Annotated in this window: 42 protein-coding genes and 1 riboswitch; of the genes, 13 read left to right on the top strand and 29 right to left on the bottom strand. The window is 31.0% G+C overall.

What is annotated here, in order from left to right; genetic code table 11:
• The 17 genes from T369_RS0106675 to T369_RS0106590 form a co-directional block, all read right to left on the bottom strand.
• On the bottom strand, positions 1 to 4,337 hold a 4,337-nt coding region (locus tag T369_RS0106675), incomplete at its 3' end, for a CshA/CshB family fibrillar adhesin-related protein (RefSeq protein ID WP_081821903.1).
• A 467-nt stretch (positions 4,338 to 4,804) separates the two neighbouring features.
• Entirely contained in the window at positions 4,805 to 6,217 is a 1,413-nt protein-coding gene (locus T369_RS0106665; RefSeq protein WP_031553358.1) for an oligosaccharide flippase family protein, read from the bottom strand.
• A 126-nt stretch (positions 6,218 to 6,343) separates the two neighbouring features.
• Positions 6,344 to 7,441: a UDP-galactopyranose mutase gene (glf, locus tag T369_RS0106660; RefSeq protein ID WP_031553355.1), complete on the bottom strand. Its 1,098-nt coding sequence runs from the start codon at positions 7,439 to 7,441 to the stop codon at positions 6,344 to 6,346.
• A 26-nt stretch (positions 7,442 to 7,467) separates the two neighbouring features.
• Entirely contained in the window at positions 7,468 to 8,631 is a 1,164-nt protein-coding gene (locus T369_RS0106655; RefSeq protein WP_031553352.1) for a hypothetical protein, read from the bottom strand.
• A gap of 15 nt (positions 8,632 to 8,646) precedes the next feature.
• Positions 8,647 to 9,720 carry a glycosyltransferase gene (locus tag T369_RS0106650; protein ID WP_031553349.1) on the bottom strand — a complete coding sequence of 358 codons (1,074 nt, stop codon included), beginning with the start codon at positions 9,718 to 9,720 and terminating at the stop codon, positions 8,647 to 8,649.
• A gap of 28 nt (positions 9,721 to 9,748) precedes the next feature.
• Positions 9,749 to 10,720 carry a glycosyltransferase family 2 protein gene (locus T369_RS0106645; protein ID WP_031553347.1) on the bottom strand — a complete coding sequence of 324 codons (972 nt, stop codon included), beginning with the start codon at positions 10,718 to 10,720 and terminating at the stop codon, positions 9,749 to 9,751.
• A gap of 3 nt (positions 10,721 to 10,723) precedes the next feature.
• Complete coding sequence (gene wecB, locus T369_RS0106640; protein ID WP_031553344.1) at positions 10,724 to 11,821, bottom strand: non-hydrolyzing UDP-N-acetylglucosamine 2-epimerase; 1,098 nt, start codon at positions 11,819 to 11,821, stop codon at positions 10,724 to 10,726.
• A 69-nt stretch (positions 11,822 to 11,890) separates the two neighbouring features.
• Positions 11,891 to 12,946, bottom strand: coding sequence for a glycosyltransferase family 4 protein (locus T369_RS0106635; protein WP_031553341.1), 1,056 nt, complete (start codon positions 12,944 to 12,946; stop codon positions 11,891 to 11,893).
• The gene (locus T369_RS0106630) at positions 12,939 to 13,679 is read right to left on the bottom strand and encodes a WecB/TagA/CpsF family glycosyltransferase (protein ID WP_031553338.1); all 741 of its coding nucleotides are present in this window, start codon (positions 13,677 to 13,679) and stop codon (positions 12,939 to 12,941) included. The genes T369_RS0106635 and T369_RS0106630 overlap by 8 nt, the downstream gene beginning before the upstream one ends.
• A 10-nt stretch (positions 13,680 to 13,689) precedes the next feature.
• Positions 13,690 to 14,484 carry a LicD family protein gene (locus T369_RS0106625; protein ID WP_031553335.1) on the bottom strand — a complete coding sequence of 265 codons (795 nt, stop codon included), beginning with the start codon at positions 14,482 to 14,484 and terminating at the stop codon, positions 13,690 to 13,692.
• Positions 14,485 to 14,601: 117 nt separating this feature from the next.
• Positions 14,602 to 15,966, bottom strand: a complete 1,365-nt coding sequence (locus tag T369_RS0106620) for a sugar transferase (RefSeq protein WP_031553332.1) — start codon at positions 15,964 to 15,966, stop codon at positions 14,602 to 14,604.
• A gap of 9 nt (positions 15,967 to 15,975) precedes the next feature.
• Entirely contained in the window at positions 15,976 to 16,704 is a 729-nt protein-coding gene (locus tag T369_RS0106615; RefSeq protein ID WP_031553330.1) for a polysaccharide biosynthesis tyrosine autokinase, read from the bottom strand.
• A gap of 9 nt (positions 16,705 to 16,713) precedes the next feature.
• Positions 16,714 to 17,406 (bottom strand): Wzz/FepE/Etk N-terminal domain-containing protein, encoded by a 693-nt coding sequence (locus T369_RS0106610; protein ID WP_031553326.1) that lies wholly within the window; start codon positions 17,404 to 17,406, stop codon positions 16,714 to 16,716.
• Between the two features lie 21 nt (positions 17,407 to 17,427).
• The gene (locus tag T369_RS0106605) at positions 17,428 to 18,171 is read right to left on the bottom strand and encodes a CpsB/CapC family capsule biosynthesis tyrosine phosphatase (protein ID WP_210727763.1); all 744 of its coding nucleotides are present in this window, start codon (positions 18,169 to 18,171) and stop codon (positions 17,428 to 17,430) included.
• Entirely contained in the window at positions 18,172 to 19,641 is a 1,470-nt protein-coding gene (cpsA, locus tag T369_RS0106600; protein ID WP_031553323.1) for an LCP family glycopolymer transferase CpsA, read from the bottom strand.
• A gap of 139 nt (positions 19,642 to 19,780) precedes the next feature.
• A complete protein-coding gene (locus tag T369_RS0106595; protein ID WP_031553322.1) occupies positions 19,781 to 20,629 on the bottom strand; it encodes a diacylglycerol/lipid kinase family protein in 849 nt (282 codons plus the stop codon).
• 397 nt (positions 20,630 to 21,026) lie between these two features.
• Positions 21,027 to 21,392: a DUF1310 family protein gene (locus T369_RS0106590; RefSeq protein ID WP_006364669.1), complete on the bottom strand. Its 366-nt coding sequence runs from the start codon at positions 21,390 to 21,392 to the stop codon at positions 21,027 to 21,029.
• Between the two features lie 246 nt (positions 21,393 to 21,638).
• Between T369_RS0106590 and hemH the strand changes: the two genes are divergently transcribed.
• On the top strand, positions 21,639 to 22,715 hold the full coding sequence (gene hemH, locus T369_RS0106585; RefSeq protein ID WP_031553319.1) for a ferrochelatase: 1,077 nt from the start codon (positions 21,639 to 21,641) through the stop codon (positions 22,713 to 22,715).
• A 372-nt stretch (positions 22,716 to 23,087) separates the two neighbouring features.
• Positions 23,088 to 23,600, top strand: coding sequence for a rhodanese-like domain-containing protein (locus T369_RS0106580; protein ID WP_031553317.1), 513 nt, complete (start codon positions 23,088 to 23,090; stop codon positions 23,598 to 23,600).
• A 261-nt stretch (positions 23,601 to 23,861) separates the two neighbouring features.
• Here T369_RS0106580 and yidD read toward each other — a convergent pair whose 3' ends face one another.
• Positions 23,862 to 24,119: a membrane protein insertion efficiency factor YidD gene (gene yidD / locus T369_RS0106575; protein WP_031553314.1), complete on the bottom strand. Its 258-nt coding sequence runs from the start codon at positions 24,117 to 24,119 to the stop codon at positions 23,862 to 23,864.
• Between the two features lie 224 nt (positions 24,120 to 24,343).
• On the opposite strand from yidD, the gene T369_RS0106570 reads away from it, so the two are divergent.
• Positions 24,344 to 24,775 (top strand): Dps family protein, encoded by a 432-nt coding sequence (locus T369_RS0106570; RefSeq protein ID WP_031553311.1) that lies wholly within the window; start codon positions 24,344 to 24,346, stop codon positions 24,773 to 24,775.
• A 145-nt stretch (positions 24,776 to 24,920) separates the two neighbouring features.
• Positions 24,921 to 25,033, top strand: a riboswitch (FMN riboswitch).
• Positions 25,034 to 25,271: 238 nt separating this feature from the next.
• Positions 25,272 to 25,832, top strand: coding sequence for an ECF transporter S component (locus T369_RS0106565; RefSeq protein ID WP_031553308.1), 561 nt, complete (start codon positions 25,272 to 25,274; stop codon positions 25,830 to 25,832).
• 48 nt (positions 25,833 to 25,880) lie between these two features.
• Here the strand turns inward: T369_RS0106565 and T369_RS0106560 are convergent, their stop codons facing one another.
• On the bottom strand, positions 25,881 to 26,465 hold the full coding sequence (locus T369_RS0106560) for a DUF4064 domain-containing protein (protein ID WP_051618985.1): 585 nt from the start codon (positions 26,463 to 26,465) through the stop codon (positions 25,881 to 25,883).
• A 214-nt stretch (positions 26,466 to 26,679) separates the two neighbouring features.
• On the opposite strand from T369_RS0106560, the gene T369_RS0106555 reads away from it, so the two are divergent.
• From T369_RS0106555 to T369_RS0106545, 3 genes are all read left to right on the top strand, one after another.
• Positions 26,680 to 27,099 (top strand): sigma-70 family RNA polymerase sigma factor, encoded by a 420-nt coding sequence (locus T369_RS0106555; RefSeq protein WP_031553304.1) that lies wholly within the window; start codon positions 26,680 to 26,682, stop codon positions 27,097 to 27,099.
• Positions 27,100 to 27,169: 70 nt separating this feature from the next.
• A complete protein-coding gene (locus T369_RS0106550; RefSeq protein WP_031553292.1) occupies positions 27,170 to 27,697 on the top strand; it encodes a sigma-70 RNA polymerase sigma factor region 4 domain-containing protein in 528 nt (175 codons plus the stop codon).
• Between the two features lie 210 nt (positions 27,698 to 27,907).
• On the top strand, positions 27,908 to 29,266 hold the full coding sequence (locus T369_RS0106545; protein ID WP_031553289.1) for an MATE family efflux transporter: 1,359 nt from the start codon (positions 27,908 to 27,910) through the stop codon (positions 29,264 to 29,266).
• Positions 29,267 to 29,301: 35 nt separating this feature from the next.
• On the opposite strand, the gene T369_RS0106540 is transcribed toward T369_RS0106545, so the two are convergent.
• The 3 genes from T369_RS0106540 to T369_RS0106530 all read right to left on the bottom strand — a co-directional run bounded on the left by T369_RS0106540 (position 29,302) and on the right by T369_RS0106530 (position 32,022).
• The gene (locus T369_RS0106540) at positions 29,302 to 30,435 is read right to left on the bottom strand and encodes a tRNA(Met) cytidine acetate ligase (protein ID WP_031553286.1); all 1,134 of its coding nucleotides are present in this window, start codon (positions 30,433 to 30,435) and stop codon (positions 29,302 to 29,304) included.
• A 120-nt stretch (positions 30,436 to 30,555) separates the two neighbouring features.
• The gene (locus T369_RS0106535) at positions 30,556 to 31,173 is read right to left on the bottom strand and encodes a hypothetical protein (RefSeq protein WP_051618984.1); all 618 of its coding nucleotides are present in this window, start codon (positions 31,171 to 31,173) and stop codon (positions 30,556 to 30,558) included.
• 234 nt (positions 31,174 to 31,407) lie between these two features.
• Positions 31,408 to 32,022, bottom strand: a complete 615-nt coding sequence (locus T369_RS0106530) for a hypothetical protein (protein ID WP_031553280.1) — start codon at positions 32,020 to 32,022, stop codon at positions 31,408 to 31,410.
• Between the two features lie 324 nt (positions 32,023 to 32,346).
• On the opposite strand from T369_RS0106530, the gene T369_RS0106525 reads away from it, so the two are divergent.
• Genes T369_RS0106525 through T369_RS0106510 form a run of 4 tightly spaced genes read left to right on the top strand, consistent with a single transcriptional unit; the run spans position 32,347 to position 33,667 of the window.
• On the top strand, positions 32,347 to 32,541 hold the full coding sequence (locus T369_RS0106525) for a DUF1659 domain-containing protein (protein ID WP_006364682.1): 195 nt from the start codon (positions 32,347 to 32,349) through the stop codon (positions 32,539 to 32,541).
• 17 nt (positions 32,542 to 32,558) lie between these two features.
• Positions 32,559 to 32,771 carry a DUF2922 domain-containing protein gene (locus tag T369_RS0106520; protein WP_031553277.1) on the top strand — a complete coding sequence of 71 codons (213 nt, stop codon included), beginning with the start codon at positions 32,559 to 32,561 and terminating at the stop codon, positions 32,769 to 32,771.
• Positions 32,772 to 32,815: 44 nt separating this feature from the next.
• Entirely contained in the window at positions 32,816 to 32,980 is a 165-nt protein-coding gene (locus tag T369_RS09605) for a YvrJ family protein (protein ID WP_081634035.1), read from the top strand.
• A 12-nt stretch (positions 32,981 to 32,992) separates the two neighbouring features.
• On the top strand, positions 32,993 to 33,667 hold the full coding sequence (locus tag T369_RS0106510; RefSeq protein ID WP_031553274.1) for a CHAP domain-containing protein: 675 nt from the start codon (positions 32,993 to 32,995) through the stop codon (positions 33,665 to 33,667).
• 54 nt (positions 33,668 to 33,721) lie between these two features.
• On the opposite strand, the gene T369_RS0106505 is transcribed toward T369_RS0106510, so the two are convergent.
• The 7 genes from T369_RS0106505 to T369_RS09005 all read right to left on the bottom strand — a co-directional run bounded on the left by T369_RS0106505 (position 33,722) and on the right by T369_RS09005 (position 42,736).
• Entirely contained in the window at positions 33,722 to 35,662 is a 1,941-nt protein-coding gene (locus tag T369_RS0106505; protein WP_031553270.1) for a PTS fructose transporter subunit IIABC, read from the bottom strand.
• Between the two features lie 33 nt (positions 35,663 to 35,695).
• Positions 35,696 to 36,613 carry a 1-phosphofructokinase gene (gene pfkB / locus T369_RS0106500; protein WP_031553267.1) on the bottom strand — a complete coding sequence of 306 codons (918 nt, stop codon included), beginning with the start codon at positions 36,611 to 36,613 and terminating at the stop codon, positions 35,696 to 35,698.
• Positions 36,614 to 36,628: 15 nt separating this feature from the next.
• The gene (locus T369_RS0106495; RefSeq protein ID WP_031553264.1) at positions 36,629 to 37,369 is read right to left on the bottom strand and encodes a DeoR/GlpR family DNA-binding transcription regulator; all 741 of its coding nucleotides are present in this window, start codon (positions 37,367 to 37,369) and stop codon (positions 36,629 to 36,631) included.
• A 246-nt stretch (positions 37,370 to 37,615) separates the two neighbouring features.
• Positions 37,616 to 38,572, bottom strand: coding sequence for an LPXTG cell wall anchor domain-containing protein (locus T369_RS08880; RefSeq protein ID WP_035496487.1), 957 nt, complete (start codon positions 38,570 to 38,572; stop codon positions 37,616 to 37,618).
• A gap of 290 nt (positions 38,573 to 38,862) precedes the next feature.
• Positions 38,863 to 39,696, bottom strand: a complete 834-nt coding sequence (locus T369_RS0106485; RefSeq protein WP_031553261.1) for an LPXTG cell wall anchor domain-containing protein — start codon at positions 39,694 to 39,696, stop codon at positions 38,863 to 38,865.
• Between the two features lie 202 nt (positions 39,697 to 39,898).
• On the bottom strand, positions 39,899 to 41,338 hold the full coding sequence (locus tag T369_RS0106480; RefSeq protein ID WP_031553258.1) for a glycosyltransferase family 4 protein: 1,440 nt from the start codon (positions 41,336 to 41,338) through the stop codon (positions 39,899 to 39,901).
• Positions 41,339 to 41,524: 186 nt separating this feature from the next.
• Positions 41,525 to 42,736, bottom strand: coding sequence for a DUF308 domain-containing protein (locus tag T369_RS09005; protein WP_051618983.1), 1,212 nt, complete (start codon positions 42,734 to 42,736; stop codon positions 41,525 to 41,527).
• A 255-nt stretch (positions 42,737 to 42,991) separates the two neighbouring features.
• Here T369_RS09005 and T369_RS09000 point away from each other — a divergent pair, with 255 nt between their 5' ends.
• Complete coding sequence (locus T369_RS09000; RefSeq protein WP_051618982.1) at positions 42,992 to 44,755, top strand: hypothetical protein; 1,764 nt, start codon at positions 42,992 to 42,994, stop codon at positions 44,753 to 44,755.
• Between the two features lie 172 nt (positions 44,756 to 44,927).
• Positions 44,928 to 45,181, top strand: a 254-nt coding sequence (locus tag T369_RS0106465; RefSeq protein WP_031553250.1) for a transposase, incomplete at its 3' end; no start/stop codon positions are given.

The raw sequence follows: 45,181 nt of genomic DNA, 5'->3' as shown, positions 1-45,181 counted from the left end.
GTTGTTTCTGCTGGATCTGCAGTTGGTGTTACTGGTGTTACTGTTGGTGTGTATTTAGCCGTTACTTCTGTTCCATTCTTATCTACACGTTTAACTGTTACTCCAGTTCCTTTTCCTGTGAATGATTTTTCTGGTACAAATGTAACTGTTCCATCTGGCGCTACTGTATATGTACCTTCTCCAGGAATTGTCTTAGTTTTTGATCCATCTTCGAATGTTGCTGGTGTGTCTTCATCAATTTCTACAGTTTTTTCTACACCATCAACTGTTGCTTTACCACCTTCGAATGTTGGTTTACCTTTTTGTGTTTTACCTTGAATATCTTTTGTTGCTGCATTTTCAGCTGTTGGTGTTACAGGTACGATTTCTGGTGTGTAAGTTGTTGATACTTTAATTCCATTTGAACTTTCTGCTTGAACACTTACTGGTGTTACTTTTCCTGAGTATGATTTATCAGTTGGAGTAAATGTTACCTCTCCAGTTGTTGGATCGATAGTATGTGTTCCAATTACAGTAGTTCCATCTTCAGCATAAGCTGGAGTTGATGTTACTTCATTTCCATCTTTATCAACTAATGTATAGCTGTTTTCTTTGATTGTTACTGGTTTTTGTTCGCCATTAACTGTTACAGTTGTACCTTCGAATGTTGGTTTACCTTTTTGAGTTGCACCTTGAACATCGATTGATTTAGCTGGTTGTGCTGTTGGTACAGCTGGTACTACTGTTGGTGTGTACGTTGCGTCTGCAGTAATTGTAGTTGTTTTACCATCTTCATTTTTAATTGTTGCAGTTGCTTGAACTGTTACACCTTTTGCAGTTCCAACGAAATCTTTTTCTGGTACGAATGTTACTGCCCCAGTTGTTGGATCGATAGTGTAGCTACCTTCTCCTGCCACTGTTACAGTAGTTGCATCAGTTGGTTGACCTGTTGCTGGATCTACTAATTTCTTACTAGTGATTTCTGCTGTTTTATCATTACTTAATTCAAATGTTGGAGTTTGTGTTTGAGGTACATTTTGTACATCTTCAGAAACTTTATTTGTTGGTGTTAAAGTAATTGGTGTTACTGTTGGTATGTATTTAGCTGTTGCTGTTTTAAGAGCATCTGCTGGTACATTACCATCTTTATCTCTACCAACTGGAGCTGTAATTGATACTGTAATACCTTTTGCTGTTCCAGTAAATCCTGGTTCAGGTTTAAATGTTACTTGCCCTGTTGCTTGGTCTAATATATATGTACCTTCTCCTTCTACTGTCACTATATAATCATCTGTTTCTTGACCTGTTGCTGGGTCAATAAATTTAGCTCCGTACTCTAAATCAGGTGTTACTTTAACTTTTTCACCGTTGCTGTTAGTTCCTTCTAATTCAAACTCAGGTGTTCCTGTTTGAGTTGCACCTTGAACGTCAGTAGAAGTTTTGTCAACACCTTCGATATTTTTAGGTGTTACTGTTGGAATGTAAAGACCATCCATATTGTCCATCACTTCATTAATTGATGGTAATAATGTTTTATCTTTAGAAACCCAATCAGTTGTATAACCATTATCATCTGTACGACGGATACTTATACCGCTCGCAGTTCCTACAAAGTTATCTTCTGGAGTAAATTCAATATCTACGTTATTACCGTTTGGAGTAACTTTATATTTACCTTCTCCTGGTATTACATAATATCCATCAGCTTTTGGATTTATTACTTGTTTCGTTCTATTATCAATAATAACTGGAGCTACAGTTTGATCGATTTCTGCATTTTTATCACGGTTGTACTTGTATAGTCCTTGAGCCGTGAAAGCAACTGTTGCTGTTTGTGTCGCTCCTTGAACATCGATTGTTTCTTTACGCTCACCTTTTGGAGGGAAAGTAATTTGAGTTTTAAAGTCTTCTACTTCTCCAGATAAAGCTAAACCTGTTGGGTTTTCAATATCTGATTGATTACTAGCAATACGAACACGTGTACCTAATTCAGTAACACTTGGGTCAATCATTGTTTTTGCATTTCTGAATTCAAGTCTAACTGGTCCATCTTTTGTAATAGTTGCCAAGTCAGAACGTTCATCCTCATCGAATGTTCCGTTTTGGTTAAAGTCAATCCAACCGTAAACATACGCTTTAGGAGCGCCATCAGTATGTGCTTCAACATCTAAAGTATACGTCCCTGGACGAGTACGGTCTAATTTAATCATATCATTAGTTTGACCTTTTAAGTTATCAGGTACGATTTGATCAACACCTTCATCGGCTGAAATAGTGTTGTCATCACCTGTCCAGTCTTTTGCGTTATTTTCATCCATATCAGGACTTACAGTTCCTAAGTATGGTTGAGCAAGTTTTGTACCTGTTACACCATCTACCGTTCCAATTGAGTGTTGTGCTTTCCCATAACTTTCTGGAGCGTCTCCTTCATCAAGAGGGAAGAATCCAAGCATAGCAGATTGTTTACCTGATGATGCGATATAAAGTCCCACTTCTGAAGCTCCTTGAGTCATAACTAGGGGTACTGAAAAACGGTTAGCAGACACGTTTGGTCCGAAAACTCCAGTTCCTAATCCTCCCGTAACTTGGTCTGGGCTACCAAAGTATTTCCACGCTACTGGTTTTTTATCTGGGCCAACCTCATTAGCATTACGAAGTAATTCCAAGTTTAGTCCTGATATTTTAGTACCATTTACATCAACAAATTTTGCTCTACTATAGTTATTTGCGGGATCAAAATAATTGTGTGTGTCTTGAACTACATACGTTTTAGTATTTCCCCCATAAGTAGCTTTTTTCCATTCTCCGATATGTTTCCAACCAGTACCATTCGTTGTGAACATTACTAATTCACCAGGGTTAGCTGACTCACCATCAGCAGCTACTACTGCAGGTTTCACTGATTTACCACGGAATGTTGCAGAAATCTCAAATTGAACACCGATATTCGCACCATTATACTCTGATGAAATTGTTGTTCGTTTTGAACCAGTATCAATTCCTTCTGTACGAATTTCAGTCCAACGATTTTGAGCGTCTGCTACTACTAATGCTTCTTCTCTGTTTGCGAAAGCTGCTCTAGTTGTAGGATCTCCAATAGTTCCAATATATCCATTTTTTGCATTTGGATCATATGTAGCTTTTTCAGCTTCTGTAGCACCTTCTGCTTCCATACGGTTTTTATAGATTTCAGTTGTTTGGAATGGTTTAAGACTCTTAACCTTAATATTAACTATATATCCAGGCATAATTTCTTTAGTGTAAGTTGATCCTACTTGAAGAGCTGTTCTACCATCTTTAGCTTTTGTGGTATTAGTCCAAGCACTTGTATCTCCAAAATCTAACCAGTTAATTTGTTTAACTAGTTCTTTTGCATTAATTTTAGAAAATTCTGTTGGTTTTTCTGCTTTTGGTGTTGCTGTTGCATCCTCAACATCTGCACCGATTCCTGATGCTGCTCCCGCTACATCTGCACGGAATGCTGCATTTTTATTGATTTCTTTTCCATTACGAGGGTCATTTTTCCCTGTGTTAGCAATAGCGTTTGTTCCTGGTTTTGGTTCAGTTTTGTCTTCTGGTTTAACTTCTACTTTGCTTTCTACTGCATCTTTAGATCTATTTCTTAATCTTGAGTTAGCAGTAGTAACTAATGTTTGGTAAGCTTTATCTAACTGTGATTGAGATGTAGCTGTACCTGCTGTGATTTTAGCATTAGCTAAAGCTTTTTTAAGTTCATCTAGACTTTCGTCAGTTTTATTAGCATATTTTCCGTTTTGAATATTAGATTCAATGTTTGAAATATAGTTAGTTAATTTTGAATTATCTACTTTTACTTCTTTTTTCTCTTCTTTTGCAGCTGGTTTAGCTTCTTCTTTTTTGTCTTCTTTAGCTGTTTCTTCTTTTTTATCAGCTGCTTCTTTAGTTTCAGCTTTTGCCTCAACTTCTTTATTTTCAGCATCTACTTTAGTTTCTGTTGCAGTATTTTTGTCAGCTTCAACTTTTGTTTCAGCTGTAGCATTTGCATTTACTTCTGCTTTTGCTGCTTCTTTAGTTTCTACTTTTGCTTCTGTAGTAGCATTTGTGTTAGCTTCTACTTTTTTAGCTTCTGTTGCTACATTTGTATTAGCTGCAACATTAGCATTATTAGTATTATTACTTACACCTGTATCTACATTAGTATTTTTTCCGGCTGTATTTTCTGCAGTTTGGTCACTCGCTTGAGCTGCTCCTGCTCCAAAGAAAATACCTACACCGACAAGAACACTCGCTGCACCTACTTTAAATTTCTTAATTGAGTAAGTTTCAACTCGGGTTCCTTGTTTCTGTTGTTTCTTTAATAAATTATTTTTTCCGATCACGTTTTTTCTCCTTTAATATTTTTTTAATAATATTTTCATTATGAACATGTAAAAAACTAGTATTTTAGCACTAGTCCGCTATTTGCACTAGTTATTATAACATTATAATTAGCTACAAGTAAAATATTTGAACCGAAAAAACATATTTTTTTTTAATTTTTTTGTATTTTGTATTATTGTCAGAAAATTTACCTTATTTCATTAATTTTACAGCGTTTTCTTCGTTTCCAAACTCTGATTTTAAGTATCAATTAGTGCGTTTTCAAAGCTTACATATCTTAATTTTATATTATTTTTTTATTATGTAAGCAACATTTTTTATCTACTTTATACCTAAATAAAGATAAAATTCAGCACTAATTTTTACCATACTGAGAAAAATATTTTTCAACACGATTTTCCGAAATAAAAAACCAACCAGATACTTTATCCAGTTGGTTTTATCATATTAATTTGTTATATTACTTTTAATGTTTTAGTGTAGCTTTTATCTCTCGAATATTTATAGCTTTTAGTATAAATAATATAACAAGATATATCGCTCCTCCAAGGGCAACATATACTATTAAGCCTATTAACCCACTTAGCCCTAATCCAATTTTAGCACCTTCAATAACAGCAAACATCACTGTTGACGCAACTATAATTTTCAACAATTCTGTATTAAATAATAAGTTCTTATTGATAATATTTCGGCTATAGAACCACTGTATGGCAAACACTAAAAATTCTACAATTACCGATGTTATACTTGCTCCAATATAACCAAGCCATGGTATCATGGCTAAGTTAACGAGAACACTGACCACCGCTGGTATTGTTGTAGATAACATAAACTCTTTGTTTTTATCTCTCACTACAAGCACTTGGAATCCAAGTATATTCGTCCAGCCTATAAACATAATATTTATCGTTATTATGTAAATAACATATTTTACATCTTGGAAACTTTCACCTAAAAACAGTTTAATGAATATTTCATTAACAGCTAACAAACCAAATACCATTGGGAAAATAATTAGGTTATACAATGTAAAAGAGAACTTAACCATATTTTCCGCTTCTTTATGCTTATTATCCGAAAGTAAATTTGACACTCTCGGTAGCATAACTGTTCCCAATGAACTTACTACCGTTAACAATATACTCGTTAACTTTTGCCCTTGTTCATAAATACCTACATCAGAGTATGAACCTAAAACCCCTAGTAACGTTCTATCTAGTACAACATATAGAGAAATCGCAACTTGAGGTAGGAATAGCATTACCGTCGGTTTAATATGTGTTTTAATAATTTCTTTATTAAATGTAGGTTTTCTTAAAAATTTTTTCGCAGGTACCCACATTACTAATTGTCCTAGAAAATCAAAGATTACTAAGAAAAATACATAAAGATATAATTGGTCTTGACTTTTAATAAAAGTGAAGATACTTAATACACCAGCTAGTTTTACTATACCATTACGAATAGTAATCTTTTTAAAATCTTCCTTACCTGAGAATAACCAAGATATATCGACTAGTTTTCCAAATAAGCTAATCGCTAATATTAATGGTATCATACCTGACATTCCAGGTATTAATTTTATTATAAAGAAGTATATTACTATTGCTATACCACTCGTAATAACTTGAATGATGTAAATATTCCAAAAAGTGCTACTTACATCTCTAGAAGCAGCTATTTGCTTTGTACCATAAATACTAATCCCTAACATCGCAAACAAAGCAAAATAACTTACTATTGAATTATAAAAACCATAATTACCTAATTCTTCACTAGTAAATATACGCGTGACATAAGGTACTGTGATAATCGGTAATATTATATTTAATATTTGATACGATAAGTTGTACAAATAATTTCTAATTACTTTCACCTAAGTTCCTCCTCTGCTTTATTTCTCCTCAAAAACCTACCACCACAAACATGCAATGGTAGGTTTATAGATGTATGTATTTATAAGCACACTCTTACAAATAATAATTTAAGGCAATCTTTATTACTACTCTCCTAACTCTTCACGCACCACATTAAGCGCTCTTTCTATTACTACATGCATATCATAGTATTTATAGTCCGCCAAACGCCCACAGAATATTACATCTTTGCCTTTAGCTTCTTCTAAATATTGTTGGTATATTGCATTATTTTTTTCATCATTAATTGGATAATATGGTTCATCCCCACGTTTCCAATCCGCTGAAAATTCACGAGTAATAACTGTTTTTTCTTGAGTACCTTTTTCAAAGTGCTTATGTTCAATAATACGTGTATATGGTACTTCACGTTCAGTATAGTTCACTACAGCATTTCCTTGGAAATTATCTTCATCCAATACTTCATGCTCAAAGCGTAAACTTCTATATTCTAATTCACCGTATTTATAGTCAAAGTATTGGTCTATCATACCTGTAAACACTACTTTTTTAGCACTCGCTTCAAGTTCTTCACGGTTTTCGAAAAAGTCAACATTAAGCTCAACTTCAATACCTTTTAACATATTTTCAATAATAACATTATACCCTCCAATAGGAATACCTTGGTATCTATCGTTAAAGTAGTTATTATCGAATGTAAAACGCACAGGAAGACGTTTAATAATAAATGGCGGTAGTTCTGTAGCGCTACGTCCCCATTGTTTTTCTGTATATCCTTTAATTAAAGTTTCATACACATCTGTTCCTATAAGTTTAATTGCTTGTTCTTCTAAATTTTTAGGTTCAGTGTCTTTAAGATGAACAGTTTGTTCAGCAATTTTTGCTTTTACTTCTTTTGGAGTTTTTGTTCCCCATAATCCATAAAAAGTATTCATATTGAATGGTAAATTGTATAGCTTACCTTTGTAGTTCGCCACTGGTGAATTAATATAATTATTAAATTCAGCAAACTGATTTACATATTCCCACACCTCTTTATTAGATGTATGGAAAATGTGTGCACCATATTTGTGGACATTAATACCTTCTACATTCTCACAGTAGATATTTCCACCAATATGATCACGTTTATCTATTACTTTTACTTTTTTTCCCTTTTTTGTTGCTTCGTGAGCAAAAATTGCACCTGACAACCCCGCTCCTACTATTAAATAATCGTACATAATTATTCCTTTCTAAATAGCAAATACTATTCGGTATTTTCATTATTTGTTGTCTTACCTATTCTTCTACCCATAAATAGTGCAGCTACTACAAACCAAAAACTATTATATTGAGGTAGCATTATTAAATCATCTATAATTCCATGGAATGCTAATAAAATAAATATAATATATAAATAACTATCTTTTTGAATATATATTTTTTTCATTATTATAGTCATAGCTACTAGGAATATAAATAAGAATATTATCCCTGCTCTTAGCAGTAATAACACATATAAGTTATCTACATAGTCATATGTTGATGTATTAAGCATCCCATTTTCGTCTAATCCATTACCTGATAGCGAAAGCGTCTTCCCGAATAATCCATATCCGTAAAATTTCAGAGTACTGTTACCAAGTGATAATCTACCACCTAAAGCTTCATTTAGATCCGATTGCCAATCGCTTAAATAATCATAATTTATTGTAGCATATATACTTAATAAAGCTAGCACAAGAAACGACCATATAAATGTTCTATTTAGTAAAATTTCTCTGAATTTTTGTGATTTTTTCATTATAGTAGAGAAAACAATTAATGCTACTCCTAAAATAAATGTTAATCGTGAATCTGTATACTGGAATAATACATAATTAGCTGCTAAAAGACATATTAGAGATAACCACGAAATATTTTCTTTTTCCAGGTAAACTTTTAAAAAGATAATATTACATAAAATAGATGATGGATATAAAGCATATCTAAATCCTAAGTATTGTCTTTCCCTTAATGCAGAATAATAAATATAGTTTTGTATTATTCCTAAATAACTACTTAATATAATAAATACTAGCATAAATACGCTGATAATATATGAGATTCGTAATATTTTATTAACTTCCATATTACGCGCAGAGTAAATAAATATTGGGAGTAGTGTTTGAGTTAATCCAAAATACATATAAAAGTATCCCGTAATCACCATTAGTACTAAAGCTAGAATTCCATCTCTAGAAGTAAATCTAGCACCCAAAAACTCTTTTAGTAATAATAGTAAAACGCAAAATGCAAACAAAATTTTCCCATAACTGTTTATATACTTAGCGTAAAATGATGTGTTTAATAAACTATATAACAAATAAGCTACATATGGTATATAAAACAACATATTTTTCAAAGAATCTCTTCTTATTACTATATTCATAATTTCCCACCGTTTCTACTCATTAACTTTATCCTTTTCAAGACATTTTTCCAATGCCTTTTTATAATAATATCCTTCTCTTAGTTTCTTCCCGATTTGTTCGGCATTTTTCTTAATTTGAACATACTCTTCTTCAGTAATATTATTAAGGATATTTTCTATTTCTAACAAACTACCTACGACAACTCCTGCATTGTTTTCTTCAATAAACTTCGCTATTGCCGCTTCTTTCCATATAATAACAGGAATCCCAGAAGCTAAATACAGTGACGTTTTATGAGGGTTATTATATCTTAAATAATTCCCAGTGTTCCCACTACAAGTTTCTAAACTTTCTCCATCCCATACTAAACCAAACTTACCTCGTAATTCACCTGGAAGAACTTCTGGTTTAAAACTACCAAAATATTCTATTTTTTCCCCTAGCTCAATACTCTTATCAAAGTTAGGCCCGAATAGGTTTAACTTATAATTAGGATTAGTTTTTAATAACTCATAAATATATGTACTTTTACCTTTTGAAAGATTCCCAGCTATTGCTAGTCCATCTGTCACCTGATCATTCATCTGTGCATCAGTTAAATAATCGAAAATTTCTAGAGAAACTAGTTTGTCTTCCTCAAAACCTTTTTCGATAAGGTATTTTTTCATAAAATCATTGTGGCAAATAATCTTATCAAAACATCTCAATACTTTATTATCTGCAACATCAGTTAACTCATGGTTGTGCTCTACTCCTTTTTGAACTCCCATTCTAAGAGATTCCAAATCGTGGATAACAGCTATAAACTTCGCTTTTTTATGTTTTTGAATCAAAGGAATAAGTTTAGCATTTAATCCTATACCATAAGTAGGGTGTTGATAAATTACAACATCTCCTTCTTTCGCACTAGAAAATACCTTCATCCATTGCATTACCCCTTTAGATAATAACCATGCTTTTTGATATAATCTACCTTTATTTACTGGAAAAGGATTAAAAATTATTTCTTTACCATTATATTCTTTTGTCAATTTGTATATATCATTCGGCGCCTTAGGACCAGCTGTATTATCATCAGTTTTAAGCGCATTTATATAATATATCATCTTTCCTCCTATATTATCTTTTCTAAGTTTAATCTTTTAAATACTTAGTTCGTACTAAATTATAAAGTTTTGGAGACACTATAAATAATCCATATTTTACTTTGTTTTTCTTAATAACTCTAGGATTTTTCATAACATCCTTCCAATACTTAGAAAAATCTTTTCTTTGTTTTTTTAATTCTGTAGTCATATTTGATTTTAACATCGCATTTACTACGTGTAATCCATTTAAGACATAACGGCTATTAACCGCCCTTCTCATATTAGGATTATTTGGGAAGTCTCTGTCAACATAGCCAAAATTGCAATCCATCGCATTAAAGAAGTTTAGTATTTTTGGATTAAATTCTGAATTCACCGTACTTCCTACTCGTCTATAATATTTATATAGATTATGCTTTCCTACAGCTATTTTCTCACAAGCATTTATATGTTCATAAGCAATAGCCAAATCTTCATAAATCACACCTTCTGGAAATGGATATTTTTCTACTATTTCTTTTTTATATATTTTTCCACCTGGGTGAGTTCCTACTATATTCCCATAGAACATTTCTTCTAAAGCAGTTTCTCTATTAAGTACAGTAGCTCCTTCTAAGTCAACTCTATCCAAAGCGTCTTTTACTTCGTAGTTTCTTACCTCTACTACTGTAGTTGCAGCCATATCAGCATTAAACTTATCACGCAAAGCTACTAAATATTCTACCGTTATTTTTTCATAATAGTCATCAGAATCTAAAAACATAACCCAATCAGCGGTTGTATTTTTAACCCCAATATTTCTGGCTCTACTTTGCCCACCGTTATCTACATGAACAACTTTAATACGGCTATCTTTTTGAGCATATTCATCACATAGTAATCCAGATTTGTCAGTAGAACCATCATTTACCAAAACAATCTCCAGATTACTATATGTTTGATTTAACATGCTTTCTACACTATATTTCAAAAATTCCTCTGCATTATAAACTGGAACAATAATTGCTACTTTATCCACAATCTATATCTCCTTTAATAGCACTTCTGCTATTCTTTCACTTGCTCTACCATCTCCATAAGGATTACTTGCTTGGCTCATTTTTTTGTATTCTTCATTATTTTCTAATAACAATTTGAAGTTATTGTAAATATCTTCTTCTTTTGTCCCTACCAGTTTTAATGTTCCCGCAGCAACACCTTCTGGTCTTTCAGTAGTATCTCTTAAAACAAGCACTGGTTTCCCTAGTGATGGTGCTTCTTCTTGAATTCCACCAGAATCTGTTAGAATTAAATAACTCTTATTAAGGAAGTTATGGAAATCAATAACTTCTAGCGGTTCAATTAATTTAACTCTATCTTCATCCCCAAAAATTCTATTAGCAACTTCTCTTACTCTTGGATTTTTATGAATTGGATAAATAACTTTTACATTGCTGTGATCTTGTAATACTCTCTTTATAGCTTTGAACATATTTTCCATTGGTTCACCTAGATTTTCACGTCTATGTGCTGTTAACATTATTAGACGATCATCTCCTACCCAATCAAATAGTTCATGTTTATATTCTGGATTAATCGTTGTTTTTAAAGCATCTATACCTGTATTACCAGTAACATAGATAGTGTCTTCATCTCTTTTTTCAACTAATAGATTTTCTTTTGCTTTTTCTGTTGGTGCAAAGTTAAAGTTTGATACGATAGATACTGCTTGACGATTGAACTCCTCTGGGAATGGACTATAAATATTGTATGTTCTTAATCCTGCTTCTACATGTCCTACTTTTATACCAAGATAAAACGCAGCTAGTGCAGTAGCAAATGTTGTCGTAGTATCTCCATGAACTAAAACAACATCTGGTTTTTCATCTTCTAATACTGGTTTAATTTTATCTAATATTGATGTTGTAATAGTAAATAGAGTTTGATTATCTCTCATTATATCTAAATTATAATCTGGAACTACCTTGAAAACATCTAATACTTGATTTAACATTTCTCGGTGTTGCCCAGTTACACATACTTTTACATCAAAATTTCCATTTCTCTTTAATTCATTAACTAACGGACACATCTTTATAGCTTCTGGTCTTGTACCAAAAACCAACATTACTTTTTTCATCTGTACATCTCCTTCAATTTTAAATAAATACTATTTACCTATTGATTTTCAATAGTTTTTTATATTTTTCTATTTAATATTTTTATATACCTGTAAATATTTTTTTAGAAATACATCATACTCTACCATGTCTAGTGTACTAATTCTTGCCGTTTTTCCTAAAGTTATCCTTTTTTTCTCATCTCTAATTAATAATTCTATACCATCTTTAATTTCATCGATGTTTTCTGATTCAACTATTACAGAGTTGTCTTCATTTATCAAATCGCTAAAACCTAGGATATTTGTTACAACAGCAGTTTTTTCACGTAGAAAAGTTTCCGCTAACGCCAGACCAAAACCTTCAAATCTAGAAGGAAAAACTAAAAAGTCAAAGCTATTTATCAATGCAGAAATATTATCTCTATACCCTAAAAATTCTACATTACTATTTAATTTATAAGTAGAAACTAGTTCTTTTAGCTCATTTTCCATTTGTCCCGCTCCAATTATATACATTTTATAATCGCTATAATCTAGACGAGCTAATGACTTAATTAATATATCTACACCTTTTTGATAATCTAATCGTCCAATAAAACCTATTTTTGTCCCTGTAAAATCAGTAACTTCAGATGATGTTTCTTTAGAGTTATCTACCTTTATGCCATTATAAATAATTTCTACATTATTTAAATTTAACTGTTTTTTTAAATGTTCTTTTACCGCTATACTTACAGCTATTACTCTTGCACCTTGCACTGAATATTTATAAAGTTTCAATCTATTATCAAAAATATTATGAGCTGTATAGACATGCTTTACTTTCGGGAATAAATACATTAGTAATCTGGCATAAAAAGCTGCCATTCTATGATGTGTGTGAATAATATCAATTTTATATTTTTTTATAATACTGCTTAATATTTTAAAATTTTTAGCAAGGGTTTTAGGTGATTTTGATTCAACATCTAGTATTTTATGATGTTGAATGCCGTTTTTCTTTAACTCATCTTCCCATAATCCGCCTGTAGAGGCTATATGAACACTATCAAACTCTTCTTTTAAATCAGTAGCCAATTGATATACTATCTTCTCAGCTCCCCCTATATCCATTGTACGTGAAATATGAAGTATATTAGCCATTTTGACTTCTCTTTTCTTTTACTATCTCTTTTATAAAAGTGACATTCCCGACGAAATAACGTTTGAATAATCTTCTTGGTTCATTGGCTACTCTAAACAACCATTCTAAATTAGCTTTTTGCATCCATTTTGGCGCTCTCGGGATAGTTCCTGAAAGAACGTCAAAACTTCCTCCAACTCCCATAAAGACACTGTTTAGCCCGTTATCTAAAAACTCTTGAACTATATATTCTTTTTTAGGTGAAGTTATACCAATGTATACTATATCTGGATTTTTCTCTGCTATATCCGCTTCGATCCCTTTTAATTCTTCATCAGTAAAATATCCGTTTCTTGCACCAACGATTTTTAAATTAGGATAAGTTTCTTTGAAGTTTTCTAACATCTTATCTACTACTTCTTGTTTTGCCCCAAAGAAATATGCACTATAGCCTTTTTCACAAGATAGTTTTAATAAATCTTGCATTAAATCTATCCCTGCTACTCTTTCCGGTAGAGGTTTACCTAAATACTTAGAAGCTAAAATAACAGAGGCTCCATCTGCATTTATTATTTCTGATTTTTTTACAATCTCTTCTAATTTTTTATCAGTTTTGCATAAATTTAATTTATCTGCATTCACACCCATAAGATGCAGTGGTTTTTTGTTAATAATATATTCTTCTACTTTATTTATAGTTTCTTGATTCGTCAGCGAATCAATATCTATTCCCATAATATTCACTTTGCTCATAGTCTTCCTCCTATTTTCCATAAGCCGCTTCGAAATGACCTACTCTATCTTCTTCTTTTGGTAATTTCATAAAGTCGCCATAGATATTTTCTAAATATTTCTCTGGTTGGCTATGCACGCTTAATTGCATACCTTCGAACTCCATTTTTTTAGGTTCACCAAATACTTCTATTGGAACAATCTCTCTATCACGATATGTTCCTAAAACATTACCACCTCTAGGGCTATCATAGAACCCATATTTTCTAATTACTCTATGAAGTTTTTTATTAATTTTTTCTGTATTTAAAAATCTATCTATCTTTGTTGCCTTAGCTACTTTTACTAAAGTATTCTCAAATTTCCCTCTATCTCTATCAGAAATTTCATGAACAACAGATAGCTTAGATAACATTCTATAGAATAAAATATGTTTTTCATGCTTCCATTCAGAAAATCCTTTATCTGGGAAACCATCTAGTGGGAAGATGTCTAAAAATGGATTGCAGTCAGTAGTACCAAATGTTACTACAGTAGCAGTATCACGAATAGAAGTATTTCCTAAATTATCAGTATGAGTTTTTAGTAGTATATGTTTTGGCAATTCACTATCCGCGATCTCTATGAATTTATCATAGTCTTCCCTAGGCATACCTAAATCCATATCGTCATCCCAAGGGATAAAACCTCCATGTCTTATCGCTCCTAATAATGTTCCTCCTAGGGCATAATATGTTAAATTGTGCTTTTCACAAATGTCTGAAAAGATTTTTAATAGTTCTACTTCTTTCTTTTGTACTAACCTTACTTTTTCATTTATTTCCATACCATCGTCTTCCATTTCTTATTATTTTATGCTATAATGTCTTTATTGAATATTAAGGTCTATGTTCTTGTTTGCCGACTTAAACATAGGCTTTTTCTTTTTTCCCTAATTAGCTGTTTATTTACTTCCTTCTCGTTTTAAAACAACTAATATTGTTCTAAAAATAATTTTTACATCTAGCCTTAATGACCATTCTTCTATATATTTTAAATCTAGTTTTACAACTTCTTCAAAATCTAATATATTACTACGACCGCTCGTTTGCCACATACCCGTTATTCCTGGTTTCACCCGCATTCTCTTGAAGTGGTGTAGCTCATATTTTTTATATTCATCATATGTTGGCGGCCTAGTTCCCACAACACTCATATCTCCTTTTAGGACATTGATAAATTGTGGTAGTTCATCTAGTGACCAATCACGTAATTTTTGCCCAAATGGGAAAATCCTAGGATCGTTATCCATTTTGAACATTAGATCTGATGATAGCTGATTTTTTTCCATCAGCTCTTTTTTTCTTTCCTCAGCATCCATATACATACTTCTAAATTTATATATTTGGAATTTTTTCCCGTTTTGACCCATTCTTGTTTGTTTAAATATTAATGGACCCGGCGCTTCTTTTCTTACAATTGGATATATTATTATCGCAACTATACCTGTTAAAACAATTCCAATAATAGATAAGACAATATCCATTAAACGTTTAAATATCATCTGTCTTAATGTAGCTATCTTCATAGCGGATGTTAGATAAACATTATCCCCTTGAAATGTTACTACAGTATTAGCCCCTACTTCTTGAATTATAGGGGTGATATTTATCTTCATCGGAATTCCTAACAACTCAAACATTTGAAATGTTTCTCGTAAATTACTATGAGAAGGTAAATTTACATATATTTCATCAACCCTATGTGTCGATAAAAAGTATCTGATTTGATCTAGACCGTGTATTACAGGTTTATTATTATAAATATACTCTTCAGAATCATTAGCATATCCAAGTACATTATAGTTCGGAGGTAACTCCCCAATTTTGTCAAGGTCCTCAAATTCAGATAAGATTATTATATTTCTACTATCATCTTTATACTTAGAATTAATCCTTTTTATTACTGTTCTAAATACATATGTAAACACAAAAATCAATACCATGAATTTAGGTAATTCTAAACTTGAAGAAAGATTATAGAAATACTCTCTCTCAAATATCGCTGTATAAAGAGCAAATAACGAAACTAACTTAACAGTATAGATAAATACCATTTTCAACTCTACTAAATATCCGCGTTCTCCTATCGTAGAATATTCTTCTCCCATAACAATAATAGCGGTACTTATTACAACTAAAATCATAGCTAAATATACACTGACCTTAGAACTAATGTTAAAGTTGAAAGTAGATATGTATGATATTAACAAACCAAGTATGTCAAAAAGCAAGAATAAAACTTTATTATTTTTTCTTACATAATACATATTTGTTACCTACTTATTTCTTCTTTTCTTTTTATCTTTCGACTCTTCTTTTTTACCATAATCCCCGTAACCACCATAGCTACCATAACCACCGTAACCTAAATCACGTTCTTCTACTTTATTTAAAATTACTCCAAGGAATTTTGAACCAGCTTTTTCAAGTTGATCTTTTGCTCTTTCTAAAGCTTTTTTCTTAACTTTATTTACTTCTACTACAGTTATAAAGCCATCACATTTTTTCGCGATAATCGCAGCATCGATAACTGCACCAATAGGTGGTGTATCAATGATAATATAATCATAATATTCTTTAAACACATCAATCATAATATTGAAGTTTTTATTTTGTAATAAGCTAGTTGGACTAGGTGGAACCTTCCCTGCAGGAATAATATTTAAGTTCTCAACGTCTGTTTCATAAATTACTTCCTCAATAGCTGCTACCCCTGATAAATAACTAGTAAGACCCGTTATTTTGTTAGTGAATTTGAATCTACCTGCCATTACAGATTTTCTTGTATCAGCATCTACTAAAATAGTTTTATACCCTAGTTCAGCAAGTGAAATTGCTATATTTACAGAAACTGTACTTTTCCCTTCGTTTTCACTTGTTGATGTTAGTGCAATAACTTTTATATCTTTTCCTAAAAACTGGATATTTGTTCTTAGCGCATTATAATACTCTGTATTAGTTCTATCTACTATTCTTTCATTCGTTAATAAATTGATTTGCGACATAATCTTCTCCTATTTTTTATTTGTACTTGGGATAACACCTAAAAGTACTAAATTCATTGTTTCTTCAATATCTTCTGGACGTTTGATTCTATCATCCATAAGTTCTATTAACACTACTCCACCAACCGCTAAAATAAATCCTAATAACGCTGCTAGTACTGAATTTTTAAATACATTAGGTGAACTTGGTGTTAAAGCCGCTTCCGCTTGTTCTAAAGTTGTTACATCTTCTATTTTTGTAACTTCTTTAATTTTATCTGCTGATACTTCTCTTACAGCATTAGCTAGATCACGAGCTTTTTGTGGATCTTTATCAGTTGCAGTAATAGAAATTATACGTGTATCTTTTGGAGCATCAACACTTATTTTTTTAGCAAGCTCCCCAGGTGTTATTGATAAATTATTTTTTGATACTACATCACTCATTACACTATTTGATAAAATAATTTCTTTATAGTCTTTAACTAATAATGTACCTAACTGAACGTCTTGTGTAGTAATAGCTTGATTATCTTTTTTCTGATTTACCACATATACTCTTGTTGTACTGTTGTATTTCGGCGTTGCAATAAATAAGCTATACATTAGTGCTCCAGCTGTAAAAACTAACGTCGTTAATACTATTATTAGTTTTTGACTCCATATTCTTCTTAATAACAGCATTATATCTATTTGTACAAAATCTTTTTCTTGATTATCCATTCTTGGCTTCTCCTCTTTTCCTTATATAATTTTATTCATTAATAGTCGTTCTTGATTTTTTGAGAACAACTCGAAAGCATAAGATGTTCCATATTTTTTCTCAATTATATTGAACGCTTCTTCCATATATGTTCGTCTATTCGTCATATTATGCATATCACTAGCGATAAAATGCACTAGCTCTGCGTCTAAATATTTCTTAGCACGTTTTTTGTAATTTTTATGCTTATCTCCGAACAACTTCGGTTTTAATATGCTAGCTGCATTAATTTGTACTAAACATCCCATATTAACTAGCTCTTGCGCTTTTTTCTCATCAAGATTGTTATACCTTTCTATATGAGCAATTACCGGCGTAAGACCTAATTGAAGTATATTATTTAATGCATTGTACATTTCTTTATAGCGTATCTCATAAGAAAACTCTATTAATATATAGTCTGTTTGTGCTAGTGTTTCATAATTACCACTTTCAATTTTTGCGATTTCACCTTCTCTATAAAAAATTTCACTTCCTAGATATACCTCTAAGTCATCCGCTACTTCACGAGCGATTTCCTCAACCCTCGCAAAGTTTTCTTTAATAACTTCATTAGATGTTTCAAACATCCCACGTCTTCTATGAGGGGTAGCAATTATAGTGCGTACCCCTTGTTTATAACTTTCTTCTAATAGTTTTCTAGTTTCACTTTCATCGCTAGCGCCGTCATCAACACCAAAGATTATATGTGAATGAATATCAACTATCCTTATTCCTTCTCTCATTTATTTTCCTTCCAATACATTTTTAATATTTTCTTTTACTTCATTTAAACTCTTATCATCTATTTTTGTCATATATAGATTTGCTTCAGGCATAGCGTAAGATGTTAATCCCATGCTTCCTGTTCCTGTTAATGCTTGAGAACTCACGATATAGTCTTTTCCAGCACTTAACTGCTCATTCGCAAGCCCCATAGCTGTCTCAAGCGGCATATTAGTTTGAATAGATTCTGTTAACTCTTTAATTATACTGTTATAATTTGAAAGAGCTTCTTTTGTTGATAATTTTTTAATCATCGCAGTTATAACTTTTTCTTGGTTTTTACCTCTATCGTTATCTCCATCAGTTAAGCTATAACGTTCCCTTACAAAGGCTAATGCATGTGCAGAGTCTAGATGTAACATACCAGGTTCAAAATTATAATTTCCTATATGTGATACAAAACTTTGATCATTATAAACATCTACACCACCGATAATATCAACAATCTTAGTAAATGATGTAAAGTTAAGTCTAGCATAATAATCTATCTTAATATCATATAAATTCTCTAAAGTATGAATAGAAGCATCAACTCCATATATACCTGCGTGCGTCAATTTATCGTACTGGTTATTTCCGCCATCGGCTATTTTTACATATGAGTCCCTAGGCGTTGTTGTTAATAATATCTTACCTGTTTTTTTATTGACCGTCATAATTATGTTTACATCTGAACGAGATACTGAAGATATTGGACCGTGAGTATCTATACCACTTATATAAACATTAAATGTATCTCCAACTTTTTCATTACCTTTTGAATCTACTCGTTTTGTTATTTTAAGTTCATATATTTTCTTAGTTTTTTCACTAAAGTCTGGGTATTGACTAGTTACAAAACTTTCATGTGCACTGTTAAGTATCATAGCCTTGCTAGTTCCTTTTTCTAGACTTTCATAAGAGCTAATATAACTTTTTTCTTCCACTAAATCTAATGATTTATTGTTGTTTTTTGCACGGATGTCTTTCATTAGCTTATTGATATTATCTCCATCACTTGATACTGGAGCTGCTACATCCGCTCCACTCAAATCATTTATCGAATTAACATCACTATCTTTTGGCACTACTACGCTCATAGTATATTCACTTACCGCTGCTGTACTATTTAAGTTATCAAATAAGTTAATCGCAGTTCTAAATTGTGAATATGTAAAGACTAGTACTATATTCATTAATACTAACAGTATTGTAGTAAGTACTTTTACCCTTCTTTTAATTACAGAATATAGTCCCAATATAAGTACTAACAAAGTACTTATCGCTATAATATAGTTAACTCCTCTAAAGTCCAGGAAATTATGCGAAAACATCGTCCACAGAACTATAGCTCCTAACACTAATAAGGCTATAGTTAATAACCCATTAACTACTCTAAAGCCATCTAACTTCGACTCTTCTACACCACTATTTCTCGTTCTTCTGCTCATTTTTCCTTCTCTTCCTCTTTTCATTTTTTTATAAATATTCCACAAAAAACAAGGAATAATTTTAAATGCAAATAACTCTAATAAATAGTAAATTCGTCTTTGTATTTACTATCCCCAATTATTCGCTTAAATTATTCCCTTATTTTCTCTTAATCTTATAGAATTTTTCTATACATTTTATATCTAAAATCCCTTTGGCCTTCTTTAATTCTCCATCAATTTGGTAATGTTTTTGATTCGTCTCAATTTTTATATTTTTTGTTTTTATATATTTTACACCTTTCATCTTCTGAGGTTGTTTCAGAAGAAGGCATATATAATTATAGACAAAAGTTCTAAACTTCATATCACTCATTACCATCACATGAAGAAATCCATCTTGACCATTTGCGGTATCGGAAAATTTTATTCCTCCACCTTCGTAAGGCTGAACCATGATATTAAATAAATAGATATTACTACTTTCTAATTTCCCCTCATCATACTCCACCTTTACATAGTATTTTTTCAGCGACAACAAACTTAAAATCCCGCAATAAATGTAAATATACTTCTTTAGGTACTTTTTTAGCTTAGTTTGTTTTTCACGTTTTATTATATCCGCATTAAACCCTATATCTAATCCAGAACAAAATTTCTCCCCATTCACACTAGCAACATCATATATATTTACTTTCTTTGATTTTATTAAATCCATTATATTTTCTGATTTTAGTCCTAGTGATCTTGCTAAATCATTACCTGAACCTTTTGCTAGATAGATAATCTTTTCATCATGATAGTTGTTGATGACTTCATTAATTGTTCCATCTCCCCCTATAACTATCAACTCTTCTGAAGAAACCTCATCCATTAGCTCCTTAGCGGTAATAGTTTTTGATGTTCTATGAACTTTATAAGCTATTTTCTCCACTTTAAATATTTTTTCTAATTCAGATAACTTTTTTACAGAATTTTTGCTGTTTGTATTTACAATTATTTCGATCATTTTATCCTTTCCAAAAAAACACTTTCTCACTGTCTATTATATACTATTATATGTCCTAAAACTAGTTAGAAGCATTAATAAATTATAATTTTTTAGATTGTTTTTAAAAAAATTTGAATAAGCTCTAATCATTGATAAATTAGCATTTTAAATCGAAAAATAAAGCTGTATTTTCTGACAATTCGTATCTATATTCTTGTTATTTTATCTATCTCATAATTTAAATTTATTTTAAAATATAATTTCTGAGTAATTCGTTTCCAAAATTCTATAAAAACCCTTTATTGAAATGTATTTTTTATACCAAAAATTAATTATTTTATATAAATTATCAATACTAAACTCCCCCTTAAGACAAAACAATCCTCTGAAACTTTCATTTCAGAGGGTTGTTTTATTACTCTTCTTCGCTCTCTAATATTTTATCAACTTCTTCTGAATGACCTACTTCCTCAACTTGCTGCGCATCATCACTCATAAGAATTTCAATATTAGCTTTTTCATTATTATTAATAATCAGTCTTGCGAATATTTTTTCGCCCATATTTCTAATACTTTCATAATCTACTTTGTAATCTTTTATTTTAGCTTTACTTGTAAAAGCTAACTTATCTTTTTCTAAAATAATTTTTTCATATAAACCACGAGCATCTGCATTTTTTACTTTTTGAACTATCTCTTTATATTTTGGATTATTTTTCATATAAATAACCCCCGCCACTGCTGTAATCAATGTTACCGCTCCTACAAATCTCTTTCTCATAGTTCCGCCTCCTTTTTTCTTTAAACATATAAAATTTCACATTTATAAAAACAATATGGATATTCATTATCCACAAAAAGCATATTTTATACTTTACTATTGATAATAACTCTTTTTCTCTTTTTTTTCAACTATAAATCTCTCCTCCCCCATGCACCTCCGACTCTTCTTAAATAAAAATTCGTGCTTTCTTGTATGTACAGTGCTATAATAAATTTATACATTAACTGAGAGGTATTTATTTATATGAAAAAATCTATTCTTGTTATGACTTATGGTTCGCCAGAAAGTTATGATTTCGATGGAATATGCGAATTTTTTACTAACATTAGAAAAGGAAAACGTCCTAATGACGACGAAATAAACTTATTGCTAGGCAATTATTTAAAAATTAAACAATCACCACTTCAAGAAATTACAAAAAAAGAAGTAGAATTACTTAGAGATGAATTAGGCGAAGAATATTCAATATACTTTGCAAATAAATTCTCAAGACCATTTATTCCTGACGTTATCAAAACTATGGAAAATGATGGCATAGAGCAATGTATTTGTTTAGTACTAGAACCTCATTACTCTATTTATTCAATAATGGGTTACGAGAGATTTATTAAAAGCGATAAAATCAAATTTAATATTATAAAATCATGGTATGAAGAAGGAGAACTTATTAACTATTGGGTAGACGAAATTAAAAAAATCATAGAAAACGACATAAAAACTGATAGCTATAAGGCAATTTTCACAGCACATAGCGTTCCAGAAATCGCATTTAAGTTCAATGATCCATATGTTGAACAAGTTTATAATATGACTGATATTATCGCAAATAAATTAGATCTACACCCTGATAATTATGTAAATACTTGGCAAAGTGAAAGTGATATTGGTATGCCGTGGATAAAACCTGATGTCCTAGAATATTTAAAAGGGCAGGAACAACACCCAGAGCACTATATATTTATTCCATTAAGCTTTATTAGTGAGCACGTTGAAGTATTGTACGATAACGATGTTGAATGTAAGGAACTTTGCGAAGAATTCGGCGTTAAGTATCATCGTCCACCTATGCCTAACTATGATCCGAGACTAATTAAGGCATTAGTTTCAACTATAAGAAAACACGAAAATAACAAGTATACTTTCCACAATCCAGAAAAATCAACCTTTGATGAATTCAAAGAAAGCGAACCAAAAATGCCGGAGTTTGTTAAAGAAATGTTAGCTAAACGAGATGCAAATAATAATGGATCAAATCAAGGTAACAGTCAAGAAATGCCGGACTTCGTTAAAGCAATGTTAGGCATAAACAAGAATAACTAATATCAATTAAAGGTCTAGAATTCTAGGCCTTTTATATTTTTTAAAAAAATTATAAAAGAAAAAATAATAATTAATTTATTTTCAACTATTATTTTTTCTATTTTTAACCCTATTATAATATATTTATACTATTCCCCTCTCCTTATTTTCACTCCCTAAAAAGATACACAATATTTTTAATATAATTGGTATTCTCTAAAATATAATTTTATATATTATGTGTAACAATAATTATAATATTACTTCATTATTTTATTAATATAATCGCTTTAAAGCCTTATATTAACAACATTGGTTTGTTGTATATCATTTATTTTAACCTTGTTATGTGTTATAATATATATGTAAAGAATATCAGGAGGAAACTTTCTTATGAAAAAAATTAAAAGACTATCATTAGGTTTATCTAGCCTTCTATTAGCTACTACTCTAGTTGGTTGTAGCGACAATACTGCACGTACTTATAAAGACGGCAAAGAAGCTGATGTAGAAAAAGCTGCAATAAAACTAGTTAATGCGGTTAAAACTGGTAATTATAATCTTATGAGTGCTGACGAACTTAAAAAAGCTCTAGACGCCAACGAAAGCATGGTTCTTGTCGATACTATGCCAGCTGATAGTTTCAAAAAATCTCATATCAAAACTGCTGTTAACGCAGTTTTACCGACTAAACTTGATGAGGTAAAACCAGAAGAAAAAGAAGCATTCTTAAAAGCTTTAGGTGATGATAAAGATAAAAAAATAGTTCTTTATTGTGGATTTGTAGGATGCGAAAGAAGTCATGTTGGTGCACTTATCGCTAAAGAAGCAGGTTTCAAAAATGTCTATAGATTCCCGGGCGGAATTGCCGCATGGTTAGATGCAGGAAACAGTGTTGAAAAATAACATAAATACAGTTGGAATTTGTGGATAATAAATGAGGAGTTACCTCACAAATACTTTTTATATTGCATAGGGTTAAAACAAACAGTTATTGTTGCTGGGCAAATTAACAATAGTTAACCACCTCGGCAAAAATCAATCCTATTTTCTAAATTTATTCAAAAAATTCCGCCCCCCTGGGTTGGCTAGCAATAGCCAACCCTCCTTTTTTATACAAAAAACTCTATATTTATCAATAACCTTTACTATGATAAATATAGAGCTTTATTTTTTATTCTTTCTACCAAATTTAAATATATCCTCTTTAAACAACGGAACGTTATCAAAGTATTCCCCCTTATAAAAAGGATGACATTTTAGCAGTCTTTTAACGGTCAAATATGTGCCTAAGAAGAACCCAAATTTTTGATAACTTTCGACTGCATAACTTGAGCAAGTAGGAGAAAATCTACAACGGGGCTTTGTATAACGAGATATATATTTTCTGTATAAATTAATTAAAAATATGCATATTCTAGCCATGTTTTCCTCCTTTGTTTTCTTTTATTCTAACAACATAAATAAAATATTGCAAACTTGAAACTCAAGCCAAGTTAAATAACAAAGAATACTCTCCTCACTAATTTCTTATGTGGATAACAATTCTCAATAACTGTCCTGAGCAACTAACCTTTACAATATTTTTTTGTGGTGTTATAATTTAAATATAAAAAATTTAAATAAAAAATTTAAAGGAGATAAACATTATGGCACATAAAACAGATTTAAATAAACTTGTAGCAAACTTAACAGTTCTTTATACTAAATTACACAGCTTCCACTGGTATGTATCTGGTCGTAGCTTCTACACTTTACACGAAGTGTTTGAAAACTACTATGACTACACTACAGAAACTCTTGATGAAGCTGCAGAAAGATTACTTGCTATTGGAGGACGTCCAGTTTCTACACTTAAAGGTGCTTTAGAATTAGCAACTATCAAAGAAGCTACAGAAAAAGAAACTACTTCTGAAATGGTTGCAGAAGTATTCCACGACTTTGAATTATTAATTAACGATTTATCAAAACTTATGGAAAGCTCAGAAGCTGAAGGAGATCAAGGAACATCTGATTTTGCTTTAGGCGTTAAAACTCAATTAGAAAAAAATGTTTGGATGCTAAAAGCTTACCTTGCTTAATTAAAATAAGTTATATAAAATTTAAATTATTAAATAAAAAAATATTTGATAGTAGCTTCCGGCTACTATCAATTTTTTTAAAATTTTAAGCCCTTTCTATTTACAACCTTTTCATTTAGGTTTATAATAAAACTATAAAAAATTTAATTATCTTCGGGGCAGGGTGAAATTCCCGACCGGCGGTTAAAGTCCGCGAGCGCAAGCTGATTTGGTGAAATTCCAAAACCGACAGTACAGTCTGGATGATAGAAGATATAGTCGTATTCACTTATTTTATTAGTTGGTAAATATTTATTTATAATATTTTCAATCTATATTTTAACTGAATCAACCATACCTTTAGTCCCGCTTTAGTACATTATTTAAAGCGTGGTGAAATAAGAATAATGATATCTATCTATCTTTGATAGATTTATTAAGCTACCCTTATTACATCACCTTTACATAATTAGAAGGCGGTTATTTTTTTGCCTATGAAGATGGAAAGAGGTTCAATATGTACAAAAAAAATATTCATTCACTTACACTAAGTGGAATGCTGGCAGTTATTGCACTACTTCTATCTTTCTTTAGCTTTGCGGTGCCGTTTTTACCACCGTTTCTAAAGTTTGATTTTACATTTATCCCATTGTTTATGGCTCTATTATTATTAGATTACAAACATGCACTTTTAGTTTCTTTACTAAAAAACTTCTTGCATTTTGCACTTATTACACACGAGCCAACTGGAGCAGTAGCTAACTTAGCTGTAGAATTTATTTTCCTTAGTATCATTGTTTTATTCTACAAAAAAGGATTCACTAAGGTTATTATCGGTGGAGTAGTCGCTACTTTAGCAATAACAGCATTTATGTCTCTATTTAACTACTTTATTCTTTTACCAGCATATGGTTATATTATGGACTTAGCTGATATTACAAAAAACGTTAAAACTATTGTTACTGCAGGAATTATTCCATTCAACCTTCTTAAAGGTGCATTAGTTACATTCTTATTCTTCGTAACAATCAAAGTTTACGAAAATATACCTACTACAATTAAGGCAAGATTTTCATAAAATAAACAAAATTAGAGGAGTTGACAAAGTGTCAACTCCTCTTTAATTTTATAGATATTCTATTTTATCTACTTTTTCCTCGTTATTATTTTGAGTATTTGTCGTTTGATAGTTTGTACCATCTACATTTTGGTTAAATGTATCTTGACCTTGGTTATATTGATTATTTTGCGTACTGTAAGGATATCCTCCACTTCCCATATATGGATTAAACGGCAGTTGCTCCGGCTCTTTTCTTACGAATAACATAATAGCTACGATTAAGTACATTATATAGATTGGGAAGAACACTAATAATGAGAACAATCCTACTCCTACCGCAGTTAATAAAAATAACACACCCGATACTATTCTAGATTTCATTGTTAATGTTGCCACCAAAGCAAGTACAGCTAATATTAAATAAACAATAAAACCTAATTTTAACATTATATCTAGCATTCTTTCTGCATCCGCTGCTGTTGCTCCTCTTCCCGCCTCTCTTAAATATCCTCTTATAAAGTCAGGATCTTTCGCTATTTCTTTTCCTAATCCTGTGAAAATCGTTAATCCCAACGCTCCTGTGAAAATAAATAACAATGTATTAGCTATCCAAGCTAAAACTATTTCTGTTGTTCTTTTAAATGGTTGCATATTAATCTCCTTTAATATATATATGGAACAATTATAACATAAAACTATAATTATATATAGCTATTTTGTATTATAGGAGAATATTAAAATGTACATTTTTCTGTAGTATTTCTTATTTTTGAGAAATATTATATAATTATTAGTACCTTTTAATATCTCTTTTCTTCTTTATGTTTATACTTTTTTATTAATTTTGTATAAAGGAGAATACATTATGAAAAAATTTATCATAATAAACAAGAAAAAAGTGTTTATCTCAAGGAAAAAATATAACTTATTAAAAACAATAGACAATAGGTATTACTATACAAAAAAATTAGATCAAAAAAATAAATTAATACATTTTTCTAGTTATGATACCGAAAGCTTTAATGCAGTTAATCAAGTTAGAGATACTAGATCTTTACCAAGCCAACTTTATGAAACAAAAGAAATTTATAATGCATTATATAATGCTATAAATAAATTAGACAAGAGTGAAAAAGTAATAATCTTGGGGATATATTTTAAAAATTATTCTCTCAGAAAATTAGCTAGTATTAGACATACAAATGCTATGGCTATAAGTAGACAAAGGGATAAAATACTTAAGAAACTAAGAAAAGATCTTATTAAATTTGTTGATTATTATTAATTTTTGTTACAAACCTTAGATTTTTTAAGGTATATATATGAGAGGAGTCTTTTTAGGGAGGTAAGAAAGTATGAAAGACTATAATCTTTCTGATAAACAGGAAGAAGAATTTCAAAAACTAGTTGAAGAAAAACAACAATTAATACTACTAGCTTTAAAAAAGGTTAACATCGCACCTAAAGATTATAGGGAGTTCTATGGGTTTGCGTTAGATGGTTTACTTGTTAGTTTTTTGATTCTAGAAGCTGGGGAGATTAAAAAAGATGATTTTGATAAATTTTCTTTTTCAACAATGAAAAGAAAAATTATCGATGAAATCCGTCGTAGAAATCGACAAAAAATAATTAATTTTGAAGAGGTAGAAAAAACTACTCTGTTTTCTGAACCAGACTTTAATATTATAAAGTTTGAATTTTTTTCGAGTATAGATAGCGAATTGACAGATCAAGAAAAAGAGTTTTTTAGTACATTTATGAAAACTAATAATTTTGATAAAACTATAAAATTAAGAAAGATCTCAAAATCACAAGGTTATAGATTATTAAAAAGTATAAAAAATAAATGTACCACCACTTTGCTAAATACAAAACATAATTAAAATAATAGAGATTAATACTCCTCTCAAAAGGTGTTTTAAAAGAGATGTATATTAAATAAAATTATTCAGTAATTTATACTTTCTTTTGAAACACCTCTTTGTTTTCAATTGATTTTCCATTAATTCTAGTTTAAAATTACTATGATGTTTTAAATAACATATTATAAAATTTATTTAGAATTTTGCAAACAATTAGAAAGAGGTGTTTTTATGCATGATATGACCAAAGGTCCTATATTATCAAAAATAATACACTTTTCTATTTTTATTTTTATTGGAGGACTACTTCAAAACTTATACCTAATTATTGACTCTATTATTCTTGGTCATTATGTAGGAGAAAGTGGAATAGCAATTGTAGGTGTCGCTAACCCTATTAACTTCATTGTTATGGGATTTCTTATTGGTTCTGCCTACGGGTTTGGGGTAATTATGGCCAGAAGCTTTGGAGCTGGTGATTTTAAAGAGTTTAGGAAATATTTCTTTAACTCTATTATTTTATCTATTATTATCGGAATAGTATTTACTATTGTTCTATCATTAGTCAACTCTTATCTTCTTGAGCTTATTAGTACTCCAGCCGAATTATTTGATGGAGCACATAGATTTTTATTTATATTATATATAGGGTGCGCTTCTTCTTTAATTTATAACCTATTTGCCGCCACTCTAAGAAGTATTGGTAACAGCTTCACTCCTGTTTTATTCTTATTACTTTCAGTAGTAATAAATGCTATTTTAGCTTATGTTTTTGTTGCTATATTTGGTTGGGGAGTAGAAGGAAGCGCGGTGGCAACTATAATCGCACAGGCCGCTTCGGCTCTTTGTTGCTATATTTATATAAACAGAAAATACCCTCAAATACGACTTACTAAACAAGATGCTGTACTAGATATTTCTCATATGAAAGACCTTATTTTACAAGGTGCTCCTATGGGAATGCAGTTTTCTTTTACTGGTATAGGACTAATAGTTGTTCAAAAATTCCTTAACGGATTTGGAACTAACTATATCGCTGGGTACAGTGTAGGTGTACGTATTCAAAATATTGTATCTTATGTCTACGTTGCTTTAGGTACAGCTATTTCAACATTTATTAGCCAAAACATCGGAGCTAAAAGAATGTATCGTATACCAAAAGCCGTTAAATATACAACATTAATTACTATAGGTTGCGCTATTTTCAGTACAATCGTTATTAGATTCTTCGGACCAAACTTTATTTCATTATTTACTACTGCACCTAACGAAGAATTAACACACGCTACAGTAACCTACTTTAACAACGTAACTCTTGCCTATATTCCTTTAGGTCTTATAATAGTTTATCGTAGTGCATTACAAGGATATGGATTCCCAATTACTGCGATGATGGCAGGTATTATCGAGTTAATCAACCGTGTTGTTATAGTAATCTTCCTTACAGATTCTTTCGGATTCTTAGCAATCTGTCTTGCAGACTCTGTAAACTGGGTAATTACTGCAGTATTCCTACTAACAGTATACTTTATAGCTACACGTTCACATAAAAATAAAAATAAAGAGTTTTATATAGAACCTAGTATGTAAAAGAAGTGACTTGATAAAAATTCAAGTCACTTCTTTTATTTTATTAATATTATATTTTTTCTAAATATATCTTCTTGTTGCGCTTTTAAATTATATATACGGGCTACTTTTATATCGTGAACAAAATAACCGCTAGTCTTACTATTTAAAACTGGCACTAAAGTAATATTGCTTTGATTATTTATTTCTCTTATTATACTAGCCTTGTCTTCTTTAGCCGCTAATACTCTAAATACTTTTGTTCCAAAAAATTCGTTGTAATCAGCCTTTGTAGTATTAGTTAATATGTGTAATAATATTCTTTGTATTTTCTTTTTGCTATATCTTTTTGTAGATATACTATTTACTAGCTCTTGATAGTCAGTGGCTATATTTGCCATGTCATATATTCTATTTTCTAATCCTTCATTGACATCATATATATTTTTTAATCCTGCTTTTCCTAGAGACAATATCTTATATTTTATTAAGTCAAAAAAGTCCTCTTCCAATAAAATTTTACTCGCTCGTATATTTACAATCATCTCTTTAGATAAGTAGTTTGTTACCACACTATTATTTATATTTTTCCTAATTGCTGTAGCACTTAAAAATTGTTTATCTTCTACCTCTTCTTTATTAAGTCCCTGACCTTCTCTTTTAATAGGTAAAAGTTTAATATGAGGCGCATATTTACGAATGTTTTTATAATAACTATACGCTAAAATAAAGTTTGGAACATCATTTTGCAACCCTAGTATTTTACTATTAATAGTCGCAAAGTTATATCCTTGTTTTAACAATTCTCTATACTGTTCTTCAGTTATATTCTGTTGTTTATTATAAATTTCTTCAAATGTTTCGATTGAAGTATCTTCTGTTCCAAAGATAAGGTGTGTTATTCCTGAGTTTGATAAAATTTCTATACTTTTTTTGGCGAAATCGTCGCTATAAGCAACACTTGCTAAATAAGGAAGAGCAATCACCATATCACAACCTGCTCGAACAGCTTCTGTCGCTCGAATATAACCATCTACTATAGCTACTTCTCCTCTTTGCGTGAAGAATTCACTCATAACACAGACAATTTCTCCCCCACCATTGTTTTCTATTATATTTTTTGCTTGATCTATTAAATATTTATGACCACTATGAAGTGGATTAAATTCAGCTATTATTCCTATACGCATATTTTTCCTCTTGATTAAAGCACTTTCAATTATTTGACTAGACAATTCTATTATGTTATATTTAAAGAACAAAGAGTATTCATAATTCTATCCTAATTTTAATAGAGCAACTAGATTTTTCTAGTTGCTCTCATTTTTATCATTACTATTAGTTGTAGCCGAATTATCTAGGTATATATCAACTGTCCATCCTAATACTGAACCATCATCAGCAGCTACTTTACTTACAGAGAATTGTCTTGGTTTTCGATCTTCTTTAGCAAGACGCGCAACCTCACTATTTCCAAATTCCATAGCTTCTTTTTGTGATTTAAACACTTTTCCTGTTGTCCCTAATCCTTCATTTCCAGAAATCTTTTTCCCACCATACTCTTGTGATTTTATTACACCACTAGATGAATTAGAACTACTTGACCCTTGGCTAGGACTTGTGATTACATTCTTAGCATTGTTATTTGATGATTGCTTAGATTGTGAACCTGATTGTTGCTGATTTCCTTGGCTTTCTTGATTAGTACTGTTGTTATCATCTTTTTTATCTTCATTTTTATTTGATGATTCTTCTTTATTATTTGATTTATCTTCATTTTTACTTTCATTCTTTTCTGTAACTTGGTTATTAGTCTTTTTCTGATTATCCTCTCCATTAAAATAACTAACACCAAAATAGACTACACCTACAACTACTATTGCAGACACAAGTCCTATCATTATTTTAAATAGTTTATTATTTTTCATAGTTAGTTTTTCCTCTATCAGATAATTTTCATATTCTATTATAACACTAATTTTAATAATTAGCTAAGATTTATATAAATTTTCTATTTTTAGTGTTATTTCAAAGATTTTTCCCAGCTCTTTAACCAACGATAGTTGGTTAAAACTAAGCATTTACAGTATATAATTAGAACATTAATTTTTTAAAAAACTAACTTAAGCTCTGTACTTGCACACAACTTAAGCTAGTTAAACTTATTTTTTTGGTTTAATATTTACAGTTACTTCACCTTTATTATTGCGTCCTAAAGTATATTCGTAACCTTTTTTATTCTCTTTAGCTAGACGATTAATTTCTTCGTCAGCATACTTGTGTGCATCTTGAGAGTTTTTAAATGTACCTGGTGTTGAAGATGTTGAAGCATTTGAACCGCTATTATCTTCACTTGGTCTTGATGTATTAGTGTTTCTATTACTATTTGAGCTATTGTTTCTTGAACTACTATTTGATGATCTATTGCTTCTATTCGAGTTATTATCTCTATTTTCTCTTGAACTACTATTTGAAGCGTTGTTATCAGATGAGTCATTAGAAGAGTTATTGTCTGAGTCTTGACCTTCTCTATATTTTTGCTCATCAGTTTTATTATCATCAGATGAAGACTCATCATCTTTGTTGTCAGATGAAGATTCCTTCTCTTTATCCTTGTCTTTATCTTTGTCTGTAGTTGTCGTTGAATTTTCACTCGATTTTTTACTTGATGAACTATCCCCACCAGAGAAATAACTTATCCCTATAAAGATAGCACTGCATAAAAAGATCGCTAGAACAATCCCCCATAAAACTTTTAATAATTTGTTATCCTTCATTTTTTATCAGTCCTTCTTCTTTATTTTTTCAAAATTCCCAATACAAAACCATAACTTTTCAAATTCTATCACCTTACATTATAGTATTTGTACCTTAATAATAATTAAAACTCCTTTAAATGTGTATATTAAATTCCGGTTTAATCACATTTCACACTTTTTCAGTGAATATATTATACCACATTTTCATTATAAATTCACATTAACTTTACTAATTTTATTTTCTTAAATATTTTTTGGGAAATTTTGAATTTTCCTTCGATATATATAGTGTCAGAGGCCTAAGACAAAAATAACAAATAATATATAAAAGGAGATTTTTACATGAGAATATTAAAAAAAGTTTTAAAATTAAACTACGCCGAAGAAAAAGGTGATAAACAAGTCGTAAAAAGCTATACTTTCGATGCTAACACTACTGTCGACGAGACTACTTTAAAAGATGTTGGAGATAATATAGGAAAATTATTATCAAAAACTATCGATAATATAACCGTAACAACTAAAGAACTTATCTAATAAAGGAGAACTAAACTATGCAAAAAAAATTAAATTTATACTTTACTACTGCAGATAAAAAATCTTATCATATTACATTAAATTATCCAAAAGATAATTTAACAAAAGCGGAGGCTGAAGCTGTAGGTCAAAAAATTATTGCTACAAAAGTTTTTAACAATGAAAAACGTACACTAGCAGAATTCAAAAAAGCCTCTTACGTAACTACTGAAGAAACTGTTCTTCAATAATTTGGAAGGAGGCGGGTGCGGCGAAAGTCGCACCTTTTTTTATTATGGATATTCTTAATTTTATTAATACTGTAGGTTTCCCAATATTTGTTGCGGTGTTTTTTATAGTAAAACTAGATAAAACCTTACAAAACATTGGAAAAAGCGTTAATGATTTAATTAAAATTATCGAAATTAAATTAGATAGTAAAACTACCAACTTAAAATAAAGGAGGATTCTTATGGCTACACAAGAAGCTATGGTTAATTGGGCTAAAAATAATCTTTATCGTTGGATTGATATGGATGGTATGTATGGAGCACAGTGCGTAGACCTTACTATGGCATATACGCAATACTTTGGTAATTATCGTATGTTTGGCAATGCTATTGATTATCTGAAAAATCCACTTCCTAAAGGTTGGCGTAGATATTTAAAAGGACAAACTGCTATAGCACCAGGCGATATAGCTATTTGGCAATGGGGACCTTGGGATATATATGGGCATGTTGGTATTGTTATCAAAGTACAAGGCAATATAATTACCTCTGTAGAGCAAAATGTTGACGGCACTCCTTCTCGAGGTGGTACAGCTAAGTTGATGTCAAGAGATGATACTCACCTAGTAGGATTTATTAGACCGTGCTACGATAACGAAGATGCCTGGCAACGAACAGATGAAACTGGACAATTCAAAGTTAATGTTACTTCTATCAACGTTCGAGATAAACCTAGCATTCAAGGTCATGTAGTAGCTAATTACTCCTTCGGAGAGATAGTTAACTACGATAGTTATATTATGAATGAAGGCTTTATCTGGATTAGCTACCTTTCATATTCCAATGAACGACGCTATATGGCTACAGGTAACTGTAAAAACAACATCCGCACTAGCTACTGGGGAAGTTTTAGTTAAATAACAAAAAATCCTTAAAGTTCAAAAGACTTTAAGGATTTTTGTTATTAAATATTATTTATTCTTTCTAAAGTTTAGTGAAGCAATTAATAATACTGCACCTAATAACGCACCTACTACTAATGCAAGGAAGTACATTAATGGATTACTTACCGCACCTACTGCTATCGCAAAGATACCACCGTGCGGCGCTTTTGATACAGAACCAAATACCATACTTAATGCTCCTGCAACTCCACTTGATAAGAATAATGGTGGAATTACACGTAATGGATTACTTGCTGCAAAAGGAATAGCTCCTTCAGTAATAAATGCTAACCCCATTACATAGTTCACTAATGCACCACTACGTTGAGATTTTGGCCAGATAGATTTATTAATTGTTGCTGAAACAGCAATCGCTAATGGAGGTACCATACCACCAATCATTACTGCCGCCATTACATCACTACCTGCTGTTCCTGAAGCAGTTAGAAGAGCTGTACCTGTTACATATGCTGCTTTGTTAATTGGACCACCCATATCGATAGCCATCATTGCTGCAGCTACGAAACCAAGGATGAATTTTCCACTTCCACTTAAACCACCTAAGAAACTTTGTAACCCTACCATAACTGACGCCATTGGAGCGTTAATTACATAAATCATTAATAACCCCATGATTAGTGACCCTAGGATAGGGAATAAGAAGATTGGTTTAATTCCATCTAATGAACGAGGCATCCATTTGAACGCTAGTTTAAGGAATGAAATTATTCCTCCCGCTAAGAACCCGGCTACTAATGCTCCTAAGAATCCTGATGGTGTATACGCTAATACATCACTTTTCAGACTAAGAATACTTGGATCAGCTAGGATACCACCGACCATACCAACAATAAACCCTGGTCTATCCGCTATACTACGTCCAATGAATCCAGCAAGGATCGGTAACATCATACTAAATGAAATTTTACCTAGGTAGAATAACACTTCAGCATATTTATTATAGCTTGGATCTTCTGGATTAAATGAGTTAATACCCCAAATAAATGAGATAGCTATTAAGATACCACCAGCTACTACGAATGGTAGCATATTACTTACACCTTCCATTAGGTGTTTATAAGTTTGACGCCAAATGCTTTCATCTCCAGCAGAATCTTCTGCTTCATCTTCTGCACCATCGTGATTATAAATTGGTGCTTTACCATCTAAAATAGTTTGAATAAGTTCTTTTGGTTTATTAATACCATCAGCAACTTTTGTCATAATTGTTGGACGCCCGTTAAAACGAGCAACTTCTACTTTCTTATCAGCAGCTACGATAATACCTGCCGCTCTTTCGATATCTTCTTTAGTAAGTTTGTTTTCTACACCGATTTGACCATTTGTTTCAACTTTAACATCAAGTCCCATTTCTTTAGCTGTTTCTTTTATTTTTTCAGCAGCCATAAATGTGTGAGCAATACCTGTAGGACAAGCTGTAACAGCTATGATGTAAGGTTTTTCTCCACTTGGTTTAGCTTCTTCTTTTTTCTCTTCTTTTGGTGCTTCTGATTTAGCTACAAAGTCAGAAAATACTTTTTCTACATCCTCTTTAGTTGTTGCAGCATCTAAACCTGCTTTTACTTCAGGATCCATTAGAGCTTGAGATAATGAAGCTAAAGCTTTTAAGTGTTCATCTGCTCCACCATCTGGTGCACAAATCATAAAGATATGTTTAGCTGGTTGTCCGTCAAAACTTTCCCACTCCACACCTTCATTACTTTTAGCGTAAACAATCATAGCTTTGTCAAAATCAGCACTTTTAGCGTGAGGAATCGCAACATTTTCACCAACACCTGTTGTTGATTGAGCTTCACGCGCTAATAAAGCATTTAAAAAATTATCTTTACTTTTAATAACGTTTTTTTCTACTAACATAGTAGTTAATTTGTCTAATGCTTCATTTTTATTTGCCGCACTAAAACCAAACTGTGTTAAATCATAATTAATAACATCTGTTAATTTCATTAAAAAAATCTCCTTAATTATTTTTTCTTTAATCTATTTTAGTTTTTTTACATTAATTTGAGGTACAAGTTCTTCAATTAGGGCCTTGCTTCCTACACCTACTGAGAATGATGTAGCTCCTCCTGCTGCAGAAGCATATTTTAATGCTTCAGCGTAATCTTTTGTTTCGTTATACTTTGCAACGAACATAGCTAACATACTATCTCCAGCTGCAACAGTTGAAACAATTTTTCCTTTTGCTACATTCACTTCAAACACTTCATTCGCCTCTGTAAGTAGGATTGCGCCGTCTGCTCCACGTGAAACAAGTACATTTTTTGCTCCACGGTCTTGAAGTTTTTTAGCATAATCTAATATTTCATCTAAGCCATTTAATGTTACACCAAACATTTCACCTAATTCAAATTCATTAGGTTTTACTACAAATGGTTTATATTGTAATGTATCTAACACTAAGTCTTTATTACTATCAACTATTAATGTCGCACCTGATTCAGATACTTTTTTAGCGATAGCTTTAAAGTCTTCTACACCCATTCCTGCAATAACATTTCCTGATAAAAATACTACATCTTGTGATGTTAGTTTATCTAATTTTTTAAAGAATTCATTAACATTTTCTTCACTAACAGCACTACTTTGACCGTTTATTTCTGTTTCAGTTTCAGTAGTTAACTTCATATTGATACGAGTTGCACCTAAAGTTTCAACAAAGTCATATTTAACTTCAAGTTTATCTAACTCTGTTTTAATGAAATATCCTGTGAACCCTGCAACAAATCCTAATGCACAAGTATCTACCCCAACATTTTTTAATAACATTGAAATGTTGATACCTTTTCCACCAACAACATACTTAGCTTCCCCTGTTCTATTTAATTTCCCAAGAGCAAAGTTTTCTACTGTTGTTAACATGTCTACCGCTGGATTTAAAGTTATTGTATAATACACTTACACTTCCTCCTTCTACTTAATCTCTATTATATTTTTGTAACTTTTATATTTTTCTGGTACTTCATAAGATAATATTGTTACCTCATCTAGTTCAGCAAATTTCTGGAATTTTCTATGTCCAAATTTTGTTTTATCTGCCAAAACGTATTTTTTCTTACTGTTTTGAATAGCTAAACTCTTAATAAATGCTTCACTTTCATCAGCTGTAGTAACTCCAAAATTCTCATCAACCCCATTACATCCAATAAAACACATATCAAAGCTATAATTTTTTAATTGTTCAATAGCCGCAGGTCCCACTACTGCTTGTGTTGAATGTTTCAAAGTTCCACCCAATATAATAGTATGTATTTTATTATTAATAAGTTTTGGCAAATGATATGTAGAGTTTGTTACTACCGTTATTCTTTTATCACGTAAGTAATCAATTAATTCATATGTAGATGTACCTGCATCTAAATAAATCGTCTGCCCAGACTGAATTATATTTTGATTAATGTACTTTGCAGTTTCCTTCTTCTCTGCTAGGTATTCTGAGCGTTTCATCGCAACACTTTCTTCACTTCCGCGTGCAGATGAGCGTTTCACAGCTCCACCGTGAGTTCTATACAGCAAATTCTTTTCTTCTAAAGTTGTAAGATCACGTCTTATTGTTGCTTCTGATACATCACAGAAATTTACCAATTCATGCAACGTTACAGAACCTGTTTCTTCTAATAATTTTAAAATATTATTTTGTCTTTCATTTACCAATTTCTTATTCTCCTTAACTCCCAAATTCATTATACTTAATATATAACAACTGTTCAATCAAATTCAAGCAAAAACAATCAAAAACAATCAAATTTATCGCTTAGTTTGAACGTTTTTATGTAATTAAAAGAGTGGTTTCCATTTTATTTGAGCGTTTCGATAAAAATACACTCATTTTTAGTTAATAACAAAAAATACCTATAGAGTATCTTCGTTATTCAAGATCTCCTATAGGTATTATTTATTTTAAAATAGACCTGCTATTCTCTTTAATTCATCTTTTTGTGCATCTTCAAACTCATCACTAAAATCTAACATAAACGGTGCCATAATTGGTGAACTCGCTGGAGCTGGTGTTCCCACTCCACCACCAGGTGAACTTGGGGGTGTAGGTAGATTTGGTACCACGGTCGGTGGGCACGCTGGTGACGGTGTTCCTGGATCACCTGTTGGAACTTCTGAAGGTACATTAGGGTTCATAGTTGGCGGACATGCTGGTGACGGTGTCCCTGGCTTAACTTGTGGTTCCTCTGGATTCGGTTCTGGATTTGGTGTCACTTTTGGATCCGGATCTGGTTTTAGTTCTGGTTTCGGATCTGGTTTTGGTGTTGGATTAGGGTCAATTAAACAAACTCCTTCCAACTCTATCACACCTACAAAACGATATCCATCAATCTCCGGTGCATTAATTACACTATTACTAGCTACTAGTATAGTTGGAGCAACTGGATTCCCAGAAAATGCATTAGTATCGTTTATTGCATATACTAATGAACTTCCTCCAACTAGCATAATAACAAGCATTTTTCTTCCTTGTTTATTTCTTAATAGATAAAAGGCCAATCCCGCTAATACGCCTGCTCCTACTAGGTAACCATAACCTACTACATCCCCAGTATTTGGTAATGTTTTAGGTTTGTTGACTGGTGCTCCATTTTTTTCATAAACCAGTTTGTAAACTGAACATTCTTTGACTCTTTCATCTTTTCCTAATGCTCGAATTGCAGCTTTCTCTTCAGCGGATAAACTAGCTTTATCTACATAAGAAATATTTGCTCCTCCATTTTTAGCCGCTTTTAAACCTTTCCACTGATTACTGCTCAACTTAGCTTCCACATCTGTTTTTGAGTTATTTGCGAGCGCTGGTTGTGCGTATAATAAGCTACTTGCCGATAATGTTAATAATAATAATTTTTTCTTCATGATATACCCTTCCCCTTTTGTTGTTGTTATTTTTGTAAATTTAATATTTTTCTTCTCTATTTAATTTTTATTATATCATACAGCTTATATTTTTTCCAATACTTATATAAACAGCAATATAATATATTCATAGATTAAGAATAATATTATTTTTTACATTTTATTTGAAAATAATTATTTCATCTTTAAAAATATATTGAAAATTTTTATTTTTTTCATAACTTTACAAAAAAACACCCGTAAACAGCTTTGCTCTCACAAAGGAGTTTTTACAGGTGTTTTATTTAGTTTTAAACTAAATCTGTAAGTTTTTTTAATTCATCTTTTTGTTCGTCTTCAAATTGATCACTAAAATCTATAATAAATGGTGACATAATTGGTGAACTTGCCGGAGAAGGTGTTCCCGGTTTAACCGTAACATAATTATTATCTTCATTTTCCGGTTGAGGTTCCGGTGTTGGCGTTGGTGTCGGCGTTGGTGTCGGTGTTGGTGTTGGCGTTGGTGTTGGCGTTGGTGTTGGCGTTGGTGTTGGCGTTGGATCTATTAAACAAACACCCTCCATTTCAATAACACCTACAAAACGATATCCATCTATTTCTGGTGCGTTAATCACATTATCACTCGCTACTAGAATTGAAGGTTTAATGACAGTACCTGAAATTGCATTAGCATCATTTATCGCATATACTAATGAACTTCCCCCTACTAACATAATAACAAGCATTTTTCTTCCTTGTTTATTTCTTAATAAATAAAACGCTAATCCAGCTAGAACTCCCGCTCCAACTAAATAACCGCTACCTATTACATCACCTGTATTAGGTAATGTTTTTGGTTTTTTCGGTGATGACCCATTTTTTTCATAAACCAATTTATAAACCGAACATTCTTTTACTCTCTCATCTCTACCTAACGTACGGATTGCTTTCGCCTCATCAGCAGATAAACTAGATTTATCTATATGAGCAATATTCGCTCCACCATTTTTAGCAGGCTTTAATCCTTTCCACTCTACACTATTTAATTTAGCTTCAACATCTGTTTGTGAGTTGTTCGCAAGAGCTGGTTGTGCACTTAATAAACTACTCGCAGATAATGTTAATAAAAACAATTTCTTTTTCATGATATATCCTTTCTTGTAACAACCTTCCATTCCTTTGTAACTTAAATATCCCCTCTGAATATTATACGTCTCTATTATAGCACGATATATAATAACTTATCAATAGTAAATCCCTTTAATAAAACGATTTACACTATTTTCATGTTTAAATCTTAAACTTTTTTAAATAAATTTTGTAAAACGTATTCTTTTATATAAAACATTATTCTTTCCACTTGATTGCTTTTATTATAGGAAACTCTCCTTCATTAAATTCAGTCACCGCTATTATATTAACATCTAGATCACAAATATATGAATTATTATACGACTGCATAACATATGACCATTCCCTAGGAACTTTAACATGATTTACATGAAGACCTGCACATAAATCACCCCTCTTAATCGGTATGTAAGGTTCCTCCTCTATTTTTTCTACATCTTCTAATAATTTTCTATAATCTTGAACAGCTCTACCTTCTCCATAAAACTTTTCAACAAACTTTTTCGCGTTTTCACCTAAGTTACTTATTTCATCGTTTGTTAATGTCAATAGTTTATTAGAAAATTCAGTATACATAGCTATTTGTTCAAAGTAGATATCTGCTTTCGACTCAATATTCACTACAGAATAAGGTATAAGATAGCCGTTATAACCATTTTTAATATAGTTTTTATTCGCAAATAGCACATCTAAACCAATAACCGGTAACCCAAGCGACATCGCTTCTAATAAAACTGTCGCAAAAGCTTCATTTGGAGAAGTACTTACATAGACGTCATATTTTTTTAAGATAGCCGCATCTTCATAATGTCCATGAAAATAAACATTATTGCTGACCCCTAGACTACTAGCTAAATTTTGTAAATACTCTAATTGCGTCCCTTGTCCATAAATATTCAAATAAACATTAGGGTTTTTATTTATAACTAAACGCATTATTTGAATCAGATAGTCAATACACTTGTTATCCTCTAGATAGCTAGCTGTAACTAGTTGTAACGTATTAGTATTGTGCGACACTTTATCTTCAGGCGACACTGGCTCTTCTAAATAAAAAACATCATAAGGAACTACAGTTAATATTCTATTAGCTTTTTTGGGAAACCTCTTCTTAAGATCTTCCGTTTGAATATCATTAGTAGTTATGTAGTAATCAAACTCTCTATGCCAAAGTTGATGATTGTTAGTTACCGATGGCACATAACTACAAATATGATTCGAATGAACTACACCTATTGTGCGAGCATGTTTCACACCTTCAAACAGATAATTTATAGGTTCTCCAAACCAATCAAAAAAACATAATGCATCTTCAGGTATAAACACTGTTAATAAATGAGTTATCAGACTATAATATGACGAGAATTCTACTCCATTAAAAATATATTCTTCATTATTTAAATCGATTTTTATCTCATTTTCTGTATTACTTATATTCAGTTCTTTATTATTTTTATTCGTTATATTATAATCACTTGAAAATAAATAGTTCAATATATGATTATCCTTACCAATATTTTTCTTTAGCGTACTAACTATAGTATGAACAATACCTAATTTTTCCAAATAGTCTGTTCTTTTTACCTGCAACCTATCTATTCCATTTAGCACTTTTCCTGTATATGAATTAGAAAAAGAAATAGCTATTTTTGTCATAATAATTGATCCTTTCCATTATCTCACACCTCTATTATATACTAGATTGATACTATATTTAAATAATATCCTAGAAAAATTAATTATTTAATATGACTTTTATTTTTTTATGAACAATATGGTATCTTAACAAATTTCTGTATACAAAAAAAAGATAGAGTCCTAAGACTCTATCTTTGCAGTTAATTATTTATTTCTTCTTTTTAGAATAGTTTGTTCTTCTTCTGGTTTATTTAACTTTTGAAGTCTTCTACTCTTAGCTCCACCTTGAATACTTGGAGTTTCATTTACTTCTTTTTTCACTTCAACTGGCTCGTTAGCTTCTGGTGTTTCTTTAACCTCTGGAGTTGGAGCCTCTTGTTTTTGCACAGTTTCTTGTGGTTTCGGAGCTTCTTTTATAGGGCTTTGCTCTTGGTGATTTGGGTTTACACCTTGATTTACTGACCCTTGGCTAGGTTGTTGTGGCCTTGGTCCATTTGGATTTTGACCTTGGTTTGGATTTACACCTTGATTTGGTTGACCTTGGTAATTTGGTTGTTGTGGTCTTGGCCCATTTGGATTATATCCTTGATTTGGATGTCCTTGATTCATTGGTTGTTGCGGTCTTGGTCCGTTTGGATTTTGTCCGTGGTTTGGTTGTCCCTGGTTTTGGTATCCTTGAGGATTTGATTGACCTTGGAAATTAAAATTGTAACCATGATTTGGTTGACCTTGATAATTAGGGTTTACCGGTTGTCCATATTGATCAAACTGTTGATAATCATGCCCTTGTGGATTTTGCCCATTATATCCTTGGTATCCATTATTTCCTTGGAAATTTGGATTATATGGTTGTTGTCCATTTTGGAAATTAGGTTGACCATTCACCGGATTACCATATTGATCATATCGTGGGAAGTTAGTAACTTCTCTCATAATATCTCTCATTCCTGCTAGACTTTGTTCTCTATGGATATTTAAATCACGAGAATCGTTATGATAATTTGTTATTTTATCTAATTCGGCTTTAATTTGCAGTGCTTTTTCTTTCTCGAATATAACAAAGCTAATAACAAAAGGTACCCCAGCTGTAGAATACACAACTAATATAGTTTCAAAAGATGAAACAATTGTACTCACTCCATATACTAATAAAATAATACCAAGCACTACAGAATCTGAAAACGCAGAGAATCCAAATATTACTGCAAGAATACCGAGAATAAATGCTTTAACATCTAATCTGAAGCTATCATCAATATTAGAGATTTGATTAACTTGTATACTTTTATTAGTTTTTCCTAATGGAATTAACTTGAATATGGTATTTGGAAATGTTGCTCTTACCATATTTTTTTCTATATTCACTTCACCTTTCATGTAAAAAAGTAACAGTGAAACCATAAATTTAAAATTCATAATATCCTCCTCTGTTTATATAAAAAAAATACATAATCTTATGATATATTATTATAATCTTTTAGTCAACTTAATTTATTAAATTTTTTACATTTTTGTAAAATATATCTCATCTCCATAGTTTTGCTATTTATCCACAAGTATAATGTTAATTTACGAATATAATTTGACTTCTGTTATAAAAAAAATATTCTTTTTTCAATCAAAATATGTTATTATAATTCTAGAAAATATATAATAGGAGAAATTATATTAATGAATGAAAAAAATAAATTAACTAACGGCTCACAAAGCAACCAAAACGAAAATAATTATCTAAATTCAAACTCTTCGAATTACAACAATTCCGAAAACAATTCATCTAATCAATATTATTTCGAAGAAGAAAATTATAACAATAATAAGAATTTTGAGAATTATAACTACAATAATCAAGAGCAATATTATAATAACAATTACGACTCTAACTACCCTAATAATGCAAATTATAACGGTAATAACGAACAAAACCCATATTATAATAACAGTTATAATCAAAATATGGACGGAAATAATACATATAACAATCAGGAACAATATCCAAATTACTATAATAACTTTGATGAAAATAATGAGCAAATTTTCTATAACAACCAAGAACAATTCCCTAATTATAATAATGATTTTAATGGGAATAATGAACAAAACTTCTACAACAATCAGGAGCAATTCCTTAATTATAATAATGATTTTAACGGGAATAGTGAACAAGTTTTCTACAACAATCAGGAGCAATTCCTTAATTATAATAATGATTTTAACGGAAACAGCGAACAAGTTTTCTACAACAATCAGGAGCAATTCCCTGATTATAACAATGATTTTAATGGGAATAACGAACAAAATTTCTACATCAATCAGGAACAATTTCCTAATTATAATAATGATTTTAACGGAAACAGCGAACAAGTTTTCTACAACAACAAAGACCAATATTCAAACGTAGAACAAAACAACTCTGCAAGTTATCCAAGCACTAACTCTACTCTTACAGATGTTCCACAAGAAGAAACTCACACTTCATCAAACAATAATTTCGAAAGTATGAACACACAACAGCAAGAAACTCAAAATACTCAAGATATTTTAATGGCTAGAGAACTACAAAAAGCTCAAGAATCTGAAGAGAGCCAAGAAGATCAAGATAACCAAGAGACTTCAGATGATGATAAACCTCGTAAAAGTAAACTAGGTATAATTATCACTAGCATTATAGGTCTTATTATACTTCTTAGCGCTGGAGGTTACTTCGCTTATAATCATATTAATAAAAATAAAGAAATAGCTGTAAACATGTCTCAATATGAATTAGAATTTACCACTAGCGGAACTGAAGGAGAAGGTAAACCTTCTGCAAATATAAAAAATATACCTAACGTTGACAACGCTAGCGATGACCTAAAACAACTTCTACAAAATCCTAAAATTTCATATGATAAAAATGATAATTTAAGAAATGGAGATAAAGTAGAGGTCTCACTTTCATTAGATAAATCTGAATTAAACGGAAAGAAAATAGTTATTAAAGATGAATTCAAACGAAGTTTTACAGTTAGAGGTCTAAAAGAGAAAGAAAAAGATAAAGATAAAGAAACTACTGAAACTAAAGAAAATAGCAACAATGATAGCAATAGTAGTTCTAGTGATAAATCTACTTCTAAAACTAATAGTCGAGTTAAAGAAGATAGCTCTGTAGACACTACAAAACTATCTGAAGAACAGGTGAAAAACTGGGTACTAGCATCTTATATTCAACTCCTACCTGATATGACAAAAGATGACTATATCGTGAGTGTATCTCTACACTCTGATAATTTAGTTTACGCAGTAATTAGTGAAAATCCTAACTCTTCTAAACACCCAAGTCCTAAAATGCTTCCTACAAGGTATCGCATTAACGCTAAAGGAGAATTAGAAGCAAGCTCTAGAATGACAGAAGATTGGAGAGTCATTAGTAAAGCATATATGTATGTAGAGTAATTGAGGTTTTCCTACTACTTATTTATTAAAAATATTATAAAATAAAAAATCTGAAGTATATAATTTTATACTTCAGATTTTTCAGGCTGTTGACAAATAAGTCAACAGCCTTTTTTAACTGAAATAAAACCTTTAAAATGGTATAATATAAGTATACAAAGGAGGTTTTAGTATGTTTAATAAAGTAGAAAATATAAAAGATGAAATAATACTAATGACACTATCAGAAATAGTACCTAAAGACCATTTTTTAAGAAAAGTAGATAAAGCTATCGATTTTAAATTTATTTATGATTTAACAGAAAAATACTATAGCCATACGACAGGGAGAAATAGTCTAGATCCTGTTGTATTATTTAAACTGGTATTTTTAAAAGACTTTTATGGAATAAAATCTATGAGAGAAACAATAAAAAGAATAGAAAC

The organism is Gemella sanguinis ATCC 700632 (assembly GCF_000701685.1).
Classification (GTDB): domain Bacteria; phylum Bacillota; class Bacilli; order Staphylococcales; family Gemellaceae; genus Gemella; species Gemella sanguinis.
This window is presented reverse-complemented; position numbering and strand designations above follow the sequence as displayed.

What these genes read in the sequence shown, in the direction of transcription:
- glf (WP_031553355.1), bottom strand. Translation starts at nt 7,441, where the DNA reads ATGTACGATTATTTAATAGTAGGAGCGGGGTTGTCAGGTGCAATTTTT.
- T369_RS0106655 (WP_031553352.1), bottom strand. Translation starts at nt 8,631, where the DNA reads ATGAATATAGTAATAAGAAGAGATTCTTTGAAAAATATGTTGTTTTAT.
- T369_RS0106650 (WP_031553349.1), bottom strand. Translation starts at nt 9,720, where the DNA reads ATGATATATTATATAAATGCGCTTAAAACTGATGATAATACAGCTGGT.
- wecB (WP_031553344.1), bottom strand. Translation starts at nt 11,821, where the DNA reads ATGAAAAAAGTAATGTTGGTTTTTGGTACAAGACCAGAAGCTATAAAG.
- T369_RS0106635 (WP_031553341.1), bottom strand. Translation starts at nt 12,946, where the DNA reads ATGGCTAATATACTTCATATTTCACGTACAATGGATATAGGGGGAGCT.
- T369_RS0106630 (WP_031553338.1), bottom strand. Translation starts at nt 13,679, where the DNA reads ATGAGCAAAGTGAATATTATGGGAATAGATATTGATTCGCTGACGAAT.
- T369_RS0106625 (WP_031553335.1), bottom strand. Translation starts at nt 14,484, where the DNA reads ATGGAAATAAATGAAAAAGTAAGGTTAGTACAAAAGAAAGAAGTAGAA.
- T369_RS0106620 (WP_031553332.1), bottom strand. Translation starts at nt 15,966, where the DNA reads ATGTATTATGTAAGAAAAAATAATAAAGTTTTATTCTTGCTTTTTGAC.
- T369_RS0106615 (WP_031553330.1), bottom strand. Translation starts at nt 16,704, where the DNA reads ATGTCGCAAATCAATTTATTAACGAATGAAAGAATAGTAGATAGAACT.
- T369_RS0106610 (WP_031553326.1), bottom strand. Translation starts at nt 17,406, where the DNA reads ATGGATAATCAAGAAAAAGATTTTGTACAAATAGATATAATGCTGTTA.
- T369_RS0106605 (WP_210727763.1), bottom strand. Translation starts at nt 18,171, where the DNA reads ATGAGAGAAGGAATAAGGATAGTTGATATTCATTCACATATAATCTTT.
- cpsA (WP_031553323.1), bottom strand. Translation starts at nt 19,641, where the DNA reads ATGAGCAGAAGAACGAGAAATAGTGGTGTAGAAGAGTCGAAGTTAGAT.
- T369_RS0106595 (WP_031553322.1), bottom strand. Translation starts at nt 20,629, where the DNA reads ATGATCGAAATAATTGTAAATACAAACAGCAAAAATTCTGTAAAAAAG.
- T369_RS0106590 (WP_006364669.1), bottom strand. Translation starts at nt 21,392, where the DNA reads ATGAGAAAGAGATTTGTAGGAGCGGTAACATTGATTACAGCAGTGGCG.
- hemH (WP_031553319.1), top strand. Translation starts at nt 21,639, where the DNA reads ATGAAAAAATCTATTCTTGTTATGACTTATGGTTCGCCAGAAAGTTAT.
- T369_RS0106580 (WP_031553317.1), top strand. Translation starts at nt 23,088, where the DNA reads ATGAAAAAAATTAAAAGACTATCATTAGGTTTATCTAGCCTTCTATTA.
- yidD (WP_031553314.1), bottom strand. Translation starts at nt 24,119, where the DNA reads ATGGCTAGAATATGCATATTTTTAATTAATTTATACAGAAAATATATA.
- T369_RS0106570 (WP_031553311.1), top strand. Translation starts at nt 24,344, where the DNA reads ATGGCACATAAAACAGATTTAAATAAACTTGTAGCAAACTTAACAGTT.
- T369_RS0106565 (WP_031553308.1), top strand. Translation starts at nt 25,272, where the DNA reads ATGTACAAAAAAAATATTCATTCACTTACACTAAGTGGAATGCTGGCA.
- T369_RS0106560 (WP_051618985.1), bottom strand. Translation starts at nt 26,465, where the DNA reads ATGCAACCATTTAAAAGAACAACAGAAATAGTTTTAGCTTGGATAGCT.
- T369_RS0106555 (WP_031553304.1), top strand. Translation starts at nt 26,680, where the DNA reads ATGAAAAAATTTATCATAATAAACAAGAAAAAAGTGTTTATCTCAAGG.
- T369_RS0106550 (WP_031553292.1), top strand. Translation starts at nt 27,170, where the DNA reads ATGAAAGACTATAATCTTTCTGATAAACAGGAAGAAGAATTTCAAAAA.
- T369_RS0106545 (WP_031553289.1), top strand. Translation starts at nt 27,908, where the DNA reads ATGCATGATATGACCAAAGGTCCTATATTATCAAAAATAATACACTTT.
- T369_RS0106540 (WP_031553286.1), bottom strand. Translation starts at nt 30,435, where the DNA reads ATGCGTATAGGAATAATAGCTGAATTTAATCCACTTCATAGTGGTCAT.
- T369_RS0106535 (WP_051618984.1), bottom strand. Translation starts at nt 31,173, where the DNA reads ATGAAAAATAATAAACTATTTAAAATAATGATAGGACTTGTGTCTGCA.
- T369_RS0106530 (WP_031553280.1), bottom strand. Translation starts at nt 32,022, where the DNA reads ATGAAGGATAACAAATTATTAAAAGTTTTATGGGGGATTGTTCTAGCG.
- T369_RS0106525 (WP_006364682.1), top strand. Translation starts at nt 32,347, where the DNA reads ATGAGAATATTAAAAAAAGTTTTAAAATTAAACTACGCCGAAGAAAAA.
- T369_RS0106520 (WP_031553277.1), top strand. Translation starts at nt 32,559, where the DNA reads ATGCAAAAAAAATTAAATTTATACTTTACTACTGCAGATAAAAAATCT.
- T369_RS09605 (WP_081634035.1), top strand. Translation starts at nt 32,816, where the DNA reads ATGGATATTCTTAATTTTATTAATACTGTAGGTTTCCCAATATTTGTT.
- T369_RS0106510 (WP_031553274.1), top strand. Translation starts at nt 32,993, where the DNA reads ATGGCTACACAAGAAGCTATGGTTAATTGGGCTAAAAATAATCTTTAT.
- T369_RS0106505 (WP_031553270.1), bottom strand. Translation starts at nt 35,662, where the DNA reads ATGAAATTAACAGATGTTATTAATTATGATTTAACACAGTTTGGTTTT.
- T369_RS08880 (WP_035496487.1), bottom strand. Translation starts at nt 38,572, where the DNA reads ATGAAGAAAAAATTATTATTATTAACATTATCGGCAAGTAGCTTATTA.
- T369_RS0106485 (WP_031553261.1), bottom strand. Translation starts at nt 39,696, where the DNA reads ATGAAAAAGAAATTGTTTTTATTAACATTATCTGCGAGTAGTTTATTA.
- T369_RS0106480 (WP_031553258.1), bottom strand. Translation starts at nt 41,338, where the DNA reads ATGACAAAAATAGCTATTTCTTTTTCTAATTCATATACAGGAAAAGTG.
- T369_RS09005 (WP_051618983.1), bottom strand. Translation starts at nt 42,736, where the DNA reads ATGAATTTTAAATTTATGGTTTCACTGTTACTTTTTTACATGAAAGGT.
- T369_RS09000 (WP_051618982.1), top strand. Translation starts at nt 42,992, where the DNA reads ATGAATGAAAAAAATAAATTAACTAACGGCTCACAAAGCAACCAAAAC.